The sequence below is a fragment of the Thioalkalivibrio nitratireducens DSM 14787 genome (assembly GCF_000321415.2).
Lineage (GTDB): Bacteria > Pseudomonadota > Gammaproteobacteria > Ectothiorhodospirales > Ectothiorhodospiraceae > Thioalkalivibrio > Thioalkalivibrio nitratireducens.
The window spans coordinates 2,558,889-2,616,559 of sequence record NC_019902.2 but is presented as its reverse complement, the minus strand read 5'-3'; the positions used below and the strand labels follow the sequence as shown (position 1 = coordinate 2,616,559).

The following is a 57,671-nucleotide window of genomic DNA, read 5'->3' as shown; positions in this document are numbered from 1 at the left end:
GCGCCCGCCAGGGCGCGCGGGATCTGGGAATGGACCTGCAGGAGATCCTGGACCAGGAACCCGAACCGGGGCTCGGCAATGGCGGCCTGGGGCGGCTGGCCGCGTGCTATCTGGACTCGCTCGCGACGCTGTCGATCCCGGCGATCGGCTACGGCATCCGCTACGAGCACGGAATCTTCGACCAGAGCATCGTGGACGGCTGGCAGGTCGAGGACTGCGACCTGTGGCTGACCAACGGCAACCCGTGGGAGATCCCGCGCCCGCTGCTGCGCTTCCCGGTGCGCTTCGGGGGGCACACGGAGCCCTACACCGACGAACACGGCCGGTTCCGGGTGCGCTGGGTACCGGAGTTGGAACTCTACGGCATGGCCTACGACACGCCGATCCTGGGCTTCGGCGTCGACAACACCAACCTGCTGCGCCTCTGGCACGCCACCGCGGGCCGGTCGTTCGACCTGCAGGCCTTCCAAAAGGGCGACTATTACGGCGCGGTGAACGCGAAGGTCGCGGCCGAGAACATCACCAAGGTGCTGTACCCAAACGACGAGCCGGAGGCGGGCAAGGAACTGCGCCTGAAACAGCAGTATTTCTTCGTGTCCTGCTCGCTGCAGGACATGATGCGCGCACACTTGCAGCAAGCGCCGAACCTCGAGGGCTTCCACGAGCGGTACGCAGCACAACTCAATGATACCCACCCGTCGATCGCGGTGGCCGAACTGATGCGCCTGTGCCTGGACGAGCACGGCATGGATTGGGAGGCGGCCTGGGAGATTACCCGCAGAACCTTTGCCTACACCAACCACACGCTGCTGCCCGAGGCGCTCGAGACCTGGCCGGTGGAGTTGTTCGGACGCCTGCTCCCGCGCCATCTGGAAATCATCTACGAGATCAATGCCCGTTTCCTCGACGAATTGCGCATGCGCTACCCGTTCGACCCGGAGCGCGTCGCCCGCATGTCGCTGATCGAGGAAGGCCCGGTGCGACGGGTGCGGATGGCCCACCTCGCCACCGTTGGCAGCTTTGCAGTGAACGGGGTCGCCGCGATCCACTCGGAACTCGTGAAGTCCACCGTGATGAGGGACTTCCACGAACTGTGGCCGGAAAAGTTCCACAACGTCACCAACGGGGTCACGCCACGCCGGTTCGTCCAGCTGAGCAACCCCGAGCTTTGCGGCATCGTCACGGACCTGGCCGGGCCCGGTTGGGTGCGCGACGCCGAAAACCTGCGCACGCTCGAGCCACACGCGGACGATGCAGCGTTCCAGCAGCGCTGGCAGGCAATGAAACGCGCTGCAAAGGAACGCCTGGCCGCGCGGATCCGGGAGGCCACCGGCGCGGTCATCGACCCGCAGTCGCTGTTCGACATCCAGGTCAAGCGGATCCACGAATACAAGCGCCAGCACCTGAACCTGCTGCATATCGTGGCCCTGTACCACCGCATCAAGCAGGGCGCGGACTCGGACCCGACCCCGCGCACCTTCGTATTCGGAGGCAAGGCGGCCCCCGGGTATTTCATGGCCAAACTGATCATCAAGCTGATCCACTCGGTGGCCGAGGTGATCAACCGCGACCCCGAGGTCAACGAGCGGCTGCGCGTCGTGTTCGTGCCGAACTTCAACGTGAAGAACGCTGAGTGCATCTACCCGGCCGCGGATCTGTCGGAACAGATCTCCACCGCCGGCAAGGAAGCCTCCGGAACCGGCAACATGAAATTCTCGATGAACGGCGCGTTGACGATCGGCACGCTCGACGGGGCCAACGTGGAAATCCGCCATGCGGTCGGCCACGAGAACTTCTTCCTGTTCGGGCTGACCGTGTCGGAGGTCGAGCGCACACTCGCCGAGGGGTATTGCCCGTGGGAGATCTACCGCGGGAACGACGAGCTGCGCGAGGTGATCGACCTGCTGCGCTCTGGCCTGTTCTCGCACGGCGACCCCGACCTGTTCCGCCCGCTGACCGACAGCCTGTTGCAGCACGACCCCTACCTGCTGCTGGCCGACTACCCGGCCTACATCGAGACCCAGGCGCGCGCCGGCGATGCGTTCCGGGACGTAGCGGGCTGGACGCGGATGTCGATCCTGAATTCCGCGCGCACCGGCTGTTTCTCGTCGGACCGGGCAATCCGCGAGTACTGCGGGAAAATCTGGCGGGTCGAACCGATGCCGGTGTCGCTGGCAACCAACGACGCGCGAGTTTCACGCTAACTTTCATGGCCAGCGGCCACCCCGCAAGATGAAAAGACGAGCCACGGAAAGCACGGAAAGACACGGACAAGGGGTTGGATCCGTCTCATCTTCCGTGATTTCCGTGTCCTTCCGTGGCTGCATTTTCACGCTAACTGTCATGCCCTCGGCCGCGAGGCACCCCGAAGGATGAAACTACGATTATAAATCAGAGACATACGATTCTAGGGCGGCGTATTTTCACGCTAACTCTCATGGCCAGCGGCCACCCTGCAGGATGAAAAAGCGAGCCACGGATGAACACGGATAGGGTTTCAACCAAAAACATCCGTGTCCATCCGTGTTCATCCGTGGCAAGGAACGCCTTTCGGCCCTTGTCCGTGCCTTCCGTGTGCTTCCGTGGCCGTATTTTCACGCTAACTTTCATGGCCAGCGGCCACCCCGCAAGATGAAAAGACGAGCCACGGAAAGCACGGAAAGACACGGACAAGGGGTTGGATCCGTCTCATCTTCCGTGATTTCCGTGTCCTTCCGTGGCTGCATTTTCACGCTAACTTCCATGGCCAGCGGCCACCCCGCAAGATGAAAGGGCGAGCCACGGAAAGCACGGAAAGACATGGAAAAAAGTTCGATCCGTTTCATCTTCCGTGATTTCCGTGTTCTTCCGTGGCTGGATTTTCACGCTAACTGTCATGCCGCCGGGCGCGCGGCACCCCCGATGATGAAAGATAATGGGCGTGCTGTCGCGTCGGGCTGAGGTCGCGATAATTCTTGATGGCGCCTGACCGCGCACGCTAACTCGACCCGCTGCCCTTCACTCGTACCCCGGATTGCCTGGCATGGCCTGGAAGGGTCATGGACAGCGCACGCTAAAAAGAGCCGTCGAGTCCCGACAGGCCCGTTGAAGGACGGCGCCCTTGGCGACAGCACATCGTGAAGGATAGTGCGTTTGCCCGAGGAGGTCAGCATGGACATTACCCCGATTCACCGGCGCGTTGTCGGTCTGGATGTGCACCAGAGCAAGATCACGGCCTGTGCGCTGATCGAGCAGCCCGATGGCAGTGTGGCGGTGGAGCACCGGGAGTTTGGTGGTTTCAAGCGCGATCGGCGGGCGTTGGCCGAGTGGGTTCGCGGGTTTGACCCGAGGTCGTGGTGATGGAGAGCACTGGGATCTACTGGAAGAGCCCCTATGCGGCCCTTGAGCGTGTGGGCGTCATGGCCTGGGTGGTCAATGCCCGTCACGCCCGAAACGTGCCTGGCCGCAAGACCGACCTCTCCGATGCCCAGTGGCTGGCCACGCTGGCCCGTGCCGGTCTGCTGCGGGCTTCGTTCATTCCTCCGGCCGAGATCCGCCATCTGCGCCTGATCGCCCGGCAGCGCCAGAAGCTGGTCGGGATGCTGGCCGCGGAGAAGAACCGGCTGCACAAGGTGCTGACCGATGCCGGGATTCGCCTGAACGTGCTGGTCTCCGACGTACACGGCGCGTCGGCACGGGCCATGATCAAGGCCCTGCTCGCCGATGCCCCCATGCACGCGATCCTCGACCTCGCCGGCCGCCTGCGGGCTTCCCGCGAAGAACTGTTCGAAGCCCTGCAACCGGAGGAACTGAGCACCAGGCACCGCTTCGTGCTCAACGAGGTTCTGGCGCACATCGAGTACCTCGAGGCCATGATCGCCCGCTTCGAACAGGAACTGCTTGCGGGTCTGGCCCCCTGGGAACCGCAGGTGTGCCTGCTGGAAACCGTGCCCGGCATCGACCGCATTGGCGCCGCCATGCTGCTCGTCGAAATCGGCACCGACATGGCGAGCTTCGGCAACGCGGAACGCCTGGCTTCCTGGGTCGGCATCTGCCCCGGCAACCACGAGAGCGCCGGTAAACGCAAGAGCGGACGCACGCGCAAGGGCAACGCCTGGGTCCGTCGCCTGCTGTGCGAGTTCGCGCAAGCCGCCTCCCGCACCCGCTGTGCGCTCAAGGACAAGTTTTCGGCCTTGTCCATCCGCAAGGGACACAAGCGCTCCATCGTGGCCCTGGCGCACAAGCTCCTGCGCATCGTCTACGCCATGCTCAATCATGCGACCCCCTACCAGGACCGCACCGTCGATTACGAGGCTCTCGTCGTGCAGCGCAACGCGCCGCGCTGGCTGAAGATGCTGGAAAAGCACGGCTATCTCACCGCCACCTGAGCCGCCACACAGGCTCTTCGAGTCCCGCAAGCAGGCATTTGCGCACCGGCATGCGTCACGCCAGAATCTCGCTCGCCCCAACGTCAGGTTCTTTCACGCTAACGCCGGTGGACGCGACACCGCTACGGCTTGGTGGCCGCCGCGCGGCGCTGCTATTCTGGCAGTTTTCCCCTATCTGGACGCGCCCCCGATGCAGGAAAGCTACGACCCCGCCGTGATCGAGACCGCCGTCCAGCGCCGCTGGGACGAGAGCCGCTGTTTCGACGCGCGCGAGGACGACCGCCGCGAGCGGTTCTACTGCCTGTCGATGTTCCCCTATCCGTCGGGGAAACTGCACATGGGGCATGTGCGCAACTACACGATCGGCGACGTGATCGCGCGCTTCCAGCGCATGCAGGGGCGCAACGTGCTGCAGCCGATGGGCTGGGACGCGTTTGGGCTGCCGGCGGAGAACGCCGCGATCCAGAACCGTGTCGCGCCGGCCGCCTGGACGCGGCAGAACATCGAGCAGATGCGCGCGCAGCTCAAGCGCCTCGGCTTTGCCTACGACTGGAGCCGCGAGATCGCGACCTGCGACGCGGAGTACTACCGCTGGGAGCAATGGCTGTTCCTGCGCCTGTTCGAGAAGGGACTGGTCTACCGCAAGCTCTCGACCGTGAACTGGGATCCGGTGGATCAGACTGTGCTGGCGAACGAGCAGGTGATCGACGGGCGTGGCTGGCGTTCCGGTGCGGTGGTCGAGCGGCGCGAGATGCCGCAATGGTTCCTGCGCATCACCGACTACGCCGACGAGCTTCTGGAGGCCCTCGACGGGCTCGACGGCTGGCCGGACCAGGTGCGCGCAATGCAGCGCAACTGGATCGGCCGTTCCGAGGGCGTCGAGCTGGATTTTACCGTCGCCGGCGATCAGCGGCTGACCGTCTATACGACGCGTCCGGATACGCTGATGGGGGTCAGCTATGTCGCGCTGGCACCCGAACACCCGCTGGTCACGGCCCGGCTCGGCGACGACCCGGATCTGGCGGCCTTCGTCGAGGACTGCCGCAACCGCGGCGTCGCCGAGGCCGATCTCGCGACGATGGAAAAGCGCGGCCGCGCGCTCGGCATCACCGCGCGCCACCCGCTGAGCGGCGAGGAGGTGCCGGTATGGGTCGCGAACTTCGTGCTGATGGAATACGGCACCGGCGCGGTGATGGCGGTGCCGGCGCACGACGAGCGCGATCACGCGTTCGCGCAGCAGTACGGTCTGCCGATCCGGCCGGTGATCGAGCCGCTGGACGGCAGCCGCTGGGATTTCGATGCCGCCGCCTTTACCGACCACGGCCGCCTGGTCGACTCCGGCGAATTCAGCGGGCTGGATTTCGAGCAGGCGTTTACCGCGATCGCGGTGTCGCTGGAGGCGCGCGGCCTTGGGCGGCGGCGGCGGAACTACCGGCTGCGCGACTGGGGCATCTCGCGCCAGCGCTACTGGGGCTGTCCGATCCCGGTGATCCACTGCGACGACTGCGGCGTGGTGCCGGTGCCCGAATCCGATCTTCCCGTCCGGCTGCCGGAGGACGTGGTGCCCGACGGTGCCGGTTCGCCGCTGGCGAAGATGGCGTCGTTCCACGAGACGACCTGCCCGGAGTGCGGCCGGGCCGCGCGGCGCGAGACCGACACGTTCGACACCTTCTTCGAGTCTTCGTGGTACTACGCCCGCTACTGCTCTGCGGACAACCACGAGGCGATGCTCGATGCCCGCGCCGATTACTGGCTGCCGGTGCACCAGTACGTCGGCGGGGTGGAGCACGCGGTACTGCACCTGCTGTATGCGCGTTTCTTCCACAAGCTGTTGCGCGACGAGGGCCTGCTGTCGAGTGACGAGCCCTTCACCCGGCTGCTGACGCAGGGCATGGTGATCGCCCCGACCTTCTACCGGGAACGGCCGGACGGCAGCCGCGACTGGATCAACCCGGCGGACGTCGAGGTCGCTCGCGGCGCGGAAGGTGCTGACGATGCGCGGATTCGGGCGACCGGCGAACGGGTGCAGATCGGCGGCATGGAAAAAATGTCCAAGTCGAAAAACAACGGTGTCGACCCGCAGGCGCTGATCGACCGCTACGGCGCGGATACCGCGCGCCTGTTCACGATGTTCGCGGCGCCGCCGGACCTGTCGCTGGAATGGTCCGATTCCGGGGTCGAAGGTGCGCACCGTTTCCTGAAGCGGCTGTGGCGCCAGGTGTTCGAGTGTCGTTGCACACAGGCGACGCCGATGCGCCCGGATACCGCTCGGCTCGGCGACACCGGGCGCGCGCTGCGGCGCAAGCTGCACGAGACCATCGCCAAGGTCACCGACGACATCGGGCGCCGCCAGACCTTCAACACCGCGATCGCGGCGTGCATGGAGTTGCTGAACGAACTCTCCCGCCTGCCGGCGGGCGAACCCGAGGCCAATCCGCTGCGGCGCGAGTGCCTGACCGATCTGGTGCTGATGCTGGCGCCGATCGTGCCGCACATCAGCCAGGCGCTCTGGGAGTCCATGGGCCACCACGGGCTGATCGCGGACGCCGCCTGGCCGGCGGTCGACCCCGAGGCATTGACGGTTGCGGAGATCACCCTGGCGGTGCAGGTGAACGGTAAGTTGAGGGCACAGATCCAGGTGCCCGCAGAGGCCCCGCGCGAGGTGATCGAGCAGGCCGCTCGCGGCGATGCGAACGTCCGGCGGCATCTCGAGGGGCTCAGCGTGGTGAAGGTGGTGGTGGTGCCGGGGCGCCTGGTCAACCTCGTGGCGAAGCCCGCGTGAACGCGGCACGCGTCTGGGGCGTGGCCCTGCTGGTGCTGGTTCTGGCCGCTTGTGGATTTCAGCTGCGCGGCGCGCCCGACTGGCCCGATGGGCTCGATCCGATCCGGATCGAGGGTCTGGCCGCGCGCGATCCGCTGTACCAGCAGCTGGCGCGGAGCCTGCGGGCTGCCGGCGTGGAAGTGCTCCCCGCCGGAACCCCCGAGAGCGCTGAGCTGCGCGTGCTCGCGCTGCGGGAGGAGCGGCGGGTGCTGTCGGTCACCGGCGCCGCGCGCATCAGCGAGTACGAGCTGGCGCGCCAGCTCGACGCGGAACTGGCGATCCCGGGTGAGCCGGAACGCCTGCCTCTGGGGCGGCTGGAGGTCAGCCGCATCTACGTGTTCGACGCGGCGTCGGTACTCAGCCAGGCGGAACGCGAAGAGGAACTGCGCCGGGCGATGGATCGCGACCTCGTCCGATTGCTGCAGCTGCGGGTGCAGGCCGTGCTGGCGCAGCGTCGGGAAGCCTTGCCCCGGTGAGTCCGGCGTGAACATCGCTCCCGACCGGCTTTCGTCGGCGCTGGACCGGGGCCTGAAGCCGATCTACGTGATCCTCGCGGAGGAGCCGTTGCAGGCACTGGAGGCCGGCGATGCGGTGCGCGCCGCAGCACGTGCCGGCGGCTTTGCCGCGCGCACCGTGCTGGATCTGGCCGCGAGCGGCGACTGGGGCGCATTCGAGGCGGCGGTGCGCGATCGGTCGCTGTTCGCCGAGCGGGGCCTGATCGATCTGCGCCTTCCTTCCGGCAAGCCCGGCCGCACCGGGGCCGAGCAGCTCGCGCGCTACGCCCGCGCGCCGGAACCGGACCTGATCCTGCTGCTGCAGCTGCCGCGGCCGGACCGGGATATGCGCAAGGCGGCCTGGTTCAAGGTGCTGGAACGCGCGGCCGTGATGGTGCATGCGCGGCCGGTGCCGCCGAATCGGCTCGGGGCCTGGATCCGCGAACGCCTGGTGCGGGCGGGCATTGGCATCGAGCCCGAAGCGCTGGCGCTGCTTGCGGCGCGGGTCGAGGGCAACCTGCTCGCCGCGCGGCAGGAAGTGGAGAAGCTCAAGCTGGCCGGGGTCACCGAGATCGACTTGGACACGCTGCGACAGGGCCTGGTCGACGTGGCCCGGTACGATCTGTTCGGCCTTCCGGCGGTCGCGCTGTCCGGGGATACCGCGCGGGCGCTGCGCATGCTGCGCGGAATGCTGGCCGAGGGGCAGCCCGAACCGCTGATTCTTTGGGCCCTGGCACGCGACATCCGCGCCTTGGCGCGGGCATCCGAACGGCGGGCCGCCGGGGAACCGGCGGCACAGGCCACCCGGGGATTCTGGGGTACCGATGCCGCCGCGCTGCGCAGGGCCGTCGATCGTGTCGATCCGGTCGGCGCACGTCGCCTGCTGGTACAGGCCGCGACCGTGGATCGGGTGATCAAGGGCCGGGAAGCGGGCAACGCCGCCAGGCAGTTGGTAGACTTGGTGGCGGCGCTGTCGGGCCGGCCGCTGCTGGCGGCCTGACGCATCGGGGCGGCAAAGGCCGCCGGGGTGGGCGTTCGCCCACCGGGTTCGGGAATGGAGAGTGAGTTGCGATGAGCAGTGCTGCAAGTCTTCGGGCGGCCGAAATCCCCACGGACATCCCCCGCTACATGGCAGATCTCGGCCGGCGCGCGCGTGAGGCCTCGCGCGTCATGGCCGAGGCCGATACCGGGCGCAAGAACACCGCGCTGGCGGCGATTGCCGAGGTGATCCTCGATCAGCGCCGGGAGTTGTCCGACGCCAACCGGCTGGACCTCGACGCCGGCCGGGCGCGGGGTCTGGACGACGCGATGCTCGATCGCCTGACGCTGAACGATGCCCGCATCGACGCGATGGCCGAGGGTTGCCGCCAGGTGGCGACGCTCCCGGACCCGGTTGGCGTGATCACCGACCTGGCCTATCGCCCGAGCGGGATCCAGGTGGGCCGGATGCGTGTGCCGCTGGGCGTGATCGGGATCATCTACGAGTCCCGCCCCAACGTCACCATCGACGCCGCCGTGCTGTGTCTGAAGTCCGGTAATGCGACGATCCTGCGCGGCGGCTCGGAGGCCGCACACTCGAACCGGGCACTCGCGGGCATCATTCAGGCCGGGCTGGTCGCGGCCGGCCTGCCCCGCGATGCGGTGCAGATCGTCGCGACCACGGATCGGGAGGCGGTCGGCGAACTGCTACGCATGGAGCGCGACGTCGACGTGATCGTGCCGCGCGGCGGCAAGGGGCTGATCGAGCGCGTGAGCCGCGAGTCCCGGGTGCCGGTGATCAAGCACCTGGACGGCGTCTGCCACGTCTACATCGACGCCCGCGCCGATGCCGACAAGGCCTTCGCGGTAGCCGTGAACGCGAAAACCCAGCGCTACGGCACCTGCAACACGATGGAGACGCTGCTGGTGCACGCGAGCCGGGCCGACGAGATGCTGCCGCGCCTGGCCGCAAGCTTCGAACGGCACGGGGTGGAACTGCGCGGCTGCGAACGCACGCGCGCGGTGCTTCCGGGGATTCGGGCCGCGACCGACGACGACTGGCGCGAGGAATACCTTGCCCCGGTGCTGGCGATCCGTGTCGTCGATTCGCTCGAGGCCGCGATGGACCACATCAATGCCTATGGTTCGCAGCACACCGACAGCATCGTCACCGAGGACTGGACTGCCGCACGGCGCTTCCTGCGCGCGGTGGATTCCAGCTCGGTGATGGTGAACGCTTCCACCCGCTTCGCCGACGGTTTCGAATACGGCCTTGGTGCCGAGATCGGCATCAGTACCGACAAACTGCACGCCCGGGGCCCGGTCGGGCTCGATGGATTGACGACCCAGAAATTCGTCGTACTCGGAGATGGCCATGTGCGCGGTTGAGCGGGGGCGGCGTTGACGCTCCGTGGTTCGCCCCGGCGAACCCGTCTCCCGGCGGGGCGCGACCGGGGTACGGGAACCCCGTGATCGGTGTTCTCGGTGGCACCTTTGACCCGATCCACTTCGGGCACCTGCGCCCGGCGCTCGAGGTGCACGAGCAGCTGCGGCTCGACGAGCTGCGCTTCGTTCCGTGCCATGTGCCTCCCCACCGCGAAGAGCCGGCAACGCCGGCCCGGCATCGGCTGGCGATGGTCGAGCGGGCGGTCGCCGGCGTGCCCGGCTTTCGGGCCGACCGACGGGAACTGGATCGCGCCGGCCCGTCCTACACCGTGGATACCCTGCGCGATCTGCGGGCCGAGATCGGGCCGCAGGCGCCGCTGGTGCTGATCATGGGCATGGACGCTTTTTCCGGACTGCATACCTGGCACCGGTGGCGGGCGATCCCGGCGCTGGCGCACGTGGTGGTGGCCCATCGACCCGGGGCCGAGACGCCACCCGGCACCGCTTTCCGCCGCGTCGCGGACATCGCCCCGGATCCGGAACCACTGCGGAATCGGCCCTGCGGCCTGTTCCACTTCCAGCCTGTGACCCAGCTCGATATCTCGGCCACTGCCATCCGGGGCGTCCTGCAGACGGGCCGGAGCGCGCGCTACCTGTTGCCGGACAGTGTCTGTGCCTATATCGACGAACATGGCCTCTACCCGGTCATTACCCGGGAAACCCGTTCATCTCAGGAACCGCCCGATGCAAAGTGAACAACTGGTCGAGCTCGTGACCCGTGCGCTGGAAGACATGAAAGGGGAGCAGGTCCGCGTGCTCGACGTGCGCGGCAAGACACCGCTTGCCGACTACATGGTCATCGCCAGCGGCACCTCCAACCGGCACGTGAAATCCCTTGCCGATTCGGTCGCCGTGAAGGCGAAGGAGGCCGGGGTGCAGCCCCTGGGGATCGAGGGGCAGGAGGGTCAGGAATGGGTGCTGGTTGACCTGAACGACGTGATCGTACACGTGATGCTTCCGAAGGTCCGGGACTTCTACCACCTGGAGAAGCTCTGGCTGGCGGAGGATGCCGACGACGAGGCTGCCGCCCGGCAGCTGCCCGGGCCCAGCGTGATCCGGCGCATCCGCCATTGAAAGCGCGTGAAGCGATTCGCGTTGCTGCAGTGGATGAGCCTGAATGCGCCTGTCTGCACTCGGGGATTCCGGTCCGCTTACGCGGGCCGGGCCACCCGCGCGGATTGCCGCACGCCGTGCATCGGAGGGCGGGTGCAGCGACGCCCTTGCGCCGGCAGCGGGCGTTGTCACGCGCCCTGAGGGTCTGCGATGCGACTGCACCTGATCGCGATCGGCCAGCGCATGCCGGGGTGGGTTGCCGAGGGCTTTGCCGAGTACGCGGGACGGATGCCCCGGGACACACCCTTGCAGCTGCAGGCACTCGCCGGGCCGGCGCGCTCGCGAGCCATGGATGCCTCCACGCTGCGCCGTGCCGAAGCACAGGCATTGCTGGCGGCGGTGCCGCCGCAGGCGATCCTGGTCGCATTGGACGAACGCGGTGACCGGGTGGATACCCGGCGCCTGGCAGCGCGGTTCGAACAGTGGCGCCACTCGGGCCGCGACGTGGCGCTGCTGATCGGCGGTGCTGCCGGGCTCGACGCCTCGATCCGCGAGCGTGCCGACTGGATCTGGTCGCTGTCAGCGCTGACTTTTCCGCACATGCTGGTGCGGGTTCTGGTTGCGGAACAGCTCTACCGTGCCTGGTCGGTGCTCGCCAACCATCCGTACCACCGCGCATGACCTGGCCGCTGGTGCTTGCGTCCGCTTCGCCCCGCCGCAGCGAACTGCTGGCGCAACTTGGCGTCGAGTTCACGCTGGCGCCGGCCGACATCGACGAGTCCCCGCGGCCGCGGGAATCTCCGGCGCGGCTGGTGCTGCGCCTGGCACGGAGCAAGGCCGAGGCGATCGCCGGAACCCGGTCGGGCCAGTGGATCCTCGGCGCGGACACGGTGGTCGCGGTCGGCGGCGAAATCCTCGGCAAGCCGGCGGATACGGGCGAGGCCGCTTTGATGCTCGCGCGCCTCTCAGGAAGAGTCCACAGCGTGTACAGCGGCCTCGCGCTGGCTCGCCGGGGCGAGCGAACGCGCGATTGCCGCGTGAAGACGCGCGTCTGGATACGCGAGATCGCACCCGCGGAGATCGCCGCGTATCTGGTGACCGGCGAACCGCTGGGCAAGGCGGGTGCCTACGCGATCCAGGGCCGGGGCGCGGCGTTCGTCCGCTGTCTCGCCGGCTCCTACAGCAACGTGGTGGGCCTGCCGCTGTACGAGCTCGATCGGATGCTTCGGGAACTCCCCGACCCTCCGCAGCGGCGCCTGGCGGGCTGATCCGGATCCGGGAAACGCGCGGGGATTCGCAGGGGCTCAGTCGATGCCCAGCTTCTTCAGCCGATAGCGCATCTGCCGAAAGCTCAGACCCAGCACGCGGGCGGCCGCGGTGCGGTTGCCCGCGGTCTGCGCCAGCGCAGCCTCCAGCGCGCGGCGTTCCTGCTCGGCCAGGTGGTCGTCCAGCGCGACCTGGCCCTCCATGACCGTGGCGGGGTTGCCGCCGGACCCGGTTCCAGCCCTGGAACAGTTCGGAAAATCGAGCGCGCTGCTGTCGATGACCCGCCCGTCCACCATGACCGCGGCGCGCTCCAGTATGTTCTCCAGCTCGCGTACGTTGCCCGGAAACGGATGCTGCCTGAGCCGTGCCAGCGCATCCTCGGACAGCGACAGACCTGGAATCCCCCACTCCCCGGCGATGCGCGCGAGAATGTGCCGCGCCAGTTCCTCGAGATCCTCGTGGCGTTCACGCAGTGGCGGAACCCGCAGCTCCACCACGTTGAGCCGGTAATACAGATCCTGTCGGAAACGTCCTTCCGCGACATCCGCGGCAAGGTCGCGATGGGTCGCCGACAGGATGCGCACGTCGACCGGCTCTTCACGCGATGCGCCCACTGGCTTGATCGCCCGTTCCTGCAGGGCACGCAGCAGCTTTACCTGCAGCGGAAGCGGGAGTTCGGCCACCTCGTCGAGCAACAGGGTGCCGCCGTGCGCTTCGCGGAACAGGCCGACCCGGGTCCGCACCGCGCCGGTGAACGCGCCTTTCTGATGGCCAAAGAACTCACTCTCCATCAGCTCGGCCGGGATCGCACCGCAGTTGACCGGGACGAACGGCCCGCCGGCCCGCGGCCCCAGGCGGTGGATCTCGCGGGCCACCAGTTCCTTACCGGACCCGGACTCTCCCAGGATGATCACCGGTGCCTGGCTGCGGGCCAGGCGTGCCACCCGGTTGCGCAGCTGTACCATCGCTGGCGAACGCCCGAGCAGCGGGTTGGTGGTCGGTGCTCCTTCGCCCGATCCCTGGGCGGACTCCGGTGCGCCACCCGCTCCCAGCCGCAACGCGCTGTCGATGAGTCTGCGCAGCAGGTTCAGATCGACCGGCTTGGTGACAAAGTCGAAGGCCCCCAGTTTCAGTGCCTGCACCGCGGTGTCGATGCTCCCGTGGGCGGTGATGATCGCGACGGGCAGTTCAGGGTATCGATCCTGGATCAGCCGCACCAGCTCCAGCCCATCGCCATCGGGCATGCGCATGTCGGTCAGGCAGAGGTCGAACCGGCGCTCTTCCAGCAGTTCGATCGTCCGGGTCATGCGCGTCGTGGTGGTGGTATCGATGCCCATGCGCTGCAGAGTGATCTCCAGCAGTTCGCAGATATCGGGTTCGTCATCCACCACCAGCACATGCTTGATGCTCATCGAACGTCCTTGGGCACAGGCCTGCTCGCTATCGCCTGGTCGACGGGGTCGGGCGCGCGCCCTCCGCCCGACAAGACGGGGCCGGTACGCGGCGCGACCGGGAACTCCAGCGGCCGGACTCCGCAGCGGGAGAGCCGAATCCCGCCATCAGACGGGGTCGGGAAAGGACGGCAGGCGCCGATGTCTTCCCTTGCGAAGCCCTCACAAAGGATAGGCATCCAGGCCGGTCATTTCGAGTCGCCGAGGTCTGGTGGCCCCCGCTCGGCTGGGGAGGAGCCGTCGTCCACGGGCGCGAACAGGATGCGGAAGCAGCCCCCCTGGGGGTGCTGGACGTATTCCAGAGCGGCCCCGTTGTTCTCGCACAGCAGCCGCGAGATGTACAGGCCAAGCCCGGTACCGCCCGGGGCATGGGACCGGAAGGGTTCGAACAGATCTTCCAGTTGCGCCGGTAAAATGCCGGGGCCCGCGTCGATCACATCGAGGGTTGCGGCCCGGCTGATTTGACCGGCGCCTCCGCGCAGCACGATCGGTCCCTGCCCGGGGTTGTCGTGTCCGCCGTGCACCCGCGCGTTGTGGCACAGGTTCCAGAGCACCTGGTTCAGTTGCAGCGGGTCGAACAACACCTCCGCGTCGGGTGGAGTCACCCGGATGTGCAGTGCATCGCGGCGCAGCTGCAGCGCTCCGCAGAATTCCTCGGCGAAGCGCTCAAGCCGCTCGAGCAGCACCAGCCTGCCGCGTTCTGCGGGCCGCCCGCGCGAGAGACTGAGTACGTTCCGGATTACCTGGTCGACCCGCGCACTCTGGTTCTGGATGATTTCCAGCAGCCGTTTATCGCTCACGGTCAGCTGGGGAGACTCGGCCAGCAACTGCGCGCTGTGGCTGATCGCACCCAGCGGATTGCGGATCTCGTGGGCGATGCTGGCGGTCAGTTTCCCCAGCGACTGCAGCTTGCTCGCATGCGCCTTGCGCTTGATCTCGGTCGCATCCTCGAGGATCAGCAGGGTGCCCTGTTCGCCCGCGAACCCCAGGGGCGCGAGCCGTACTTCCAGTTCCGTCTGCTCGGCATCGCCCGGGAACTGCACCGACAATGGAAGCCTCGGCTCACGCTGCCATTGGCGCAGCGCGTCGGCAAGGCGGGGCGAGAGCTCCTGCAGCGTACGCCCGGCTCGCGGGGGAAGGAGGCGGCGTGCTGCCTCGTTGATGCTCCGGATCCGGCCGTTGCGCTCGACCGCGATCACCCCGGCACCCATGCGCGCGACGATCTGGGCATTGAGTTCTGCGAGGCTGGCGAGATCCTCCTCCTGCCGGGCCAGCTGGTCCTCGCTGATGCCGGCCCTGCGTGCCAGGCGCCAGACCATGATCACCGCGACGAACAGCGTCGCTCCGAGCAGGCCCGTCTGGGTCGGGGCGGGCGTGAACGCCCACGCCAGTTTCGGTCCGATCACCAGTTCGGTGATCAGCAGCATCAGCGTGGCCAGCGCGGCGACGAACAGGCTGATCCGGCCGCTCGTCATCGCCGCAGTGGCCGCTACGGCTGGAATGAGCAACAGTCCCAGCCCGGTTTCTACCCCGCCCGCGGTGAGCAGGACGAGGCTGATCGCGAGGATGTCGCCCAGGGCCCCGCCGATCACCTGGTATTCGAGCAGCGGGGCGGGTGCCTGTGCCGATTCGCGGGCCAGCACCGCGAGCACCATCGCGAACGCGAGGTAGCCGGCGGCGACGAACTGAAACCCCGGTGTCGACGCCGGCACGAATCCCGGATCGCCGGGAGCGATCGTGCCGAGCCACAGCAGGAAGGACGCGACGAAGAGCCGGTAGAGCCCGATCAGCCAGAGCGAGTGCGGGGTGTCGACCGGGGTCTTCAACGCGGAATCAGTCGTCGTCGCGGCTGCGGGCGTCCTCCAGCGCATGCTCGCGGGAGCAGTACACGCGCTCGCCCGCCCGGTACGCCTCGAGGTGGGGCACATGGACACCGCAGTGGGCGCAGCGCACGACCGGGCCCTGCTGCTTGACCCGTTCGGGCGGAACTGCGGGAGCCCCCTTTCCGGAGCTCCGGAGCAGGGTGCGCACGATCAGGAACACGCCGACGATGGCGGCGACAAGCAGCAGGATCCTCATGGCCGAATTCTAGCCGATCGTAGCCGGTTCGTGGCGTTCGGCGCGCAGGCAGTTCGAAGCGAGTAGTGCCAAGGGATGATTGAGTCTGGTGGCTTGGGCGATTACCTTGAATACCCGTAAGGCGTTACCGGTAATTGCCTGATCGCGGGTTGTTGGTGCGCTTTGCTGTTGCTCCTTATTGCTCGCTGTATACATGGTACATCACATCACATCACGTTTCGGGAGTTATGATTATGGATCTTCTTGGTGGCCTTTTAGGGCCGATTCTGGGTCTGCTCCAGCCGGTTCTTTCGCTTGTTGGGAACCTTCTGGGGGGCGGGCTGCTGGGCGGTCTCCTGTAATTTCGCCGTAGCCCAGCCGAACTGCCGGTGCAGTTCGGCGCGGGGCCCGGATGTGTTGTTGGCATCCGGGCCCCGTTTGTGTTGGTGCCTTTAGGTAGCGGGGGGGGTGATTCGGATCACACTCAGGGGCGGAATGTCACCAGGGAAGACATACTGCGCCGGTCACCCCGGGGCGGGAAGCATGCAATTGCGGGCGTGCGGCGGAAAAAAACAGCAGCCTTCCTCTCGGCGGATGCCGACAGAGAGGCTGCCGAGGCAGCCGATCCGGCCGTAGCCGGATCGGCTGGGGTGGGTCAGGCCAGCAGCGGGCCGAGCAGGCCGCCGAGTGCGTTGACGACACCGATCAGCAGGCCGTTCACGCCTGCGGCGATCGCGGCCAACGCCGGCATGGCGGCGTCTACGGTGATGGAACCAAGGGCGCCCAGGTTGACGGTGGCGTCGGCGCCGCCGCGGGCTTGTTTCATTTCATGGCTATCCAACTGACGAATCATGAGAGTAGCGCTCCTATCGAATTTTTGGGTGTTTGTCCACGCCAGCCCAGCTGACACCATTAATATTAGGAAGGGCTTTGTTCAGCCGTCAACCATATGTGGGAAGTAACTTGTATATAGCACCTAGGTACGATATACAAAAGGGCAGTATCCCTGCGATGCTTCAGCGCATGGTGCGGACTGGTCATGCGGGATGTCGGCGGACCCTTGACGCGTCGATTCCATCCAACCGCTGTTTCGCTGCATCTTGGTTCGCCTGCGCGAGCCGAGCCGAAACGCACGCTGACGATGTGCAAGCAACAATACTTGCAGGGGTGAACTGGTATGGTGCCGAATTCGCGAAGAGGCAAACAGGCCGTGGGGGCCTGTGGCCTGGTGCTCGTTTCCTGGCTGATGCTGGCGCTGGCGGCGCCTTCTGCGGGGGCTGACAGGCTGCCCGTGCTCGATCTGGAACAGGTTGTGCTTCGGGCACTGGAAAACAACCCGGGGGTTCGGGAAGCGAAGTGGGATCTGGAAGCGGCCGATGCGCGGGTGCGCGCGCAGGAATCGGCCTACTGGCCTTCGGTCTCGATCACCACCTCCGGCGAGCGGACGACGCTGAACCAGGCGTCGCCGGTCGAGGCTCGGCCCTTCCTGGACTTTTCGGTGCTCGACCCGTCGCTCGGGCAGGTTCCGGTGGCTGAGGCCGAGCGCGACCTCTCCGGGTTCACGCGGTACGTGGGAGCCGTCAGCGTCGAATACCTGCTGCTCGATTTCGGCCGCCGCCAGCACGGGCTCGCGGCGGCCCGGAGCGACCGGCAGGCCCTGGATTCGTCCCTCGACAGCGTGCAGGTCGATACGGTGCTGACGGTCGCGCAGCATTATTTCGAGATCCTGCACCTGCGCGCGCTCCTGGACGTGCAGGAGGAGTCGTTGACGCGCCTGCGCGAGGCTGCCCGAATGGCGCGGCGGCTGGAACGGGCAGGGCGTGTGAGTGCCGGCGACATCGCGCGCGCCGACGCCGATGTTGCGCGCGCCGAGGTGGAGGTCACGAGCCTGCGCAACGACCTTCAGGGCAACATGCTGCGCTTGCGGCAGGCGATGGGTCTCGAACCTGGCGAATTCGAGTTCGACATCGCCGGGCACAGCCGGATGATCGATCCGGCCGACCTCGCCGAGCGGCTTCCGGATGAGGACACGCTGAACCAGCATCCGCGGCTGGCGGGGCAGGCGCATGCGGTCGCGGCGCAGCGCGAGCGGGTGCGGCGACTGCTGGCCGATCGCTACCCCTCGCTGCAGCTTACGGGCAATTACAGCGTCCAGAAGTTTGCCAGTGGCGGAACCGCCCCCAACTACACCGTAGGCATGCAGCTGCGATGGGATGTCTTCGATGGCGGGCTCCGGAGCGCCAGGGTCTCCGAGGCGCGTGCCCGAGTGATCGCCGAATCGGAACGCTCGCAGGCGCTGCGCCAGCAGGTGGTCACCGACATCCGCGATGCCCAGCAGGACCTGCAGGAAGCGTCGGAGCGGATCGAACTCACTCGCAAGGCCCTTGCCGCTGCTGAACTTGATCTGCAGCTCGCGCGCAGCGGATACCGGGAAGGCATCCGAACCTTCTACGATCTCTCGCTGGCCGAGACCGCGTACCGCGAGGCGTCGGCACGTTCCGTCGGAGCTGAGTTTGACCGCCAGCAGGCAATCGTGCGCCTGTATTGGGCGATCGGCGGTTTGGATGATGATGGTCCGGCGGGATCGTTCTGACCGCAGGGAAGTTGCGATGCTGCAGACGGGATCGTGGTACCGCCGGCTCCTGAACTTCTGGGGGACCGGCGGATTTTCTCTGCGGGCGGCGGCCATCGCTGCCGGACTCGGGGTCGTGCTGCTTGTGCTGGTTCTGCTGCCGGCCAGCGGTACGCGGCTGCCCGACGGCGTAGCCGGAACCCCGGTAGTCGAGAGCGATCTCCTGCTGGAGGTTCGCGCGCAGGGAGTCCTGCGCGCCCGGGGTCAGATCGCGGTGCATCCTCAGGTTACCGGGGTCGTGGCCGAAGTGGCCGACGGCGTCGCGGCCGGCGATGACCGCGTTCGGTCCGGCGCCTGGCTGGTCCGGATCGAGGACACCGATCTACGCCTGGCATTCGAGGAGGCCCAGTCGGCCTGGCTGGCGGCTCAAGGAGATGCGGCGGCGGCGCGCGGCCGGGCGCAGCGCGCGCGGCAGGAACGCGAGCGCTCGGAGCGCCTGCTCCGGGAACGGTTGATCCCGCGGGACGAACGCGACCAGGCCGTCGCGAACCAGGAGGAACTGGAGACAGCGCTGGAGATTGCCGAGGCGCACGTCGAGCAGGCACGAATCCGGCGCGACCGCGCCGCCGAGAACCTGCAGCGCAGCGTGGTCGCCAGCCCGATTGACGGCGTGCTGCTGAGTCTGTTCGCGGAACCGGGGCAGCCGGTGTCGCCCGCCGGCGGCCAGCCGCTGTTCGAGGTGGCCCCGAGCCTCGAAGCTCTCGAGCTGCGGCTGGAAGTGAACGAGGCCGATATCGGGCGCGTGGCTTCGGGGCAGTCGGTCCGATTTACCGTCGAGGCTTTTCCGGGCAGGGAGTTTCCTGGCCAAGTGCGCAGCGTGCGTGCCGGAGGGCAGCGGCAAGGCGGCATCACCGTGTACGACGTGGTGGTCAATGTGGATAACGCCGATCGCGAGCTGTTCCCGGGGATGTCCGCACAGGCCCGGATCGAAACGGGCCGTTCGGGCCGGTTGCCGGTGATTCCGCTGAAAGCGCTGCTGTACCGTCCCGATCCCGCGGTGCTGCGGGGGCACGAAGGCGAGCTCGAACGCTTGCGCGCATCGGGCAAGGCCGTGATCTGGACCTCCGGACCTCGAGGCGAATTGCATCCGGTGGGGGTGCGCCTCGGGGTACAGGATGAATCCCAGGTCGCGCTGGTCGACGCGTGGGAGCATGGTGACGATGTCCTCGTCCTCTACCGGGAGTGACCGCGCGCCGGGTCCGGTGCTCGAACTGGTCGATGTCGTCAAGGGTTTCTCCGTCGGCGGGCACCGCGTGGAACCCCTGCGCGGGGTTTCGCTGGCGGTGCAGCCGGGCGATTACAGCGCGATCATTGGGCCTTCCGGGTCGGGAAAATCGACGCTATTGCACGTGCTGGGGTGTCTCGAGCGGCCGGACAGGGGCGAAGTCATCGTTGGCGGCCGCTCGGTTCAGACGCTCGACGACGAGGCGCTGTCCATCTTTCGGGGACGCACGCTGGGCTTCGTTTTCCAGCGATTTCATCTGGTCGACCGCATGACCGCATTGCGCAACGTGGAGATGCCGCTGGATTACCGTGCCGACCTCAGCCGTGCCGAGCGGCGCACCCGGGCGGAGGCAGCGCTCGCCCAGGTCGGGCTTGCCGCGCATGCCGGGCATCGGCCGCGCCAGCTCTCGGGCGGGCAGCAGCAGCGTGTCGCGATCGCCCGTGCGCTCGCGGCGCGGCCCCGGATCCTGCTGCTGGACGAACCCACCGGCAATCTGGATCCGGAAACCGGCGCGGAGGTTTTGTCGATCGTCCGGGATCTACGCAGGCGCGAGCCGCAGATGGCCGTGATCCTGGTGACGCATGACCACGACCTCGCGGCCCGGGCGGAACGCTGTTACCGTCTCGACGCCGGGAAGCTCTGGCCGGTGGCGAGCGCCGGTGCGGACAGGGCCGGCGGTCAGATGCTGAGGGCATTGTGATGAGCGGATCCGGGATCCCGGCGGTGCTGACTGACGCCATGGCGTTGCTGCGCGAGCACAAGACCCGCAGCGGCCTGACGATCCTGGGGATCGCGGTCGGCGTGTGGGCGGTCGTCACGCTGCTCGCGATCGGCTTCGGCGCCCGTGCCTACATCGAGGGGCAGGTGGCCGTGCTCGGCTCCGACCTGCTGATCGTGACCCCGGGAAACGTGCAGGATCCGACGAGCTTTTTCAACCCGCTGATCGCCGAGAGCCTGACCGTGCGCGATGCCGAGCGGCTGCGCAATTCGATTCCCGGGGTCCTGCGCGTCGCGCCGGTCTCGCAGCTGCAGGGCGAGGTCCGCTACGGAGACCGGCGGGCGGTGGCAAGCCTGGTCGGTACTACGCCCGACTACCTCGGGCTGCGCGACCTGCGGGTCGACATCGGCAGGCCGTTGACCGCTGCCGACGAGCGTGCCGGTGCCCCGGTCGCGGTGCTCGGAGCCGAACTCGCGGAGCGGCTGTTCGGCAACCGTCCGGCGGTCGGCCAGACGGTGCGGTTCCAGGGGCAGTCGGTCGAGGTGGTCGGCGTGCTGTCGCGCCGCGACGACGCCGCGCTCGGCCAGGGTCAGGACAGCGATCTGTTCGCTCCGGTCAGCTTCGTGCAGCGGTCGATCGCGGGCGTGCGCCATGTCCAGTACCTGATGGTCCAGCCCGTCTCGCGCGAGGCGAAGGACGAGGTCGCGCTGGCGATCGAACTCTACCTGCTGACCAAGAACACCGCGCTGTCGCACGGCGGCCCGATCTACACAGTCACCGACATGGGGCAGATCGCCAGCCTCGCCGGCCGCCTGACCGCCGCGATGACCTGGACGCTCGCCAGCATCGCCGCGGTCAGCCTGGTGGTCGGCGGGATCGGCGTGATGAACGTGATGCTGGCATCGGTCAGCGAGCGGGTCGGCGAGATCGGTATCCGCCGCGCGGTCGGCGCCAATGCCGGCCAGATCCGGATCCAGTTCATCGGCGAGGCTGCATTGCTGACGCTGCTCGGCGGTTTTCTGGGCATGCTGTTCGCCGCCGGCAGCATCGTGCTGCTCAACCAGATGCTGCCCTGGCAGGGCCAGATGGAGTCCGGCGTGGTGCTGCTCGTGCTGCTGTTCTCGGCCGCGATCGGCGGCTTCTTCGGTTATTACCCGGCGCACAAGGCGGCGTCGCTGTCCCCTATGGAGGCCCTTCGTTATGACTGAAACCGCGTTCCGGCCCTCGGCGTCCGCCGGGGAGGCCTGGCGTCTGTTGCTCGCTTTCGTTACACGCCCGCGCAGCACGCTGCGCAGCCTCGACGACGGCCTGGGGCAACTCCTGGCCGGGTGGCTGCTGTTGTTCGGCATCGTGCTGGTCAACGTGCTGGTCGGCCTGCTGGTCGGTCGCGACGATGCCGCGGGGCGCCTGCTCGAGGCCGTGCGCACCGCAGTGCTGGTCGCGCTGCTGGTGCCGAGCGTGTTCTGGCTATTGCTGCGCGGACTGACCCCGTGGCACGGCGGCTGGCAGCGTCTGCACGTCGCGGTGATTCTCGCGATGCTTCCGCTGGCACTGGGTTCGGTTCCGGTGCTGGGGCTGGTCGCCGCGGGCGCGATGTTCGCGCTGCTGCTGTTGATCCCGCTCGACGTCGCGCAGCAGCCGCCGCTGCGGGCGGTGGTGCTCTGGCTGCTCATGCTGGGCGGATTGGTCGCGGTGGCGCTGGCGTACAACCGCATCGCCGGCGCGTTCTGATGCCGCGGTCGGTACTGAACCGGCTGCTGCGGCCGCCGGCGGATTTCCGACGGGTCCAGCGCCAGTCCTGGCCGGAATCCTGCGGCGCGGCTGCGCTGGCCACGCTGCTCGCCGAGGTCCACGCGCTGCCGGTGACCGAAGCCGACGTGCTCGAACGCCTGGGTACGCGGAAGGTGGTCGGTCTCGACCAGTTGCAGCAGGTTTGCGCGCAGTACGGGCTGCGGGCGTTCGGCTATGCGCTGGACTGGGACGGCCTCGGCCGCGCGGGAAGGCCGGCGCTGCTGCACCTGCCGGGGGCTTCCGCCGTCGGCCATTTCGCGGTGCTGCGCGGTATCGGCCCGGCGCGGGTCTGGCTGGCGGATCCCGCGCGCGGCAACCTGCGGCTTGCGCGGTCGCAGTTCCTCCGCCGCTGGGCGCCGCGCGGGGCGGAGGGACGGGCGCTCTACGTCGCGGCGCCGGAGGCCGACTGGCTGCCGCTGGGCGAAGAGGCGCTGCGGGCGCCGCCGGTCGCGGACGAGGACTGGTTTCCGGCGCGGCAATCGCCGCAGCGCGATGGCGTGCCGGACATGGACGACTAGCCTGCGGCCAGCCGGGACGCGAGCGGCAGCGACAGCGCGAAGCCGAGCGCGAGCCCCGGGGCGAAAGGAATGCGCACCGTGCGCGGGTCGGGGACCGGCCCTCCGGCCCGGGATACCCAGCGGTAGACCGACGGCATGAACTGGATGCGCCAGAACAGCGACCAGCCGGCGAAGACGATCACGGCCGCGAATGCGCCGACGACAAAGGCCCAGAGCAGCGCGGTGAGACCACCGAGTAGCGCCATCGCCGCGAGCAGCTTCACGTCGCCGGCCCCGAGCCGCCCGAGCGCGTAGCCGGGCAGCGTCAAGACGAGCGCAAGGCCGAACGCGAGCAATGCAGAACCAGGCGATGCCTGATGCAGCAGCGTCTCGCCACGCAGCAACAGAACCAACGCCCCCACGCCGGCAGCGCCGAGCGTGAGTGCGTTGGGAAGGCGCCGTGTATGCAGATCGAGCCAGCCGCAAAGCGCGGCCCAGGCGACTGCCGCGACCGCGATCATGCCTTGCGTCGCGCGGCCGGCGGGCCGTTCCGTGGCACCGGGAGCCCGGGGATCAAGGCGGGGACCCTCCGGGTTCCGTGTCGGGCTGGCGCGAGTCCGCCTACTCTGCTACAGACTCGGACAGCGTATCGGCGATGGACGTGAAGATCTCGGTGACGGCGTCGCGGACCTGCGGAACGAAGGCGACGATCGCCAGCGCCACCATCGCGGCGACCAGCGCGTATTCGATACCGCTGGCGCCTTCGTCGTCGCGAAAGAACTCGATAATCGCTTGCTTGAACATGACTGGATCTCCCGTGTATGCAACCGTTGTAGTTGTCGCTCGAGTTTGGAGCCCGCACTGGCGACGCCCCGGAGCTGCAGGCCGCAACCCCACGAACAGATTACTCAATCCGGACGAACTCGACGATATTCCCATCGGGTTAATCCACTCCAACTATTGCGATGGCAGTGGGGACAGGCAACACTCATTGCCGCACCCGGAAGTGCGTGTACTCAGTAGCTTGGCTTCCGCGGCGGGTTCAGGTGGTGTCGGCGGGATGCGCCGGGCATGGCCTGATACCAGCCGGTAGAGGTACCGAAACGAATGATAGCGGGGGGATCGGTGAAGCTAACCAATGCTATGGCCGGCGGTTCGGGGTTTGGGTCGGCGGCGGCGCCGTTGCGCGGCCCTGGGTGCGGTAGAGGCCCTCTGCATCGAGGCAATCTGCGATGAACAGCCGGCTGATGACGGTGGTCGCGATCCTGCTGCTGGGTGCCGCGGTGATCGCGGGGATCGCGGGTTACCAGCTCTCGCGCCAGCCCGAGCCGGTCGCGGCTCCGCCTGCCGAGCCGGCGCCGCCGCCGGAACCGACGGTCGAGGACGACGCCCGGGTCGAGGTATTGTTCGCTGCCCGCGATCTGCAGGCGGGCGCGCGCGTCGGGCCCGACGACCTGCGCGTCGAACGCCTGTCGGTGCGGCCGCCGCACGCGTTTTCCGAACCCGACGCGGTGATCGGGAAGCTGCTGGTGCTGCCCGTGCGCGAAGGCGAGCCACTGCTCGACACCCGGTTCTTCAAGGCCAGCCAGCTCGCGCGGACGCTGCGCCCCGGCGAGCGGGCGCTCGCGGTCGCGGTCGACGACGTGGTCGGTGCGGGCGGATATATCGCGCCGGGCGATCATGTCGATCTGCTGCTCTACCTGAAGGAGACCGGTGCCCGCGCCGGCCCGGCGCGCGAATCGGCCCAGGTGGTCGTCTCGGATCTGCGGGTGCTTAGCTATGAGCTGAGGCTGGATCTGCCCCCCGACGGTGCCGCCGAGGACACCGACGGCGAGCGCGACGGCCAGCGGCGCAGCAACCGCACGGCGGTGCTCGCGGTGCCAGAGGACGAAGCACCGAAGGTGATGCTCGCCGCGAACGCCGGCTCGCTGCGGCTGGCGCTGCACGGCGCCGATGAGCGGCTGGCGGTGGCGGCCGCGGACGTGGACGTGGATCCGGGCCCGGTCGACGAAGCCGCGGCGCCGGTCGTCGGGCTGGGCACGCTGATGCCCCGGCCGGTTGCAGAAGAACCGCTGCGCTTCACCACCATCGACGCGTTGCTGCCGCCAGCCGTGTCGCCGCCGCCGGATCCTGCGCGGCGGCCTGCGCCCGAACCCCGGCCCGGCGTGATTCTGCACCGCGGGACACAGAGCGTCGAGATCCAACCCTGATCATCCAGCGATGGTGGAGCGAGCATGAGAACCGACACGATCGACCGATTCCGCCGCGCCCGGCCGCGCCAGGCCGGGCATATCTTCCGGATGGTGGGGCTGCTCGGTGCCCTGGCGCTGGTGTGGCCGGCGGCAGCGGCCGCGCAAGCTGGCTGCGCGGATCTGGCCCCGGCGTTGCCGCGGGTGCAGGATCTGCAGGTCGGGGCGCAACAATCCCTGCGGCTGCCGGTACCCGCCGAGCGGGTCGCGGTGGGCGACCCGAACGTCGCCGACGTGCAAATGGTCGGAACCCATGGGTTTCTGCTGACGGGTATCGGCGCCGGCACGACATCGCTGATGGTCTGGACCCGCTGCGCGCGGGATCCCGTGAAGTCGGTCCTGATGGTCGCCGGTCCGGCCGCGGTGGCGGTGCACGAACGCGTGCCCCCGCGCGAGGCGCGCGCCGAACTTCCGGCGCAGGTCCAGACCGATATCCGGCTGGTCGAGGTGAGCCGGAACAAGTTGCGTGAAGCCGGGATCTCGCTGCTCGGCCGGCGGGCGTCGTCCAATTTTCTGGTCGGTTCGCCCGAGGTCCTGGGCGGCCAGACGTTCAGTCCAGGCACTTTCGGGACCATCTCGCCGGGGATTACCGCGCCGGAGGCCGGTTTCAACATCTTCTACGGCGGCGGCGGACGCAATTTCCTCGCCTTGCTGAACGCGCTCGAGGGCAGCGGTTTCGCCTATACGCTCGCCGAGCCCAGCCTGGTGGCGCTCAGTGGCCAGAAGGCGAGTTTCCTCGCCGGCGGCGAGTTTCCCATCCCGGTGCCGAGCGGCAGGGGCGACTCGGTGACCATCGAGTTCAAGGAGTTCGGTGTGCGTCTGTCGCTGACGCCGACCGTGGTCGACCGCGACCGGATCATGCTCAAGGTCGCACCCGAGGTGAGTGAGCTGGACTTCCAGGCCGGCATCCGGCTCGAGGGTACCTCGGTGCCGGCGCTGCGGGTGCGGCGCACCGATACGACCGTGGCACTGGCCGATGGCGAGAGTTTCGTTCTCAGCGGCCTGGTTAGTTCCAGTACCATCGCCAGCGTCGACAAGCTGCCCGGTCTTGGCACGTTGCCCGTGCTCGGCGCCTTTTTCCGGTCATCACGGTTCGAGGCCGAGGACCGCGAGCTGCTGATGATCGTGACCCCCCGGCTGGTGCGCCCGCTGGCGGCCGACGCCGAACTTCCGGAGCTGCCCGGACGCCATTTCCACGAGTACGATCCGAGTTTCGCCGAGCTGTTCCTGTTCGAGGATGGCAGTTTCAGCAGACGCATGGGGCTTTGGGACTGATGGCGCAGGGTGGGCAACCGATGGAACGCCAGAACTTTATCGCGGTTTTCGAGAGTGACCGCGAACTGCAGTGGCTGAAAGCGGGCCTCGCCCAGGTTGGCGAGGTCGTTTCGGCGGAGGGCCGGCCGCTGGAAGACGTGGTGGATCTGGTCGACATGACCGGCGCGCTGGTCGTGTTCGTCGGCCTGCAACCGGCCAACACGGCCCGCATGACCGCGTTCATCGAAGGCCTTCTGGTCGCGAAGCCGATGCTCAGCGTCGTTGCGGTGGGGGACGGCATGGACAGCGACCTGGTGCTGGCGGCGATGCGTGCCGGGGCGCGGGACTTCCTGACCCCGGGTGCGCGAACCTCCGAGCTCACGGGCCTGGTGCGGCGCCTGCAGCAGCGGTTGCCGTCCGGCCAGTCCGTGTCAGCCAATCATGGCCGATTCGTCGCCGTGCTCAATGCCCGTCCCGATCTGGGCAACGCCTTTTTCGCCGAGCACCTGGCGCTGGGTCTGCAGCAGCGGGTGGCGGGCGCGCGCGTGCTGCTGCTCGACCTCGGCCTGCCTCCGGGCGACAGCCTGCAGTTGCTCGGTCTGGAGAGTTCGTTCAGCTTCCTGGACGCGGTACGCAACCTCCGGCGCCTGGACCAGACGCTGATCGAGAGCGCGTTTCCGGCCCATGGCTCGGGGCTGAAGCTGCTCGCGATGCCCGAGGAGGCCGGCGGGATCGAGGACGTCACCTCGGCCGAGATCTACCTCCTCCTGGGGGTGCTCAAGCAGCATTTCACGCACGTCGTGCTCAACCTCAGCGGGGTACCGCCGTCGGACTTTCTGCAACTGCTGCTGTCGCATGCCGAGCAGATCCTGTTGCTGGTCGATCAGAGCGTGCCGAGCTGCAATCAGAACTTCAGACGCCTGCGTCTGATCAAGGACTGGGGGTTGCAGGACCGGCTGGCGGGGTTTCTGATCGACCGCTACGAGCCGAAAGTGGCGCCCGACCAGGCGGCTCTCGCGAAATCCTTCGATCTGCCGCTGCTCGCGGCACTGCCCCCGGCCCCGGCAGTGCGCTTGCGGGCCGCCAACCTCGGTCGCAGCGTGTTCGAGGTCGCCCCCCGCGATCGCTATGCGGCGGCCGTCGAGGAGGTGCTCGGCCGGCTGGGCGAGACCGGGTCGGCACGGCGCGGCGGGTTGGCGCGGCTGATCGGGCTGAGCCACGGATCACGTTGAGGGTGCGATGATGCGGCTCGGAGGATTTTCCCACAGTTTCGCGCTGAAGCAGTCGGAGAGCTACCAGTCTCTGAAGCTGCAGCTGCACCGGTACCTGATCGACGCGATCGAGGAGGACGGCGTCGATCTGGGCGACTGGGTGAAATCGTCGATCAGCAAGTACGTCGAGGAAAAGGTAGCGGCCTATGCCGCCAGCCAGCAGCTCGCGGTCACCCGCTACGATCTCGATCGGCTCACCGAGGAGATGGTCGACGAGCTGACGGGCTATGGCCCGCTGCAGGTGTTGCTGGTCGATCCGACCGTGACCGAGATCCTCGTGAACGGTGCCCAGCACATCTTCGTCGAGCGCGAGGGACGGCTGGCCGAAACCGACCTGCGCTTCATCGACGATGCGCACGTGATCCGCGTGATCCACCGCATCCTGGCGCCGCTGGGGCGCCGCCTGGACGAATCCAGCCCGATGGTCGATGCGCGCCTGCCCGACGGCAGCCGGGTGAACGCGGTCATCCCGCCGGTCGCGCTGGACGGCCCCTGCATCTCGGTGCGCAAGTTCCGCAGCGACCTGCTGCGCAGCAGCGACCTGATCGCCTATCACTCGGCCGACGAGGCCATGCTGGATTTCTTCCGGCTTGCGGTCCGCCGGCGCTGCAACATCCTGATCAGCGGCGGCACCGGCACCGGCAAGACGACCCTGCTGAACATACTCAGCGGCTTCATCGGGCCGACCGAACGCGTGGTCACGATCGAGGACACCGGTGAGCTGCAGCTGGGCCACAGCCACGTGGTGCGGATGGAAACCCGGCCGCCAAACGTCGAGGGGCACGGCGAGGTCACCGCCCGGGACCTGGTCAAGAACGCGCTCCGCATGCGGCCCGACCGCATCATCCTCGGCGAGTCGCGCGGCGACGAAGTGCTGGACATGATGCAGGCGATGAACACCGGCCACGACGGCTCGATGAGCACCGTCCATGCCAACGGCGCGATCGAGGCGCTGCTGCGGCTGGAGACGCTGCTCGGCCTGTCCGGCCGGCACATCCCGGAACTGACCCAGAAGCAGATGATCGGCTCGGCGGTCGAACTGGTCATCAACATCGTGCGGCTGCCGAGCGGACGCCGCTGCATTTCCGAGGTGCTCGAGCTGATCGAGCTGCGCGAAGGCGCATACGTGACCAACACGCTGTTCAGCTACGATCGCGCGCAGAACCGTTTCGTGCGGTCGCCGACGCGGCCGTCGATTCCGAAGCTGCGGGAAGGCTACTACGGTGATGCGGATGTCATGCACTGACGCGGTGATCGTTCGCGGCGGTCGCCGCAGGCGGGCGCGGCCATGACGCCGGCCGCGGCGATGCTGCTGGCCGTCGCGCTGGTCTTCGGCGCGGTGGGTCTGGTGCTGCTCGGGCGCAGCCGCGAGCGTGCGGAGGAGGAGCAGATCGCCAGGCGCGTATCGGAACTGGCGCTGCGGACCCACGAGACCGTTCCGAATCCGCGGCGTCTCAGCCGCTACTTCGAGCGCGCCGGGATCGACGCGAGTCCGGGGGTCGTGCTGCTGCTGGCCTTCGGCGCCGCCGCCGCGGGGCTGATCGCCTCGCTGTACCTCGGCTGGCTGGGTTTTCTGCTGGGGGTCGGCGCCGTGTCGGCCCTGGTGGCCGGGGCGCTGCAGTGGCAGTACCGCAGGCGGGTCGCGCGGATCGTCGAGCAGTTGCCGGGCTTTCTGGAACACATGATCCGCGGCCTGCGCGTCGGACGCAGCATCGATGGCGCGCTGCGCAGCGCGGTCGAGTCGTCTCGCGAGCCTTTGCGCGGCGTGATGGAACGCGTGCTGCGCGCCGGCGACCTCGGCGGCAGCATGACCGAAGCGATGATGGCCACCGCGCAGGTGCACCGCGTCCGCGAGCTGCAGCTGCTCGCATTGGGCGTGCAGGTGAACCAGCGGTTCGGCGGCAGCGCCTCCGAATTGTTCGAAAACATTGTCGCGGTGCTGCGCCAGCGCGACCGCAGCCGGCGCCAGCTGCGGGCGCTGACCGGCGAGACCCGCGTGAGCGCGGTCGTGCTGGCCGTGGTCCCGATCGCGATCGCGGGGTATATGGTGGCGATGAATCCCGATTACTACGCATGGATGCTCGACGATCCGACCGGGCGCATCGTGCTGTTCGGGGCCGCGGCCTGGCAGGTGCTCGGCATATTTCTGCTCTGGCGTATGCTCAAGAGCGTTTGACGCAGGAGGCGAATCGTGGACGTCGATGCATGGTGGTTGGCCCTGGTGTCGCTGGCACTGGTCGCGTTCGCGCTCGGGCTGCTCGGCTGGGGACTGGTGCGGCGCGTGCACGAGGACGAGCTGATCGGCCGACGCATCGGCGGCGTACGAGGGCAGGGCGGGGCGGCCCAGGGATTGGCACGGTTGGGTAGCCTGGCGACCGGGATGCGCCCGGCCGTATCCAAGCGGGCGCCGGCGTTCGACCCGGCCGAACTCAGCCGCTTGCTGGCGCAGGCCGGGTATCCGCGCCCGGTGCACCGCAGAGTCTTCGTGACGGTTGCGAACGTGTTGCCGGTCGCGGTCGGGCTGCTCGGGTTCCTGTGGCTCTCGGCATCCGGCCAGCTGGAAGCGCGGCCGCTGGCCGGGTTGGCTATGGTGACCATTCTCGCAGTGCTGCTGCCCAAGCGCGTGCTGGGGGTGCTGGCTGCACGGCGCCAGGCCCGGATCGGGCACGAGGCAGGGTTGTTCGTGCAGTTGCTGCGCCTGCTGCTGGAAGCGGGGCTGTCGCTGGAACATGCGCTGCGGGTGATTGCGACCGAGGCCCGAACGCTGCTGCCGGACACGGCGCAGGAACTCGAGCTGGTGCTGCAAAGGGTCGAGGCCGGGCAGGAACTCGCCGAGGCGCTCGACGAGATGTCGCACGCGCTCCAGGTGCCCGAGATCGAGGATGCCGCCCCGATCCTGCGCCAGTTCGTGCAGCAGGGGGGCGGGGTGCGCGGGCCACTGAAGAAGCTGAGCGACCTGATCCTGGACCGGCAGGAAACGCGGTCGCAGGAGAAAATCAGCAAGATGGCGGCGAAAATGAGTGTGGTGATGATGGTTTTCCTGTTTCCGGCGCTGCTGGCGTTTCTCGCGGCGCCCGGGTTGATGGCCCTCGGACGCGGCTTGATGGGGGTGGGCGATGGCTGAACGTTTTCGACTCGCGTGGTGGCTTCTGGTGCCGTTGCTGGCGTCGGGCTGTGCCACTGTCGGGGACCGACTCGGGAAGTCCGAGCGCGCGGATCGCGAGGCCTGTGCCTCCGAACTCGACCAGGATCAGAAGCTGACCCTGAACGTGGTCGACCAGTTGGTCGGCGACGGCCGCCAGTATGCGGCGCTCGCGCGCCTGGACACGATGCCGGCCGAACTGCCGGAGGTCGCGCTGAAGCGGGCGCAGATCCTCCGGCGGATCGGGCGGGACGAAGAGGCCGAACAGGAGTTCCAGCGATCGCTCGCCCGGTGTTCCAGCGGGCATGCCCACCATGGCCTCGGGCTGCTGCGTGCCGACGCCGGCGACTACCGCGCGGCAGCGGAGCACCTGAAGCTGGCGCGCGAGCATTTGCCGGTCGATCCCCGCATCCGCAACGACTACGGCTTCGTGCTGATGGTCCTGGGCGAGACCGAAGAGGCGCATTTCGAGCTGATGAGTGCGATGGACCTGAGCGACGGCGACCGTAGGCCGATTCACAACCTGCTGCTGCTGTATTTCAGCGAAGAGCGGATCGACGCCGCGACCGCGCTGATCTCCCGGCACGGCCTGAGCCGGTCCGAGGTCGCGGAGGTCGAGCTGCGCGTCGACGAACTCGAGCTGCTTCGGGGCCAGCGCTTGCCCGCGGCGGCGAGCCGCACCGACCGCAATGCGTCTGCCGACGCGCCGGTGGAAGGCCGCGATTCCGGCGAGCGCGATTCCCGGCCGGAGTCGTCGGACGGTCGACTGTCGCCCGACGAACTGGCGATGCCGCCCGGGATGCGGTCCCGACCGGCACGCTGACGTCCCTGTGCCGAACCGCCTGTCGTTCCGCCCGCCCTGCAATGAAGAGGTGATCGAGATGTCCTACCGAATCGCTACCCCGACGGCCCTGGCCGCACTGGCCCTGTGCGCGGGCGTGTTTCTGGCCCCGGGAGCGTGGGCGGAGGCGGATTCCCGCGCGCCCGTCGTGATTCCGCCGCCGGCCCCCGGCCTAGAAACCCGGGGCTGGCTGGAGCTGCAGGCCAGCGGGGCGCTGCAATCTCCCCATCCGCAGGCACTGCGCGACGCCGAGGCCGAACGCGCCTACGAGCGTCACCTGCAAAGCTTCACGCACCGGATTCCGGAAACGTTCGTCGATCGTTCCGGGTTTGCTCCCTGATCCGACCGCCCCGCAGCGGCGTCGGCGTGTATCGGAGGTCGAATCGCCATGGCTAGAGACACTGGACCGCACGGCCGGGCCATCGCTGCCCCGCCGCGGCAACAGCGGGGTGCGATCGGCCTGTTCGCGGCGCTGACACTGCTGCTGACGCTGCTGTTCGCGGCGCTGGCGGTCGATGCCGGCCGGTTGTTCTTCGAGCAGCGCAGCCTGCAGCGGATCGCCGACACCGTCGCGTTGGACACCGCGATGCGTCACGGGCTCTGCGGCGTCGGCGACATCGGCGATGCCGCGGCCTGGGCCCAGGACGCGGCACTGCGCAACGGCTACCGAGGCGACCTCGCGGCCGAGCCGGACGCGGTGCAGCTCGGCTGGGTCGAGACCGTCGACGGCCTGCGCACCTTCCGGGACGGCGGCGGCCTGCGCAACGAGGCGGTGCGCATCCATGGCCGCAATCCTGTGCGCGCGAGCCTGTTCGCCGGCGGCCTGCTCGGGGACACGGTCACGCTGAACGCGGTCGCGGTGGCCGAGCGTCAGCCGGTCGCGACGATCTTCGGCGGCACCAAGCTGGCCAACATCAGCAGCGAGGAATCGGTGCTGCTGAACCTGCTGCTGAACGAACTGCTCGGCAGCAACCTGAATCTCGACGCTGTCGCCTATAACGGTCTGGCCAACACCAACCTGACCTTGCTCGAGTTGATGCAGGGCTTCGCGGTGCTCGGTCTGGACCTCGCGGTGGCGACCGTGGACGAGATGCTCAACATGCAGGTGACGCTGGCGGAATTGCTGGAGGCGACGGTCAGCGCGCTCGACCACGCGGATGTGCTCGACGTCGACGTCGGCCTGCTCGAAAGCCAGCTGCTGGGCGCCGGCATCCGGGACGTGGAGCTGACCCTCGGCGAGCTGCTCGAGCTGACCGCCCCGGCCGGCGCGGCCCACGACGCGGCGCTGCACGCCGGCGTCAACGTGCTCGACCTGATCCGCGCGACCGCGCTGACCGCGAACCGCGACCACGCGATCACGGTGAATCTGGGCATCCCGTTGAACCTCGGGCTGCTGAACACCGACATCGTGGTCGACATTCACGTGATCGAGGCGCCGAAGATCGCGATCGGTCCGCCCGGACGCGACGGCAGCGGCGAGTGGCGCACCAAGGTCGACACCGCGCAGGTTAGGGTGCAGTTGACGACCAGCGCCGGCGTGAACGTGCTGGGGCTATTGACCGCGGACGTCGATCTGCCGCTCGCGATCGAGGTCGCCGACGGCGAGGCCTGGTTCCAGAGCGCGCGCTGCGCGACGCTGGGCGACCCGTCGCGCGAGGCGGTGCTCGGCGTCGATCCGGGGATCGCGTCGGTGACGCTCGGGCGCTGGCAGGATCTCGCAACTGGGGGCGAGGTCCTTGAGCCGGCTGAGGTCGTGCTACGCGCAATTCTGCTCGGCGATGTCGTGAGGCTCGGGCTGGCGCTCGACCTGCCGCTGCGCGAGGCGGTGCCCCGCGAGGTCGTGTTTACCCAGCAGCCCGGCGGCGAATGGGAAGGCGAGGACGCCGTGTACTCCGGCCTCGGCCCGAGCCTGGGCGACGGTCTGAGTAACACGTTGGTGGCGGTCGATCCCGAGGTGCTTGGACTGAATCCGCTGGCACTCCTCGGAATCAATCTGGACGACGTGCTGGGTGCGTTGCTGGGCGGCCTTCTGGCGCCGCTGCTGCAGACGCTGGGCGACACCCTGCTCGATCCGCTGCTGCGGCTGCTCGGGATCAGTGTCGGCGGCATGGACGTGGACCTGCTCGACATGCGCGAGGGCGGTGTCGATTTGCTGATTTGACCGGACCGCGGTGGCCCGTCGGGGCCGGGAGGCTAAGGCTATGCAACAGCAACGAGGGACGGGGCCGCGACGCGGTCAGCGCGGCGCGGCGGGAATCGAGTTCGCGCTGGTGTTCCTGTTGTTTTTCGTGATCTTCTACGCGGTCGTCAGCTACGCGTTGCCGATGTTGCTGATGCAGGGGCTGAACATGGCCGCCGCCGAGGGCGCGCGCGCCGCGGTCGCGGTCGACCCCGCCGAGGAGGACTACCAGCTCCTGGTCGAGCAGCGCGCCCGCGAACGGGTCGACGAGTTCCTGAACTGGGTGCCCGCCAACGCGCAGGAACGGCTGCAAACCGACGTGCGCTTCAATGGTGCGGTGCTGATCGTCGAGGTTACCTACCCGGATTATCGGGGCAATCCGCTGGTTCCGGTGCTGACGCTGCCGCTGTTCGGGGACGTGCCGCGGCTGCCGGATGACCTGACGGCAGCCGCCTCGATCCAGTTATGAACGGAAACGGTCACGGCCCTCGGCCGTCATTCATTGACACGATCCGCGATCGACTGCGTTCGCGAAACGGCGAAGAAGGGGAAGTCTGATGCAGGCCGAAGTTGTCCAGCCGAATGATGTCGATGTGGGTCCGATTCTGATCGTCGATGACGAGGTCGATGTCCACGAGGAACTGGCGGAGTTTCTGATCGAGCAGGGGTATCTCGCATGGCACGCGCTGGATGCCGACGAGACGTTGGGAATCCTGCGCCAGATGCCGGAGATTCGAATCCTGTTGGTCGATATCCGGATGCCGGGGCGCGACGGCCTGGACCTGATCTCCGAACTGCGCGAGGCCTATGGCGATTACCACGAATGCATCGTGATCACCGGGCACGGCAGCAAGGAGCACGCGATCAGCAGTGTCCGCCTCGGGTTGACCGATTTCCTCGAAAAGCCGCTGCACCTGCCGGCCCTGGAAGTGGCCCTGAAGCGTGCGGCGCGTCGGCTCGCCTGGAAGGATGCCCGTGGCGGGGGGCGGAACAGTGCCGCGCCGGCCGAAACGAGCCTCTACCGGCGGATTCGGGATCTGCGCGGGCAGCTCGACTACCTGCGTTCCCACGATCCGCTGACCGGCTTTCTGAATCGCCCGGCGTTCCTCGGGCAGTCTGCCCGCCGCCTCGCCGATTCCGGGTCGAGCCGTGCCGCGGTGATCATGGCCGATCTGGACCGTTTCCGGCAGATCAACGAACTGCACGGATTCGCGGCCGGGGACCGGGTGTTGGTCGCCCTCGCCGGGCGCATCGAGACGCTGGCGGGGGCCGGGGCGCTGCTGGGCCGGATGTCCTCCGACCGATTCGCGATCCTCGGGTTCTTCGGGGGCGACGGTCCGGACCTCGGCAGTTGGACAACCGCGTTGCGGGAGCGGCTGGCGGAGCCCCTGCCGGAGAGCGGAATACGGCACCCGCTGGCGGTCACGACCGCTTCGGCGCTCTCGGGTCCGGAGCAGCCGGATGCCGAACGGCTGGTTTTCGAGGCCGAGATGGCCCTGGCGGAAGGGAAGCAGCGCGGTGGCAACTGCCACGTGAACGCCCGGGCGTCGATGGTGGCGGCGGGGTCCCGTTCCAACCGGATCCTCGACGGCATCCGCGACGCGTTGCTGGAGGGACGGATCAGGCCGTGGTACCAGCCGATCGTCGAACTCGCGAACTCCAACGTCTGGGGATTCGAGGCGCTGATGCGCTGGCATCAGGGTGGGGAGGTCGTGTCCGCCGGCACTTTCGCCGGGATTGTCAAGGACACCGACGTCGCCCCGCAACTCGATGAAGCCGTGGTCGATGCCGTGATCTCGGACCTCGACGAATGGCAGCATGTGCTTCCGAGCGACCGGCGATACGTGGTCAGCGTGAATTTGTGGTCCCGTACATTGACCGACCCCGAGAGCTTCGGCCGGGTGATGGAGCGCCTCGAGGGTTTCGCGTCGGACCGCTTCGTGCTCGCCGTCGAGATCATCGAGGGCGATCTCGGGCTGCTGCCGGAAGCCCAGCGCGAGCGGCTGCTCGCGTTCCGCGGACCCGCCCAGGGTGGCCTGCTGTTTCTGGACGACTTCGGGGTGGCCCATTCGTCGTTCGCCCGCCTCGGGGAGTTCCCGGTCGACTGCCTCAAGCTGGACCGGCATTTCACCGAGGAGCTCCAGCGGTCGGCGCGCAGTGCCCAGGTCGTCGAGACCATCGTCACGATGGCCGGCAAGCTGGCCTGTCCGGTGATCGCGGAGGGTATCGAGACCGAGACCCAGCACAGGCAGCTGGCAAGTCTGGGTTGCCGCTATGGGCAGGGCTACCTGCTGGGAAAGGCCATGCGCATCGAGGATGCACTGGCGTTCGCGGTCGGACGCTACGAGGATCAGCGTGTCGGCGAGTAGGTCGCGGGTATCTGGCGCCGCCGGACCGGGCGTCGGCCCGCTTCCCGAGGGGGCCGGGCTGCTGGTGGTCGACGACGATCCGGGGGTGGTCGAGGAGCTGGTCGACTGGTTCCGCAGCCAGGGGCTACAGGCCCGAGGGGCATGCGACACGGACGAAGCCGCCGCGCTGATTGCGCGTGATCCCGGCCTGCGCATCGTCTACTGCGATGTCGCGATGCCCGGAACGAGCGGCCCCGAATGGATTCTGGAGCGACAACGCGGGACCGGTCTTCCGGGCTCGCTGGTGTTCGTGCTGTATACCGGTCTGGGTCCGGGCTACCTGCGCATGTTCGAAGAGATGGATGGCGTTGCCGCGGTCCTGCGTAAACCCTTTACCGAGGAAGCGCTGGCCGCCAGCCTGGCCTGCGCAGTCCGGGCGTGTCACCCGGCCGGATCCGGCCGGGCGGACGCGTCAAAGCAACCGGTGGATGGAGCTGAGGAATGGGACAGCGCGGGACGGAGGAACCGGTGACGGTGGCGGCGGGAAGCCCGCAGGGATTGCCAGCCGCCGCGTACGTTGATGGAAACGGGTGCTGAAGATGTGGGATCGCGTTCTGCACAGACTGCGGACCGGGTATGAGCCCGGGGCGCTGTCTGACCCCGATGCCGGGAAGCCGGCGGCACCCGCCACGCGGCTGGATTTTCCGAGGCCGGCCTCCGGAGACATCCCGGACCCGCACCGCGGGGCAGTGCCCATGGAGGCGCTGGCCCGCACGTTCGACCTGATGTGCGTGACCTTTGATACGACCGGCCGCATCCTCGACCTGAGTCCGGTGGCGCGCGATTCCCTGGAACTTGGTGTGGGCGACACCGTGCCGGGGCATCTGCCCGATTACCTGGGATCCGCGACGCACGAAACGCTCGACTGGCTATTCGGCCCGCCCGCGGGGGAACCGCTGGAGCTGGCCCTGGTGAGCCGGCAAGGGCGCCCGCGCTGGTGGCAGGCGATGCTGCTATCGGTCGACCGCGACGGCGAGGACGGGGCACGCCGCATGCTCGTCGCCCGGGATCTGACCGGCGAGATCGCCGCCAAGCAAGCCGACAAGTCCCGCAGGCGCTGGCAGCGGATCATCGTCGATGTGTCCCGCGCGCTATCCGGTACCCCGGCCGAATGTTATCGCGAGGCGCTCGACCGGGTGCTGGGCCTCGTGGGCCAGGGGCTTCGCGCCGACCGGCTGTTCCTAATGCAGAAAGAGCAGGACGCGGCTGCGCCCGAGAAGTCGTTGTCCTGGTCGGTGCAGGATGCCGATCCGATGACCGCGACGCTGGATACGACGGCGTTTGCCGGCTGCGATCGGCTGCAGGCGGCACTGGTGTCCGGTTCGCCGTTCATCATCCCGGATGCCGACGCGCTGTCCCGCGATGCCGATCGGATCGCCGAAATCACCTGCATGGGCCGGCGCGGCTGCCGGGCGATCCTGTTCGCGCCGCTGCTCTCACGCGGATACGTGACCGGGTGCATCGTCGCCGAGTCGGTCGCAGCGCGGCCCGAATGGGACGATCTTCCCGAATCCGAGTGGCGGACGGTGGTCGAGATTCTGTCCGAGTCCCTGATCCGGGAGCGCAAGGGACAGGAACTCCAGCTTGAGCGTGAGCGGTTGCGGGAGGCGCAGGCGCTGGCGCGGCTGGGGTACTGGGACTGGGATCCGGAGATCGGCCTGGCCACCTGGTCCGAAGGCACCGAGGATCTGCTGGGGCTGGATCCCGCGCGGTGCGGCAGTCTCTCGGACCTGCTGTCCGTGTTCGAGGGATCGGACAGCACGGCGCTCGAGTTGGCCTGCGTACAGGCCCTTGCCAACGATGCCCAGGTCGATATGGAACTGCGCTGGGCGCGGCGGGGACCGGGCGATGTCGTCGGGCGCGCGAGCGGCTGGGCACACGTCCAGGCCCGGGTCGTGCACCGGCCGCACGGGGAGGGTCGGGTTCTTCGGGGGAACATTCTCGATATCAGCGGGCTGAAGGAAAACGAAACCCGGGCACAGGCGGCACACGCGCGCCTGCGCCACCTGATCGCCAGCGCCCCGATCGTCGTGTACGTCCAGCAGGTCGACGGTGACCGCCTCGTTCCCGAGTATGCCAGCGACAACCTCCGCACGGTGTTCGGCCACGAGACCGATGACCTCGGCGATTCCGCCTGGTGGCAGCGCAACGTGCATCCCTCGGACTTCGATCGGGTCGCCCGCCGGACCCGGGAGATCCTGCAGGAGGGGCATTTCGTCGGTGAGTACCGGATCCTGGACAGCCAGGGCAGCTATCACTGGGTCTACGAGGAGGGCAACCTGCTGCGCGATCCCGATGGCCGACCGAGCGAGGTCGTCGGTATCTGGCTCGACGTCACCGGGCGCAAGGAGGCCGAGGCCGCGACCGAGGCGAGCGAACGCCGGTACCGCGACCTGGTCGAGAACGCGCCGGCATTGATCTGTCGCTTCGGCCCCGACCTGCGTTTCCGCTTCGTCAACCGGACGCTGGCGGAATACCTCTCCCGCGATCCCGCGGATCTCATCGGTGCCTGCTGGCTCGATTATCTGCTCGAAGACCAGCGTGCAGCGTATCAGCGCGATATCGCCAGTTTGTCTCCGGACCAGCCGTTCGGTACCCATGAGCTTCGCATCCTGCGGGCGGATCGCCGTGTTCGCTGGCAGGTCTGGTCGGAAAGGGCGTTCTTCGACGAACACGGGAACCTCGTCGAGATCCAGGCGGTCGGGCGCGACAACACCGACCTGCGCGAGGCGCAGAGCCAGTTGGTGCAGGCAGCGAAGTTGGCTACCCTCGGCGAGATGACCACCAGCGTCGCCCATGAGATGAATCAGCCATTGAACGTGATCCGTATGGCGGTCTACAACGCCCGCCGGTCGGTCCTGGCGAACAGGGTGGACCCCGGTGCGCTGCTGGGGAAGCTGGAGCGGGTCGAGCATCAGGTGGCGAGAGCCGCGCAGATCGTCGATCATATGCGCGTCTTCGGGCGCAAATCCCATGTTCAACGGCAGCCATTCGACCCGGTGGAGCCGTTGCAGGATGCGGTTGCGCTGTTGGGCGAGCAGTTGCGTATCCATGGGATCCGACTGGACTGGACGCCGCCAGGCACCTCGCGCAAGGTGTTGGGCCACCCCGACCAGCTGGAACAGATCCTGATGAACCTGGTCATCAATGCCCGGGACGCGATCCTCGGTAAGGGCGCCCGGGGCCGCCAGGGCCGGGAGGCGCAGCCCTGGGTCCGGGTCGAGATGGAAGACGATCCGCAGCACCGGAGTGTCGTGATCCGGGTCCGCGATGGCGGCGGCGGGGTGCCCGAATCGCTGCTGGACCGGGTGTTCGAGCCGTTCTTCACGACCAAGGAGGTCGGGCAGGGCACCGGTCTGGGGCTCTCCATCGGCTTTGGTATCATTAAGGACATGGGGGGGAGCATCCGGGTCGAGAATGAAGAGCACGGGGCCTGCTTCACCATCCAGCTGCCGGGGTGCGAGGATCCGGCGACGACCAGCCCGGAAGGCAGAGTTGCGGAGTCCTGAGCCAGTGCGGCAGAGTCGGTCCTCGGCCGCGGTGTGTCGCTCCGGTGGGCAGGGGCACTGTGCCGGGTTTGTTGCAGTCCGGCAGGGCGGAGATGGCCGTGCCGCCAGTACGACAGGCTGACCGCGGATCGCCAACGGGCGGTGCCGCGTGTCGGAACGAGCCGGGGTCCGCGAGCAGATTCCCCGGCGGATCGGCTCGACATGAGGATGGTAGGCAATGGCAGAGTTGGCGGTAGTGGATGCGATGAAGTTGCTGGTAGTCGACGACGAACCTGAAATCGTCGAGGAGATGGTGGAGTACCTCACCGAGGCCGGGTACTCGTGTCTCGGCGCCACCACGGTTCGGGCGGCCCGACGGGCGTTCGAGCGGGATCCCGACATCGGCATCGTCCTGACCGATGTTCGGATGCCCGATGAGGAGGGTATCCAACTCGTCGAGAGGCTGGTCCGGACGTACCAGGACCAGCGTGTGTTCGAGGCCATCGTGTTCACCGGGCACGGTGACGAGGAAGTGCTGGTGCAAGCGATGCGTGCTGGTGTGCGCGACTATTTTCCCAAACCCGTGGACTTGCCCGCGCTGAACCAGTCGGTGGACCGCCTCGTCGAGTCGGTACGCCGCAGGCGCCGGATGCTCGCGGCTGCGCATGGCGTTGGGAGCCGGCTGCAGGACATGACACAGTCGTTGTCGCAGGTCTCGACCAGCCTTGCCGAAATCCGCAGGCAGCTCGGCCTACCGGAATCGGCGAGCGACGGCACCGGTGCCGCCGATCCTGCCGCCGAGTTCGCGTTCGGCAAGCTCACGAAACGGCAGAAGGATGTGCTCCGCCATTTGGCAACGGGGCAGAGCAACTACCAGATTGCCTATGAGCTGGGGATTACCGAGAACACCGTGAAGCTCTATGTTTCGCAGATCCTCACGGCCTCCGGGTTCAGCAACCGGACCCAGCTTGCGCTGGCCGCCGCACGCCTCCTGGCCGATCCCCTGCGCCGGGATTCCCTTACCGGCTGACCGTCCCGGCGCCGGCGCCGGCGCCCGTCGCGCGGGGCCAGGGTGCACCCCCCCATTCCCGCACGCCACGACTTCATACCGCAGGGCTAGTCCCATCTGGCGATAGTCTGGAAGTGGTATCCCATTCTAACCTACCCGGAAGTCTGCAAAGGCGTGTGATCGGGTGTGGGTTGTCCGCACCCTCCGGATGAACGTAGGGGAAGGGGAATGTTCAAGACCAATGGGAGGGCGCTGCTCGCTGTCCCCGTCGCTTCGTTGCTGGCGATGGGATGCGGAGGCGGCAGTGGAACGGGTGCGGGCGACCCGGGGGATGACGGCGCGGTCGGTGGAGACGAAATGACCATGATCGTGGCCCCGACGCTGGGCGTGGTCGCGGACGCGGCCGTTCGCCAGTTCGGCCTGCGGGACTATCGGCCAGGCGACGTCGCGGGACAGGTCGGTGACGGCTCGACCGGCAATGATGGGTACACACAGTTCGCGGTCGCCGATCGCCCGGTGCCGGGGCTTTCCGAGGTCGTATTCGACGAGCAGACATGGTACTACGATGAGGTGCGTCAGGCACACATCCCGGTCCCCGAAGACGCTGTCGGCATGGCCATGCGGGCACCGATTCCGGATGCCCGTGACCAGACCGGGGTCTCCCCGTTCACCGAGATCAGCTATCGCATCGGCGAGCGTCACGGGCTGCCCGACCTGACGGGCGGCGACGTCGCCTTTTACAACGAAGCGGTGCGCCGGGCGCTGATGCCTGAAGCCGAGGACATCCTCGCGATGCCAATGCTCCTGGGTGCCCACCCCGCGGCCGGAGATCTTGGAGACTCCGAGGGAAACCTCCACGCATGGTTCAAGATGGCGTTTGCGGAGTTCGGACGGGGCCAGGATGCCCCGGCGCTTCGGGCGCTGCAGCAGTTGGCCGACGACGCGGCGGATGGCACCATCGATGGTCGTGGTCCGGAGGGGCTTCCGATCGCAGGCCTGCTCTATGATCCCCTGCAGTTCCGGCAACGCTACGAAGGGGCGCTGCGCGATCACGCCGCCGCAAGCGGCGATGGGCCGCTTCAGGCCCTGGCCGACGGTATCAGAACCAGCCGGTTCATCGTGCGGGATCCCAACTGTACCCCGGAGTTCATCTCGTCGTACTTTGCCCGGCATTACGGCACGGTGACGCTGCCGGCCACGGTGGTGAACGGCTTCCACGGCGAGTTTACCGAGGGCGTGGACTATACCTTCCACCTGCTGGCCGACGGGGGATTGCAGTTCGCCACCGACAAACGGACGGTCTACCTGCCGGTGGACGACCTGTTCACCTGCAGCGAGGGCGGCGGCGACAACGAGGCACACAGTTTGATTCGGTACCTGACCGATTTCGATGGCAACGGTCTCGTCGATGACGAGGTCGTGATCGTCGACGCGGCCAGTGGTGGTGATGGAGCCGGAATTTTCATCGCGGACGACTTGGGCGATAACGAGGTCCGTTTCGGGGACGCCGATCCTCGTGCGGGTGGCCAGGATCCTGACGAAGCAGGCGACGGCGGTGGCGGGAACGGCGACGGGAACGGCGGCGGCGACGGCGACGGCGGCGGCAACGGCGGCGGGAACGGTGGCGGCAACGGTGGCGGCAACGGTGGCGGGAACGGCGACGGGAACGGCGACGGGAACGGCGACGGGAACGGCGGCGGGAACGGCGGCGGGAACGGCGGCGGCAACGGCGACGGGAACGGCGACGGGAACGGCGGCGGGAACGGCGGCGGGAACGGTGACGGGAACGGTGACGGGAACGGCGACGGGAACGGCGACGGGAACGGTGACGGGAACGGTGACGGGAACGGCGACGGGAACGGCGACGGGAACGGCGACGGGAACGGCAACGGCGACGGCGACGGGAACGGCGACGGGAACGGCGACGGGAACGGTGACGGGAACGGTGACGGGAACGGTGACGGGAACGGCGACGGTCCGACCACCATTCACGCAATGTGCCTGTCGCATGCCAGCAGCGACTTCTGCATCAGCGGCTTTGTCGATGCGTCTCGGAATACGCGTTCGGACGTATTCACATCGGCACGCTACGACGTGTCGGAACCCGTGTACACGCGGGCGCCCCGCACCCACCATGTCTGGGCGATCGACATCAACGGTGAGTCGACCGGCACGTACAGCTGTGCGGGTGGGCCGCAGCCCCGAGTCCGGTACAACCGCCGCAACGGAGATTCCGAGTTCAACACGAACCTCTCGGGAGGAGCGTGCACGATCGAGATCGTGCATTCCCAGGACGGCGTGATCGAGGGTCTGTTCACCGCGACCGCGCGCAATGCCCCGGGCGAGGTCGTGGATGTGGTGAATGGATTCTTCCGGGTGCCGGACGGACGTCGGTGATCAATCCCGCGGCGCGAGGGTGTGCGGGGAGGCGCACCAGCTGTCGGGTGATGTCCCTGCATGCCTTCGCGGAACCCTGTTTCCAAGTCGGACCCGGGCCATGGACCGGGGGGCGGGGTTGAGTGGCGGCCCTGGCGCTGGCCGGTCCATCGGAGGCTGGCGGGCACCTCGCCCGGTGTCTCCCCGCCCGGCGTCCCTGGCTCGTGCCTCGGTTGTCGCTGCGCCTGCGTCTCGTTATGCTCAGTTGGCATGAACCTCCACGAATTCCAGGCGAAGGCGCTGTTCCGTTCCGCCGGCATCCCGGTGCCGCCGGGCGAACTGATCACCGGGGTCGACGATACCGCCGGGGCATGGGCACGCCTCGGCGCGGACACGGTATGGGTCAAGGCGCAGGTGCACAGCGGCGGACGTGGCAAGGCCGGTGGCGTTGTCCGGGCCGCCGATCCGGCCGAGGCCGAAGCGGCGGTGGCACGTCTGCTCGGGTCACGGCTGGTCACCGGGGCGGGCGGCCCGGAGGGACTGCCGATCGACCAGGTGCTGATGGAACCGGCAGCGGCGATCGAGCGCGAGTTCTATTTCGGGATGCTGGTCGACCGGTCCCGGGCCTCGGTGGTGATGGTGATCTCGGCCGAGGGTGGCATGGACATCGAAGAACTGGCCCGGGAGCGGCCCGTTGCGGTGGTTACGCTGCCGATCCATCCGGTCACCGGGGTGATGCCGTTTCATGGGCGGCGCGCCGCGCGGGTGCTGGGGCTGCGCGGGGATCCCGCGCGTGCTGCCGCGCGGCTCGTCGCCGATGCCTACCGTCTGTTCCAGTCCTCCGATGCGCAGTTGCTTGAAATCAACCCGCTGGTGCTGACTTCGGACGACCGACTGCTCGCACTGGATGGCAAGCTGGTGATCGACGATTCCGCTACCTACCGCCAGCGCGAGATCTTCGGGCTGCGCGACGCGCGCCAGCGCCACGAGGCCGAGGAACGCGCGCACGAGCATGATCTCAATTACATTCGCCTCGATGGCACCATCGGCTGCATGGTGAACGGCGCGGGGCTGGCAATGGCGACGATGGACCTGATCCAGCACCATGGCGGGCAACCCGCGAATTTCCTCGACGTCGGTGGCGGTACCACGGTCGAGCGCGTCGCTGCGGCGTTCAAGCTGATCCTGTCCGATACCTCCGTGCGCGCGGTGCTGGTGAACATCTTCGGGGGCATCGTGCGCTGCGATCTGATCGCCGAGGGCATCATCGCCGCAGTGCGGGAAGTGCACGTGCAGGTGCCGGTCGTTGTCCGGCTGGAGGGCACGAACGCGGAAGCGGGCCGCGAGGCACTGGCCGCGAGCGGACTGGATATCGTCGCCGCCGCCGACCTGGATCAGGCGGCGCGGGCCGCGGTGGAGGCGGCGGCATGAGTATTCTGGTCGACCGCGAGACGCGCGTCATCTGCCAGGGCTTCACCGGCAAGCAGGGAACGTTCCACTCCGAGCAGGCCCTGGCCTACGGCACCCGGCTGGTCGGAGGCGTAACCCCGGGCAAGGGCGGGCAGCGGCACCTGGACCTGCCCGTGTTCGACACCGTGGCGGAAGCGGTACACGAGGCCGGGGCCCAGGCGAGCATGATCTATGTTCCTGCGGCGTTTGCCGCCGACGCGATCTGCGAGGCCGCGGATGCGGGCATCGAGGTGGTGGTCTGTATCACCGAGGGGATCCCGGTGCAGGACATGATCCGCGTGAAGCAATACCTTGGCCAGACGTCGGCACGCCTGATCGGGCCGAACTGCCCGGGTATCATCACCCCCGACGCCTGCAAGATCGGCATTATGCCCGGCTACATCCACCGGCGAGGCCGGATCGGCATCGTGTCGCGCTCCGGAACGCTGACCTACGAAGCGGTCCAGCAGACGACCGACCTGGGCCTGGGGCAGAGTACCTGCATCGGGGTCGGCGGCGACCCGATCCAGGGGATGGACTTCGTCGATTGCCTGGAACTTTTCGCCGCTGACCCGGAAACCGAAGGGGTGCTGCTGGTCGGCGAGATCGGCGGCGATGCCGAGGAGCGCGCCGCACGGTACATCGCCGAGTCGTTCGGCAAGCCGGTGGCCGCCTACGTCGCCGGCGCGACCGCGCCGCCGGGCCGGCGCATGGGCCACGCGGGGGCGATCATTGCGGGCGGAAAGGGCACGGCCGCGCAGAAGATCGCGGCGCTGCGCGACGCCGGGGTCGAGATCGCCGCGAGTCCGGCCGAGCTCGGTACGGCGATGGCCCGCGCCCTCGGCTAGAACCCGACCCCGATGCCGCCCAAGCCGATGCTGCGCATGGCCCTGGTGCAGACCAACCCCGTGGTCGGGGCGCTCGCGGCCAACGCCGACGCGATCCTGGACGCGGTCGGCCGCGCGCGCGCCGACGGCGCGGATCTGGTCGTGTTTCCCGAGCTCGCGATCACCGGCTACCCGCCCGAGGATCTGCTGCTGCGCCGCCGTTTCCTGGAGGATGCCCGCAAGGAGGTCGACCGGATCGCGGAGCAGGCCCGGGGGATCGACCTGGTGCTGGGCGCGCCGCTAGCGACTGCCGGCGGCGTGCTGAACGCTGCGCTGCTGTTGCGCGATGGGGGGGTCGCGGCCCGTTACGGGAAGCAGAAGCTCCCAAATTACAGCGTGTTCGACGAGCGCCGCTACTTCCAGCCGGGTGCATCCGCCTGCGTGATCGAGGCGGGAGGGCTGCGGCTGGGCCTGACCGTCTGCGAGGACATCTGGGAGCCCGAACCCGCCGCGATGGCGGCGGCTGCCGGCGCCCAGATCATCCTGAACCTGAACGCCTCGCCCTACCACCGGGGCAAGGCGGCGCAGCGGGAGGCCGTGGTGCGTGCCCGGGTCGCCGAGAACGGTTGCCCGGTGCTCTACCTGAACCAGGTCGGCGGCCAGGACGAACTGGTGTTCGACGGGCGGTCGTTTGCCGTGGGTCACGATGGCGACGTGCAGACGCTGCTGCCGGCTTGGATCGCCGGACACGCGCTGGTCGACGTCGAGGCGATGCCGGGCGGACAGCCGCGTCTGCACGAGGTCGGGGTGGCACTGCAGCATCCCGTGCCGCACTCGCCACTCTGGGGGGGCGCCGACGATGGAGCCGCCGCGGAGCCGGCGGTGACGGATCCCGAAGCCCTCGACATGTACCGCGCACTGATGGTCGGGATCCGCGATTACGTGCGCAAGAACGGCTTCAGCGGCGTGTTGCTGGGCCTGTCCGGAGGTATCGATTCCGCGCTGACTGCCGCGCTGGCGGCCGATGCGCTGGGGGCGGACCGGGTCGAGGCGGTGATGATGCCCTACCGCTATACCGCATCGATGAGCGTCGAGGACGCACGCCAGGAGGCCGCCTGGCTGGGGATCGACTACCGCGAACTGGCGGTCGAGCCGATGGTCGAGGCGTTCCGGGCCGGACTGCAGGAATCCTTCCCGGACCAGACCCGCAACCCGGCCGATGTCACCGAGCAGAACCTGCAGTCGCGCTGCCGCGGCGTACTACTGATGGCGTTGTCGAATCGGATCGGCCGGCTGCTGCTCGCGACCGGCAACAAGAGCGAGATGGCCGTGGGCTATGCCACACTGTATGGCGACATGGCTGGAGGTTTCGCACCGCTGCGCGACGTGACCAAGCAGTGGGTGTACCGCCTGGCCCGAGTGCGCAACCAGATCGGCCGGGTGATCCCGGAACGCGTGATCACCCGGCCGCCCAGCGCGGAACTGGCACCGGACCAGGAGGACGCCCAGACCCTGCCTCCGTATCCGGTGCTCGACGAGATCCTCGAGGCTTTCGTCGAGCACGAGGCTTCGGTGGATGAAATCGTCGCCCGCGGGTTCGAGCGGGAAACGGTGGAGCGCGTGGCCCGGATGGTGTTTCTCGCCGAGTTCAAGCGGCGCCAGGCGGCGCCCGGGGTGCGTGTGTCCGCCCGCGCATTCGGGCGGGACCGGCGCTATCCGATCACCTCGGGCTATCGTGCCGGCTGAAAGGCCCGTCGGCAACGCCACAGATTTCTTGTTTCCAGGAGAGACCATGAAGAAGATCGAAGCCATCATCAAGCCGTTCAAGCTCGAGGACGTGCGCGAGGCCCTGACCGAGATCGGCATCACCGGCATGACCGCCACCGAGGTGCAGGGCTTCGGGCGCCAGAAGGGCCATACCGAACTGTATCGGGGTGCGGAGTATGTGGTCGATTTCCTGCCCAAGGTGAAACTCGACCTCGTGGTCGACGACGACCGGGTGGAACGGTGCATCGAGGTGATCATCAAGGCGTCGCGCACCGGCAAGATCGGCGACGGCAAGATCTTCGTCAGCTCGGTGGACCGCGCGGTGCGGATTCGCACCGGTGAGGAAGGCAGCGAGGCGCTGTAGCTCCCCCAAGCGAATGGCAGCGCAGCGCCGGGGCTTCTTGGGCGGGCCGTTAGCGGGAAAATACACCGGCCCAGAATCGCATGCCTCTGATTCTTAATGACATTGTCATGAATTGGGGTGTCTCGCGGCCGATGGCATGAGAGTTAACGGGAAAGTCGCGGCCATGCCCGTGCCCCCGTAGGAGATTCTATGTCTGCGCGCAAGGGATTTTCGGTTCGTAGTCGGTCTGGTTTTTCATCAGGGCGAAGGCGACGCGGGCGCGCCTTGTCCCTCCACACCCCGACAAGCCTTTCTAGGCCTGCCAAGCGGAAACATACAAGCGCGCCTTGCACGCGACGCGCCGTAGGCGCGCACGGTGGCGACCCGATTCCCGATCGGATGCGTACCCCGTCTGCCCGGAGCACAGGCCGCCACGGGTTGCGGTGTCGCGACCTGTGCCGCGGCTCGGGCGGCGTGGCCGCGTGGAACCGTCAGTTGGCAAAGAACGGCAGGCGTTCGAGCCAGCGGCGTATGCCGCCGGGCTCGCCATCGACGGTGACCGGCCGACCGGCCCGCACTGCGGCGGCTTGTTCGGGGAAGTTCAGTTCCAGTACCGCCATCGTGTTGTCCGCGTGGTCATCGAGATCCAGCGCGCGGTAACTCTGGATCAGGATCGCGAGTGCCAGCGGCATCGACTCGGCCCCTTGGTAGTGTTCCACGACGTGGCGCGCGCGCTGCGCCGCGGCCACCCAGGCGTGGCGTTCCATATAGAACTGCGCCACGCGGACCTCGTGGTTGGCGAGGGCGTCGCGGATGAAGATCATGCGTTCGCGGGTATCATCGGTGTAGCGACTGTCCGGGAACTCGCGCAGCAGCCGGGCGAAATCATGGAAGGCCTGGTCCAACTGGCTGGTGTCCATCTCGGCCGGATCCATCGGAAACACGCGCGAGAGGAAGCCCCGGTCGCGGTTGAAGTTGATCAGACCGCGCAGATAGTACGCGTAGTCCAGGTGTGGGTGCCGTGGATTCAGCTGCACGAAGCGGTCCACCGCGGCCAGCGCGGCTTCCGGTTCCCCGGCCTTGTAGTAGGCGTACGGGATCTCGATTTGCGCCTGTTGGGCGAAGCGGCCGAAGGGAAAACGCGCCTCCAGCAGCTCGTAGTACTCGACCGCCTGCTGGTAATCGCCGCTTTCGAGCGCAGCCTTGGCCTCTCCGTACAACTGGCTGGCGGACCAGTTGCGTGTCGGATCCTGTTCCCAGCCTGCGCAGCCGGACAGGGTTATGATGGCGATCAGCGCGATCAACGAACGGGCCAGGGACACGGCGGAGCCTCGATTCCAGTACATGACTGCCGGATTCTACAACAACGAGCCTTCGGCCCGCGCCGATAGCGAGGTCCGCGAGCTACAGGCCGAGATCCCCGTCGATCTGGCAGGGATGCGGCTCGATGTGGCATTGGCCCGGGTGTTCGACGGTTACTCGCGGAACCAGCTCACCCAGTGGCTGAAGCAGGGCGCACTCACCGTCGATGGCGGCCAGCCGCGCCCGCGGGATGCGGTGCGCGGGGGCGAACGGGCACGGCTCCGGATTCCCGATACCCCGGCCTCCGAGGCGCAGCCCGAGGCGATCGCGCTCGACGTGGTCCATGCCGACGCCGCCATTCTCGTGATCAACAAACCCGCCGGGCTCGTGGTGCATCCCGCCGCGGGTCATCGGGAAGGGACGCTGGTCAATGCGCTGCTGCATCACGCCCCGGAACTCGCGGCGTTGCCGCGCGCAGGGATCGTGCACCGGCTGGACAAGGACACTACCGGCCTGCTGGTGGTGGCCCGCACGCCGGCGGCCCAGACCGCGCTGGTTCGGCAGCTGCAGCAACGCAGCATGCACCGCGAGTACCTGGCATTGGTGCAGGGCGTGCTGATCTCCGGCGGAGCCCTGGAAGCGCCGATCGGGCGCCATCCGGTGGATCGCAAGCGCATGGCGGTGGTTGCGGGTGGCAAGCCTGCGGTGACGCACTACCGGGTGCGGCACCGGCTGCGGGCGCACACCCTGGTCGAGGTGCGGCTGGACACTGGCCGTACCCACCAGATCCGGGTGCACATGGCGCAGGTTGGGCACCCCGTGGTCGGCGACCCGGTCTACGGCGGGCGGCCGCGCCCGGTACGCGACATGGAGCCGGCGGCCGCTCGGGCACTGGCAGCGTTCCGGCGGCAGGCGCTGCATGCCGCGGTGCTCGGGTTGCGGCACCCGGACACCGGCGCCGAGTGCCGTTTCGAGGCCCCGCTGCCGGCCGACTTCCAGACACTGCTGGATGCACTCGTCGCCGACGCGACACGGGCAGGGGGCGCGTAGGTGGCCGGCATGGTTGCGGCAGCCGATGCCCGGATTCGCCGGGCGCGGGATCGGGCGGGGACACCATGACCACGATCCCACTGATCATACCCGACTGGCCGCTGTCGCCGAACCTGCGTGCAGCGCAGACGACCCGCGCCGGCGGTGTCAGTGCCGGCCGCTGGAGTGCGTTGAACCTCGCCGGACATACCGGCGACGCACCGGAAGCCGTCGCGGCCAACCGGCGCCTGCTCGCCGATGCACTGGGGCTGCCGGTGCCTCCGGTCTGGCCCCGGCAGGTCCACGGTGCAGCCGTGGCCGACGCGTCGGACGTGCGGGATGGTGCAACCGAAGCGGATGCGGTCGTCGCCGGGTGGGCCGGGCAGGTCTGCAGTGTGCAGACGGCGGACTGCCTGCCGGTGCTGTTTGCGAGCCTGGACGGCCGCACGGTCGCTGCCGCGCACGCCGGTTGGCGCGGACTCGCCGCAGGCGTGCTGGAGGCCACCCTGCAGGCGATGGGTCATCCCCCGGGCGATGTGACCGCCTGGCTCGGACCGGCAATCGGCCCCGACGCATTCGAGGTCGGACCCGAGGTGCGCGCAGCTTTTCTGGCCGGCGATCCCGGTGCAGAGGCCGCGTTCCGGTCCGGAACCGGGGACCGCTGGTTCGCCGATATCTATCGGCTGGCCCGCCTGCGCCTGCAACACGCCGGCATCCGCGAGATCCACGGTGGCGGGCGCTGCACCTTCGCCGAATCCGACACCTTCTTCTCCTACCGCCGCGACGGCGTCTGCGGCCGCATGGCCACGCTGATCTGGCGCGTTTCCTGATCGGTGCGTCTGGCCTGGATGCCCCCCGGCGGCTCATGAAAGGATCGGTGGGCGCCGTGGGTCGTGCCGACGCAGGAGGCACACCCACCCGCGACCATGAAACAGGGGTAGGGCGGAAGAGGCCGAAGGCCGTCATCCGCCATTCCCGCGCCGGGGTTGCCGCGGGAGCGCTGCGAACGCCGCACGGCGGATGACGCTGCGCTCTTCCGCCCGACACGTCGCCCCCCGAGAAAAGCCGTGTGGCTTCACGTTAGAGGGGTGCCGATTCAGATGCCCCTGGCCTTCCGGGGCCAGCCAGCGCAGCGCCCGCGCACTTGAATATCGCGCGCATACCCCCACCTAAGGTGTCAGATCAGAGCTTTTCGCGAGGGGAACCCGTCCATGCGTATGGATCGACTGACCACGAAATTCCAGGAGGCCCTGGCCGACGCGCAGTCGCTGGCCGTCGGCCGCGACCACCAGTTCATCGAGCCGGTGCACGTGCTCGCCGCGCTGCTGAACCAGGAGGGCGGTACCGCAAGGCCGGTACTGGCCCAGGCCGGTGGCAACGTGAACCAACTGCGTTCGGCGCTCGACGACGCGCTCGGGCGTCTGCCACGGGTCGAGGGCACGCCCGGCGAGGTGCATGTCTCGAACGACCTGAACCGGCTGCTGAACGTGTCCGACAAGCTGGCCCAGCAGCGCAAGGACCAGTACATCTCCTCGGAGCTGTTCCTGCTCGCGGCGGTGCAGGACCGCGGCCCTGCGGCCGAAATCCTGAAACGGGCGGGCGTGACGCCGGGTGCGCTGGAGAAGGCGGTGGAGCAAATGCGCGGCGGCGCCAGTGTCGACGACCCCAGCGCCGAGGATACCCGCCAGGCTCTGGAGAAATACACCATCGACCTGACCGAGCGCGCCGAGCAGGGCAAGCTCGACCCGGTGATCGGCCGCGACGACGAGATTCGCCGCGCGGTTCAGGTACTGCAGCGGCGCACCAAGAACAACCCGGTATTGATCGGCGAACCCGGCGTCGGCAAGACCGCGATCGTCGAGGGACTCGCGCAGCGCATCATCAACGGCGAGGTGCCCGAGGGCCTGAAGGACAAGCGCGTGCTGGCGCTGGATCTCGGTGCATTGCTCGCCGGGGCCAAGTATCGCGGCGATTTCGAGGAGCGGCTGAAGTCGGTGTTGAAGGACCTCGCGAAGGAAGAGGGCCGGGTGATCCTGTTCATCGACGAACTGCACACGATGGTCGGCGCCGGCAAGGCCGAGGGCGCGATGGATGCGGGCAATATGCTGAAGCCGGCGCTGGCCCGCGGCGAGCTGCACTGCATCGGCGCGACCACGCTGGACGAGTACCGCAAATACATCGAGAAGGACGCGGCACTCGAGCGCCGCTTCCAGAAAGTGCTGGTCGACGAACCGACGCTGGAGGACACGATCGCGATCCTGCGCGGCCTGAAGGAGCGCTACGAGGTGCACCACGGGATCGAGATCACCGACCCGGCGATCGTCGCGGCGGCGCAGCTGTCGCAGCGCTATATCACCGATCGGCAGCTGCCGGACAAGGCGATCGACCTGGTCGACGAGGCCTCCTCGCGCATCCGCATGGAGATCGACTCCAAGCCCGAGGAGATGGACCGGCTCGATCGCCGGCTGATCCAGCTGAAGATCGAGCGCGAGGCGATGAAGAAGGAGACCGACGAGGCCTCGCGCAAGCGCCTGGACGCACTCGAGGACGAGATCGAGCGGCTCGAGCGCGAGTACTCGGATCTCGAGGAGATCTGGAAGTCCGAGAAGGCGGCGGTGACCGGCGCCGCGCAGATCAAGGAAGACCTCGAGCGCGCGCGCATGGAACTGGAGACCGCGCGCCGCGCCGGCGACCTGAACCGGATGTCGGAGTTGCAGTACGGGCGCATCCCCGAGCTGCAGAAGGCGCTCGAGCAGGCTGCGGAGCTGGAGACCCGCGAGACGCGTCTGCTGCGCAACAAGGTCACCGACGAGGAAGTCGCCGAAGTCGTTTCGCGATGGACCGGCATCCCGGTGTCCAAGATGCTCGAGGGCGAGAAGGACAAGCTGCTGCGCATGGAAGAGGCGGTCGGCCAACGCGTGGTCGGCCAGGACGAAGCGGTGCGTGCGGTCGCGAACGCGATCCGGCGCGCCCGTGCCGGGCTGTCGGATCCCAACCGTCCGAGCGGATCGTTCCTGTTCCTCGGCCCGACCGGTGTCGGCAAGACCGAGCTGACCAAGGCGCTGGCCGCGTTCCTGTTCGACACCGAGGACGCGATGGTCCGGATCGACATGTCCGAGTTCATGGAGAAGCACTCCGTCGCGCGGATGATCGGCGCGCCGCCGGGCTACGTCGGCTACGAAGAGGGCGGGTACCTGACCGAGGCGGTGCGGCGCAAGCCCTACTCGGTGATCCTGCTCGACGAGGTCGAGAAAGCCCACCCGGATGTGTTCAACGTATTGCTGCAGGTGCTCGACGACGGGCGCCTGACCGACGGCCATGGCCGCACCGTGGACTTCCGCAACACCGTGATCGTGATGACCTCGAACCTCGGGTCGCAGTTGATTCAGGAGATGGCGGGCGAGGAGCACTATGCCCAGATGAAGGCTGCGGTGATGGAGGTCGTCGGGAGCCATTTCCGGCCCGAGTTCATCAACCGCGTCGACGACGTGGTCGTATTCCACCCGCTGGGCCGCGAGCAGATCCGGGCGATCACCGACATCCAGCTGCGGCTGCTGCGCCAGCGGCTCGCCGAGCGCGACATCGCGTTCGAGGTCAGCGAGGCCGCGCTCGACCGGCTCGGCGAGGCCGGGTTCGACCCGGTCTACGGCGCCCGCCCGCTGAAGCGCGCGATCCAGCACCAGGTCGAGAACCCGCTGGCCCAGGCGCTGTTGTCGGGTCGCTTCTCGCCCGGCGACACCGTGCATGTCGATGTCGGCGAAGGCGGCTTGGTGTTTCGGCCGTGACCGGCCGGTACTCCAGCGGCGGATCGCGGCCTGTGGTTCCTTCCGCCTCGGGTCTCCGGTCACACCGGCCGTCGGGCTGACCGCACCTGAGGCGCGGTGCGCCCGGGTCAACCGACATGGCCCTGCGCCATCCTTGACGATGAGAGTCCTTCTCCCCCGCTAGCGGGGGAGCGCAGGGCAGCAGCGCGGCACAACCTGCGGCTGGGGTTCACGACGCGGTGAAGTCCCCTTTCCGCATCCCGGCTCTTGCCTGGCGGATCGATGCCGTAGTCTGATGCCCCTCCCAATCCAACGAAGGGATTCCCGATGAGCGACGATAGCCTGCAACTTTCCGGCGAATTGATCCAGAATCTCAGGAACGCGCTGACTACGGCCGACCCCCGCGCGAGCGAAACCGTGGTGGCGGTGCAGTACCTCGCGGCCGTGGTCGGGTATCTGGTGGCGCAGATGCCCGAGCCCGTCGAACAGCGCAAGGACTACCTCTCGGAACTCGGGCAGTTCATGCACTCGGTGTTCCTGGATGTCGAGAGCCGCAAGGGTGCGGCACCGCCTCCGCAGCAGGCCTCGGGTGTCTGGCGTCCCGGCGATGCCTGATCGGTCCGCGCGTCCGCGGGCAGCGGCGCCCGGCCGCCGGGCTCAGCCGCGCGGCGGCGCGATCTGCAGCCGGGGCCAGCTGCCGGGCAGCGTCTCGGGGGCATGGGTCACGATCACTACCCGCCGGGTTGCGAGCCAGGGCGCGATTCTCTGCAGCACGCGCTTTACGGTGCCGGGATCGAGGCTTGAGAACGGTTCGTCCAGCAGCATCACCGGCGTGTCGCGCAGCAGCAGGGCAGCCAGCGCCAGGCGCCGGGCCTGGCCTCCCGACAGCCGGCGGCCGCCCTCGCCAACCGCATAGTCCAGCCCGAAACCCTCGCGCCGAAGGGCCGTGGCGAGATCGACCGTCTCGAGCGCCTGCCAGAGGGTTTGATCCGGAAGATCCTGCCGGCCGAGGCGCAGGTTTTCGCCGATGCTCGCGTCCAGCAGCAACGTGTGCTGCGGCAGGTAGCCCACGGCGCGGTAGCGGGCGGCTTCCGGCCAGTCGCCGAGCCGCCGACCCGCGAGTCGTAACTCGCCGGTCAGCGGCTCCCGTTCGCCGGCCAGCGTCTCCAGCAGCGTGGTCTTGCCGACGCCGCTGCGGCCGTGGATCACCAGTGGGCGCCCGGGCTGGAGCACGAAGGACAGGCCGGCCACCAGCGGCCGGCCGGGGTCGAAGCCGATCGCCAGGTCCTGTGCCTCGAGTGTGCCATCGGGGGCTGGTGCCGGCCGATCGCTTGCAGGTTCCGGCGCGGGCGCAGAATCCTTCTCGTCGGCGGTGAGTCCGAGCTGCTGCAGGCGGCCCGCGGCCTGCAGGCTCTCGCCGACGCGCCACAGCGCGCCCGGCAAGGTGCTCAGCACCTCGTTCAGGCCCAGCGTCATCAGCGTCAGCAGCACCGCCACCGGCGCATCGATGCGGTCCTGCGCGTGCCAGTGCAGCGCCAGCCCGAGCATCGCCAGCGTGAGGGCCGCGACCAGCAGCTGCACCGCCTGGTCGGTCACGAACGCCACGCGCTCCTGGCGCCACAGGCGGGCCGCCTGGTCGTGTTCGAGCCGGTCGAGCAGCGCCCGCTGCCGGTCGATCCGGCGGTACGCGAGCAGTTCGGCGAGCCCGCCGAAGTAGTCGAGCAGCGCGACCCGCTGGCGACTGCGCTGCTCGATCAGCTCGCGCCCCTGCGCCTGCCCGGCGCGGGCGGCGGCAAGCGACGTGGCCAGTGTCAGCACCGCACCTGCGACCAGCAGCAGCGCAGCGGGCCATGGCGCCAGCCATGCCGCCAGCGCGGCGGCGGCAGCGATGGCGAGCACCGCCGCAACGAGGGGACCCGTGATGCGCAGGGGTACCGCGTCCAGCGTGTCGATGTCGGCGGTCAGGCGCTGCTGGAGATCGCCGCTGCGCAGCGCACGCTGGCGCGCGGCCGGAAGCCGGGCGATGGCGGCGAAGCTGCGTATGCGCAGATCGGCCAGCACGCGCAGCACGGCCTCGTGCCCGATCACCCGCTCGCCGTAGCGTGCCAGCGTGCGCAGCAGCGCGGCGGCACGGATGCCGGCGGACGGCGTGAACAGCTCCAGTCCGAGCAGCAGACCGGCCCCGGCCAATGCCGACGCGGTGATGAACCAGCCGGACAATGCCAGCAGGCCGATCCCGGCGGCCCAGGTCAGCGCGAGCAGCAGGTAGGCGGTACCGGTCCAGGCGCGGCGGCCGCGCAGTACGGTACGGAGGAACGACCACTCAGACACGCCGATCCTCGCACAGTTGCCCGGCCTCGAGCCGCAGGATGCGGGTCATCCGCCGGGCGACCTCGATCTGGTGGGTGGCCAGCAGCAGCGTGATGCCGCGTTCGCTCGCGTGCTGTAGCAGTCGCGCCAGGAGGTCTTCCGCGGTCTCCCGGTCCAGCGCGCTGGTCGGCTCGTCCAGCAGCCACAGGCGACTGCCGGAGAGCAGCGCCCGGGCCAGCGCCACGCGCTGCGCCTGCCCGCCGGAGATGCCGCGGCTGGCTTCGCCGATCGGCGTGTCCAGTCCAAGGGGCAGGGTCGGGTCGTGCACCGGCAGTCCCGCCGCCTGCAATGCCGTCGCGAGTTCGGCATCGGTCGCATCGGGGCCGGCAGCCAGATGCAGGTTCTCGCGCAGGCTGCCGTGGAACAGGTGGGCCCGCTGGCCGATCCAGGCAAACCGGGCAGCCGCCGGCGCGCGGATGACCGTGCCGCTGTCGGCCGCGACGAAGCCGGCGCACAGTGCCAGCAAGGTCGATTTGCCGCTGCCGCTGGGCCCGACGAGCCCGACGCGTTCGCCCGCGGCGATCTCGAGGTGCACGCCCTGCAGCGCGGGCGGGCCCTCGGAATCGTAGCGCACTCCGGCGCCTTCCAGGCGCAGCAGCGGCCCGGCAGCTGATGGCGCCGGCGGCTGCCCGCGCGCGGCCGGCTGCAGCAGCGGCGCCAGCGCCGAGGCCGCCGCGACGGCACCCGCTCGGTCGTGGTAGCTCTGCGCGAATTGCCGCAGCGGCTGGAAGTACTCGGGGGCGAGCAGCAGCACGAACAGGCCCGGGAACAGCGCGAGTTCGCCGGCCGGCCCGAACTCCAGGAACCCGAGCAGCGCGAACCCTACATAAATCGCGACCAGGCCGATTGCGACCGCGCTGAAGAACTCCATTACCGCGGAGGAGAGAAAGGCCACTCGCAGCACCCGCATGCTCAGGCGCCGGTAGCCATGCGCGGCGGTGGCCACTTCGGCCCGGGCGGCGTCCAGCGCGAGGCTGCGGCGCAACAGGTCGAGGTTACGGATGCGGTCCAGGAAGTGCCCGGCGAGCCGGTTCTGACGCTCCTGTTGCTCTTCGTGGATTTGCTGACTGCCCATGCCGATCAGGGCCATGAACACCGGGATCAGCGGTGCGGACAGGAGCAGCAGCAGCCCGGCGACCCAGTCCAGCGCAAAGGCGGTGGCCAGCAGCAACAGCGGCACTGCGAAAGCCAGCCCCAGTGCCGGCAGGTAGCGCGCGAAATACCCGCCAAGGGCGTCGACCTGTTCCTGGTAGCGGCTGGCCCAGGCGCCGGAATGCCCGCGCTGGCCGAGATGCACCGGGCCGATGCGGGTGGCGGTGCCGGCGAGGCGGGCACGCAGCTCGCCGCGGACCGCGAAGGCGAGACGCTGTCCGCTCCAGTCGCGCAGCGTCTGCAGCCCATAGCGCAGGACCGCCGCCGCCAGTGCCAGCCCAAGCCACGGCCAGGGGCCGGTTTGGCCCGGGGCGAACAGGCTCTGGTGGACCAGCCACGCGATGCTGCCGGCAAACGCGACGGTGGCGGCCGCCGCGCCGAGGCCGGCAAGCCAGGACAGGTGCAGCCAGCGCCGGTGCGCGCGGAGCAGGCCCCGCAGGAAGTCGCGGGGTGTCGGCGGTGTGGGGGAAGCAGGGGGTTCGGTCGGCATTGGAGCCGGGCGGTCACGCGCGGGTTTCGGATGTGGGTTGTGCGCCGGTCCCCTCCCAAACCCTCCCCCGCAAGCGGGACGGGGGTGAGGGGGGAGGGCGCTGCGTTAGGGAAGCGCTGATGGATGGGTGATCGTGGGGCGTGAGGCCTCTAGCCGCAAGCGTA

At 68.4% G+C, this 57,671-nt stretch carries 47 protein-coding genes and 1 pseudogene (1 of these 48 only partly in view); 39 read left to right on the top strand and 9 right to left on the bottom strand.

Annotated features, from left to right (window positions below; all coding sequences use genetic code 11):
- From TVNIR_RS11900 to TVNIR_RS11855, 10 genes and pseudogenes are all read left to right on the top strand, one after another.
- A protein-coding gene (locus TVNIR_RS11900; RefSeq protein ID WP_015259284.1) for a glycogen/starch/alpha-glucan phosphorylase crosses the window boundary here: on the top strand, positions 1-2,204 show its 3' portion. 292 nt of this gene lie to the left of the window's left edge; only the last 2,204 of its 2,496 coding nucleotides appear in the window; its start codon lies beyond the left edge, outside the window; the stop codon is at positions 2,202-2,204.
- 946 nt (positions 2,205-3,150) lie between these two features.
- A pseudogene (locus tag TVNIR_RS11895) lies at positions 3,151-4,367 on the top strand (IS110 family RNA-guided transposase).
- Between the two features lie 190 nt (positions 4,368-4,557).
- Complete coding sequence (gene leuS, locus TVNIR_RS11890) at positions 4,558-7,149, top strand: leucine--tRNA ligase (protein WP_015259283.1); 2,592 nt, start codon at positions 4,558-4,560, stop codon at positions 7,147-7,149.
- Positions 7,146-7,664: an LPS-assembly lipoprotein LptE gene (locus TVNIR_RS11885; RefSeq protein WP_015259282.1), complete on the top strand. Its 519-nt coding sequence runs from the start codon at positions 7,146-7,148 to the stop codon at positions 7,662-7,664. Before leuS ends, TVNIR_RS11885 begins: the two co-directional genes overlap by 4 nt.
- A 7-nt stretch (positions 7,665-7,671) precedes the next feature.
- Entirely contained in the window at positions 7,672-8,682 is a 1,011-nt protein-coding gene (holA, locus tag TVNIR_RS11880) for a DNA polymerase III subunit delta (protein WP_015259281.1), read from the top strand.
- A gap of 128 nt (positions 8,683-8,810) precedes the next feature.
- The gene (locus TVNIR_RS11875) at positions 8,811-10,049 is read left to right on the top strand and encodes a glutamate-5-semialdehyde dehydrogenase (RefSeq protein ID WP_043740620.1); all 1,239 of its coding nucleotides are present in this window, start codon (positions 8,811-8,813) and stop codon (positions 10,047-10,049) included.
- Positions 10,050-10,129: 80 nt separating this feature from the next.
- Entirely contained in the window at positions 10,130-10,801 is a 672-nt protein-coding gene (gene nadD / locus TVNIR_RS11870; RefSeq protein ID WP_015259279.1) for a nicotinate-nucleotide adenylyltransferase, read from the top strand.
- Positions 10,791-11,180 (top strand): ribosome silencing factor, encoded by a 390-nt coding sequence (gene rsfS, locus TVNIR_RS11865; protein ID WP_015259278.1) that lies wholly within the window; start codon positions 10,791-10,793, stop codon positions 11,178-11,180. The genes nadD and rsfS overlap by 11 nt, the downstream gene beginning before the upstream one ends.
- A 189-nt stretch (positions 11,181-11,369) precedes the next feature.
- The gene (gene rlmH, locus TVNIR_RS11860) at positions 11,370-11,840 is read left to right on the top strand and encodes a 23S rRNA (pseudouridine(1915)-N(3))-methyltransferase RlmH (protein ID WP_015259277.1); all 471 of its coding nucleotides are present in this window, start codon (positions 11,370-11,372) and stop codon (positions 11,838-11,840) included.
- Complete coding sequence (locus TVNIR_RS11855; protein WP_015259276.1) at positions 11,837-12,427, top strand: Maf family protein; 591 nt, start codon at positions 11,837-11,839, stop codon at positions 12,425-12,427. The genes rlmH and TVNIR_RS11855 overlap by 4 nt, the downstream gene beginning before the upstream one ends.
- A 36-nt stretch (positions 12,428-12,463) precedes the next feature.
- Here TVNIR_RS11855 and TVNIR_RS11850 read toward each other — a convergent pair whose 3' ends face one another.
- The 4 genes from TVNIR_RS11850 to TVNIR_RS11835 all read right to left on the bottom strand — a co-directional run bounded on the left by TVNIR_RS11850 (position 12,464) and on the right by TVNIR_RS11835 (position 16,787).
- Complete coding sequence (locus tag TVNIR_RS11850) at positions 12,464-13,837, bottom strand: sigma-54-dependent transcriptional regulator (protein ID WP_015259275.1); 1,374 nt, start codon at positions 13,835-13,837, stop codon at positions 12,464-12,466.
- A gap of 227 nt (positions 13,838-14,064) precedes the next feature.
- Positions 14,065-15,747 (bottom strand): sensor histidine kinase, encoded by a 1,683-nt coding sequence (locus TVNIR_RS11845; protein WP_043739685.1) that lies wholly within the window; start codon positions 15,745-15,747, stop codon positions 14,065-14,067.
- Entirely contained in the window at positions 15,710-15,955 is a 246-nt protein-coding gene (locus tag TVNIR_RS11840) for a PP0621 family protein (RefSeq protein WP_015259273.1), read from the bottom strand. Before TVNIR_RS11840 ends, TVNIR_RS11845 begins: the two co-directional genes overlap by 38 nt.
- A gap of 634 nt (positions 15,956-16,589) precedes the next feature.
- A complete protein-coding gene (locus TVNIR_RS11835; RefSeq protein WP_015259272.1) occupies positions 16,590-16,787 on the bottom strand; it encodes a hypothetical protein in 198 nt (65 codons plus the stop codon).
- 324 nt (positions 16,788-17,111) lie between these two features.
- On the opposite strand from TVNIR_RS11835, the gene TVNIR_RS11830 reads away from it, so the two are divergent.
- Genes TVNIR_RS11830 through TVNIR_RS11805 form a run of 6 tightly spaced genes read left to right on the top strand, consistent with a single transcriptional unit; the run spans position 17,112 to position 22,818 of the window.
- A complete protein-coding gene (locus tag TVNIR_RS11830) occupies positions 17,112-18,527 on the top strand; it encodes a TolC family protein (protein ID WP_052316641.1) in 1,416 nt (471 codons plus the stop codon).
- Between the two features lie 16 nt (positions 18,528-18,543).
- Positions 18,544-19,752, top strand: coding sequence for an efflux RND transporter periplasmic adaptor subunit (locus tag TVNIR_RS11825; protein WP_015259269.1), 1,209 nt, complete (start codon positions 18,544-18,546; stop codon positions 19,750-19,752).
- Positions 19,727-20,491 carry an ABC transporter ATP-binding protein gene (locus tag TVNIR_RS11820; protein ID WP_043740618.1) on the top strand — a complete coding sequence of 255 codons (765 nt, stop codon included), beginning with the start codon at positions 19,727-19,729 and terminating at the stop codon, positions 20,489-20,491. Before TVNIR_RS11825 ends, TVNIR_RS11820 begins: the two co-directional genes overlap by 26 nt.
- Positions 20,491-21,717 (top strand): ABC transporter permease, encoded by a 1,227-nt coding sequence (locus TVNIR_RS11815; protein ID WP_015259267.1) that lies wholly within the window; start codon positions 20,491-20,493, stop codon positions 21,715-21,717. The genes TVNIR_RS11820 and TVNIR_RS11815 overlap by 1 nt, the downstream gene beginning before the upstream one ends.
- Positions 21,710-22,240 (top strand): hypothetical protein, encoded by a 531-nt coding sequence (locus tag TVNIR_RS11810; RefSeq protein ID WP_015259266.1) that lies wholly within the window; start codon positions 21,710-21,712, stop codon positions 22,238-22,240. Before TVNIR_RS11815 ends, TVNIR_RS11810 begins: the two co-directional genes overlap by 8 nt.
- Positions 22,240-22,818 carry a C39 family peptidase gene (locus TVNIR_RS11805; RefSeq protein ID WP_015259265.1) on the top strand — a complete coding sequence of 193 codons (579 nt, stop codon included), beginning with the start codon at positions 22,240-22,242 and terminating at the stop codon, positions 22,816-22,818. The genes TVNIR_RS11810 and TVNIR_RS11805 overlap by 1 nt, the downstream gene beginning before the upstream one ends.
- Here the strand turns inward: TVNIR_RS11805 and TVNIR_RS11800 are convergent.
- Both TVNIR_RS11800 and TVNIR_RS11795 read right to left on the bottom strand, forming a co-directional pair.
- Positions 22,815-23,318 (bottom strand): prepilin peptidase, encoded by a 504-nt coding sequence (locus tag TVNIR_RS11800; RefSeq protein WP_015259264.1) that lies wholly within the window; start codon positions 23,316-23,318, stop codon positions 22,815-22,817. The genes TVNIR_RS11805 and TVNIR_RS11800 overlap by 4 nt on opposite strands.
- 100 nt (positions 23,319-23,418) lie before the next feature.
- Positions 23,419-23,601 (bottom strand): Flp family type IVb pilin, encoded by a 183-nt coding sequence (locus TVNIR_RS11795; protein ID WP_015259263.1) that lies wholly within the window; start codon positions 23,599-23,601, stop codon positions 23,419-23,421.
- Between the two features lie 428 nt (positions 23,602-24,029).
- Here TVNIR_RS11795 and cpaB point away from each other — a divergent pair, with 428 nt between their 5' ends.
- The 19 genes from cpaB (at position 24,030) to TVNIR_RS11700 (ending at position 47,421) form a co-directional block, all read left to right on the top strand.
- Positions 24,030-25,007 carry a Flp pilus assembly protein CpaB gene (gene cpaB / locus TVNIR_RS11790; protein WP_015259262.1) on the top strand — a complete coding sequence of 326 codons (978 nt, stop codon included), beginning with the start codon at positions 24,030-24,032 and terminating at the stop codon, positions 25,005-25,007.
- 24 nt (positions 25,008-25,031) lie between these two features.
- A complete protein-coding gene (locus TVNIR_RS11785; protein ID WP_015259261.1) occupies positions 25,032-26,321 on the top strand; it encodes a type II and III secretion system protein family protein in 1,290 nt (429 codons plus the stop codon).
- Between the two features lie 20 nt (positions 26,322-26,341).
- Positions 26,342-27,532: a CpaE/TadZ family protein gene (locus TVNIR_RS11780; RefSeq protein ID WP_237251632.1), complete on the top strand. Its 1,191-nt coding sequence runs from the start codon at positions 26,342-26,344 to the stop codon at positions 27,530-27,532.
- 7 nt (positions 27,533-27,539) lie between these two features.
- The gene (locus TVNIR_RS11775) at positions 27,540-28,817 is read left to right on the top strand and encodes a CpaF family protein (RefSeq protein ID WP_269465088.1); all 1,278 of its coding nucleotides are present in this window, start codon (positions 27,540-27,542) and stop codon (positions 28,815-28,817) included.
- A gap of 42 nt (positions 28,818-28,859) precedes the next feature.
- A complete protein-coding gene (locus tag TVNIR_RS11770) occupies positions 28,860-29,747 on the top strand; it encodes a type II secretion system F family protein (RefSeq protein WP_015259258.1) in 888 nt (295 codons plus the stop codon).
- Positions 29,748-29,762: 15 nt separating this feature from the next.
- Entirely contained in the window at positions 29,763-30,695 is a 933-nt protein-coding gene (locus tag TVNIR_RS11765) for a type II secretion system F family protein (protein ID WP_015259257.1), read from the top strand.
- A complete protein-coding gene (locus TVNIR_RS20025) occupies positions 30,688-31,536 on the top strand; it encodes a tetratricopeptide repeat protein (protein ID WP_015259256.1) in 849 nt (282 codons plus the stop codon). Before TVNIR_RS11765 ends, TVNIR_RS20025 begins: the two co-directional genes overlap by 8 nt.
- A 58-nt stretch (positions 31,537-31,594) precedes the next feature.
- Entirely contained in the window at positions 31,595-31,894 is a 300-nt protein-coding gene (locus TVNIR_RS20020) for a DUF3613 domain-containing protein (RefSeq protein WP_043740610.1), read from the top strand.
- A 48-nt stretch (positions 31,895-31,942) separates the two neighbouring features.
- Complete coding sequence (locus tag TVNIR_RS11750; RefSeq protein WP_015259254.1) at positions 31,943-33,715, top strand: TadG family pilus assembly protein; 1,773 nt, start codon at positions 31,943-31,945, stop codon at positions 33,713-33,715.
- Positions 33,716-33,755: 40 nt separating this feature from the next.
- On the top strand, positions 33,756-34,202 hold the full coding sequence (locus TVNIR_RS11745) for a TadE/TadG family type IV pilus assembly protein (protein ID WP_015259253.1): 447 nt from the start codon (positions 33,756-33,758) through the stop codon (positions 34,200-34,202).
- Between the two features lie 88 nt (positions 34,203-34,290).
- Positions 34,291-36,102, top strand: a complete 1,812-nt coding sequence (locus tag TVNIR_RS11740; RefSeq protein ID WP_015259252.1) for an EAL domain-containing protein — start codon at positions 34,291-34,293, stop codon at positions 36,100-36,102.
- Positions 36,089-36,613 carry a response regulator gene (locus TVNIR_RS11735; RefSeq protein WP_043739684.1) on the top strand — a complete coding sequence of 175 codons (525 nt, stop codon included), beginning with the start codon at positions 36,089-36,091 and terminating at the stop codon, positions 36,611-36,613. Before TVNIR_RS11740 ends, TVNIR_RS11735 begins: the two co-directional genes overlap by 14 nt.
- Before the next feature lie 67 nt (positions 36,614-36,680).
- Positions 36,681-39,650 carry a PAS domain-containing sensor histidine kinase gene (locus TVNIR_RS11730; protein WP_157092272.1) on the top strand — a complete coding sequence of 990 codons (2,970 nt, stop codon included), beginning with the start codon at positions 36,681-36,683 and terminating at the stop codon, positions 39,648-39,650.
- 217 nt (positions 39,651-39,867) lie between these two features.
- Positions 39,868-40,659: a response regulator transcription factor gene (locus TVNIR_RS11725; RefSeq protein WP_015259249.1), complete on the top strand. Its 792-nt coding sequence runs from the start codon at positions 39,868-39,870 to the stop codon at positions 40,657-40,659.
- A 336-nt stretch (positions 40,660-40,995) separates the two neighbouring features.
- The gene (locus TVNIR_RS20220; protein ID WP_211263114.1) at positions 40,996-43,035 is read left to right on the top strand and encodes a hypothetical protein; all 2,040 of its coding nucleotides are present in this window, start codon (positions 40,996-40,998) and stop codon (positions 43,033-43,035) included.
- A 249-nt stretch (positions 43,036-43,284) separates the two neighbouring features.
- Complete coding sequence (gene sucC / locus TVNIR_RS11715; RefSeq protein ID WP_015259247.1) at positions 43,285-44,445, top strand: ADP-forming succinate--CoA ligase subunit beta; 1,161 nt, start codon at positions 43,285-43,287, stop codon at positions 44,443-44,445.
- A complete protein-coding gene (sucD, locus tag TVNIR_RS11710) occupies positions 44,442-45,311 on the top strand; it encodes a succinate--CoA ligase subunit alpha (protein WP_015259246.1) in 870 nt (289 codons plus the stop codon). The genes sucC and sucD overlap by 4 nt, the downstream gene beginning before the upstream one ends.
- A gap of 12 nt (positions 45,312-45,323) precedes the next feature.
- Positions 45,324-47,036 (top strand): NAD+ synthase, encoded by a 1,713-nt coding sequence (locus TVNIR_RS11705; RefSeq protein ID WP_043739683.1) that lies wholly within the window; start codon positions 45,324-45,326, stop codon positions 47,034-47,036.
- 46 nt (positions 47,037-47,082) lie between these two features.
- Positions 47,083-47,421, top strand: a complete 339-nt coding sequence (locus TVNIR_RS11700; protein ID WP_015259244.1) for a P-II family nitrogen regulator — start codon at positions 47,083-47,085, stop codon at positions 47,419-47,421.
- 470 nt (positions 47,422-47,891) lie between these two features.
- Here the strand turns inward: TVNIR_RS11700 and TVNIR_RS11695 are convergent, their stop codons facing one another.
- Positions 47,892-48,746: an outer membrane protein assembly factor BamD gene (locus TVNIR_RS11695; protein WP_043739682.1), complete on the bottom strand. Its 855-nt coding sequence runs from the start codon at positions 48,744-48,746 to the stop codon at positions 47,892-47,894.
- Here TVNIR_RS11695 and rluD point away from each other — a divergent pair.
- The 4 genes from rluD (at position 48,745) to TVNIR_RS11675 (ending at position 54,110) form a co-directional block, all read left to right on the top strand.
- The gene (gene rluD / locus TVNIR_RS11690) at positions 48,745-49,752 is read left to right on the top strand and encodes a 23S rRNA pseudouridine(1911/1915/1917) synthase RluD (RefSeq protein ID WP_015259242.1); all 1,008 of its coding nucleotides are present in this window, start codon (positions 48,745-48,747) and stop codon (positions 49,750-49,752) included. The two genes, TVNIR_RS11695 and rluD, sit on opposite strands and share 2 nt — an antisense overlap.
- Before the next feature lie 65 nt (positions 49,753-49,817).
- On the top strand, positions 49,818-50,561 hold the full coding sequence (gene pgeF / locus TVNIR_RS11685; protein WP_015259241.1) for a peptidoglycan editing factor PgeF: 744 nt from the start codon (positions 49,818-49,820) through the stop codon (positions 50,559-50,561).
- A 387-nt stretch (positions 50,562-50,948) separates the two neighbouring features.
- Entirely contained in the window at positions 50,949-53,516 is a 2,568-nt protein-coding gene (gene clpB / locus TVNIR_RS11680; RefSeq protein ID WP_043740605.1) for an ATP-dependent chaperone ClpB, read from the top strand.
- Positions 53,517-53,822: 306 nt separating this feature from the next.
- Positions 53,823-54,110: a hypothetical protein gene (locus TVNIR_RS11675; RefSeq protein WP_015259239.1), complete on the top strand. Its 288-nt coding sequence runs from the start codon at positions 53,823-53,825 to the stop codon at positions 54,108-54,110.
- A 42-nt stretch (positions 54,111-54,152) separates the two neighbouring features.
- Here TVNIR_RS11675 and cydC read toward each other — a convergent pair whose 3' ends face one another.
- Both cydC and cydD read right to left on the bottom strand, forming a co-directional pair.
- Positions 54,153-55,826 carry a thiol reductant ABC exporter subunit CydC gene (cydC, locus tag TVNIR_RS11670; protein WP_015259238.1) on the bottom strand — a complete coding sequence of 558 codons (1,674 nt, stop codon included), beginning with the start codon at positions 55,824-55,826 and terminating at the stop codon, positions 54,153-54,155.
- Positions 55,819-57,507 carry a thiol reductant ABC exporter subunit CydD gene (cydD, locus tag TVNIR_RS11665; RefSeq protein ID WP_015259237.1) on the bottom strand — a complete coding sequence of 563 codons (1,689 nt, stop codon included), beginning with the start codon at positions 57,505-57,507 and terminating at the stop codon, positions 55,819-55,821. Before cydD ends, cydC begins: the two co-directional genes overlap by 8 nt.
- Positions 57,508-57,671 lie beyond the last annotated feature (164 nt).

Excerpts from the sequence above, each read along its gene's own strand:
- leuS (WP_015259283.1), top strand. The coding sequence starts at position 4,558 with ATGCAGGAAAGCTACGACCCCGCCGTGATCGAGACCGCCGTCCAGCGC.
- TVNIR_RS11875 (WP_043740620.1), top strand. The coding sequence starts at position 8,811 with ATGGCAGATCTCGGCCGGCGCGCGCGTGAGGCCTCGCGCGTCATGGCC.
- rsfS (WP_015259278.1), top strand. The coding sequence starts at position 10,791 with ATGCAAAGTGAACAACTGGTCGAGCTCGTGACCCGTGCGCTGGAAGAC.
- rlmH (WP_015259277.1), top strand. The coding sequence starts at position 11,370 with ATGCGACTGCACCTGATCGCGATCGGCCAGCGCATGCCGGGGTGGGTT.
- TVNIR_RS11855 (WP_015259276.1), top strand. The coding sequence starts at position 11,837 with ATGACCTGGCCGCTGGTGCTTGCGTCCGCTTCGCCCCGCCGCAGCGAA.
- TVNIR_RS11850 (WP_015259275.1), bottom strand. The coding sequence starts at position 13,837 with ATGAGCATCAAGCATGTGCTGGTGGTGGATGACGAACCCGATATCTGC.
- TVNIR_RS11845 (WP_043739685.1), bottom strand. The coding sequence starts at position 15,747 with ATGCGCTGGAGGACGCCCGCAGCCGCGACGACGACTGATTCCGCGTTG.
- TVNIR_RS11840 (WP_015259273.1), bottom strand. The coding sequence starts at position 15,955 with ATGAGGATCCTGCTGCTTGTCGCCGCCATCGTCGGCGTGTTCCTGATC.
- TVNIR_RS11835 (WP_015259272.1), bottom strand. The coding sequence starts at position 16,787 with ATGATTCGTCAGTTGGATAGCCATGAAATGAAACAAGCCCGCGGCGGC.
- TVNIR_RS11830 (WP_052316641.1), top strand. The coding sequence starts at position 17,112 with ATGGTGCCGAATTCGCGAAGAGGCAAACAGGCCGTGGGGGCCTGTGGC.
- TVNIR_RS11825 (WP_015259269.1), top strand. The coding sequence starts at position 18,544 with ATGCTGCAGACGGGATCGTGGTACCGCCGGCTCCTGAACTTCTGGGGG.
- TVNIR_RS11820 (WP_043740618.1), top strand. The coding sequence starts at position 19,727 with ATGTCCTCGTCCTCTACCGGGAGTGACCGCGCGCCGGGTCCGGTGCTC.
- TVNIR_RS11815 (WP_015259267.1), top strand. The coding sequence starts at position 20,491 with ATGAGCGGATCCGGGATCCCGGCGGTGCTGACTGACGCCATGGCGTTG.
- TVNIR_RS11810 (WP_015259266.1), top strand. The coding sequence starts at position 21,710 with ATGACTGAAACCGCGTTCCGGCCCTCGGCGTCCGCCGGGGAGGCCTGG.
- TVNIR_RS11805 (WP_015259265.1), top strand. The coding sequence starts at position 22,240 with ATGCCGCGGTCGGTACTGAACCGGCTGCTGCGGCCGCCGGCGGATTTC.
- TVNIR_RS11800 (WP_015259264.1), bottom strand. The coding sequence starts at position 23,318 with ATGATCGCGGTCGCGGCAGTCGCCTGGGCCGCGCTTTGCGGCTGGCTC.
- TVNIR_RS11795 (WP_015259263.1), bottom strand. The coding sequence starts at position 23,601 with ATGTTCAAGCAAGCGATTATCGAGTTCTTTCGCGACGACGAAGGCGCC.
- cpaB (WP_015259262.1), top strand. The coding sequence starts at position 24,030 with ATGAACAGCCGGCTGATGACGGTGGTCGCGATCCTGCTGCTGGGTGCC.
- TVNIR_RS11785 (WP_015259261.1), top strand. The coding sequence starts at position 25,032 with ATGAGAACCGACACGATCGACCGATTCCGCCGCGCCCGGCCGCGCCAG.
- TVNIR_RS11780 (WP_237251632.1), top strand. The coding sequence starts at position 26,342 with ATGGAACGCCAGAACTTTATCGCGGTTTTCGAGAGTGACCGCGAACTG.
- TVNIR_RS11775 (WP_269465088.1), top strand. The coding sequence starts at position 27,540 with ATGATGCGGCTCGGAGGATTTTCCCACAGTTTCGCGCTGAAGCAGTCG.
- TVNIR_RS11770 (WP_015259258.1), top strand. The coding sequence starts at position 28,860 with ATGACGCCGGCCGCGGCGATGCTGCTGGCCGTCGCGCTGGTCTTCGGC.
- TVNIR_RS20025 (WP_015259256.1), top strand. The coding sequence starts at position 30,688 with ATGGCTGAACGTTTTCGACTCGCGTGGTGGCTTCTGGTGCCGTTGCTG.
- TVNIR_RS20020 (WP_043740610.1), top strand. The coding sequence starts at position 31,595 with ATGTCCTACCGAATCGCTACCCCGACGGCCCTGGCCGCACTGGCCCTG.
- TVNIR_RS11750 (WP_015259254.1), top strand. The coding sequence starts at position 31,943 with ATGGCTAGAGACACTGGACCGCACGGCCGGGCCATCGCTGCCCCGCCG.
- TVNIR_RS11745 (WP_015259253.1), top strand. The coding sequence starts at position 33,756 with ATGCAACAGCAACGAGGGACGGGGCCGCGACGCGGTCAGCGCGGCGCG.
- TVNIR_RS11740 (WP_015259252.1), top strand. The coding sequence starts at position 34,291 with ATGCAGGCCGAAGTTGTCCAGCCGAATGATGTCGATGTGGGTCCGATT.
- TVNIR_RS11730 (WP_157092272.1), top strand. The coding sequence starts at position 36,681 with ATGTGGGATCGCGTTCTGCACAGACTGCGGACCGGGTATGAGCCCGGG.
- TVNIR_RS11725 (WP_015259249.1), top strand. The coding sequence starts at position 39,868 with ATGGCAGAGTTGGCGGTAGTGGATGCGATGAAGTTGCTGGTAGTCGAC.
- TVNIR_RS20220 (WP_211263114.1), top strand. The coding sequence starts at position 40,996 with ATGACCATGATCGTGGCCCCGACGCTGGGCGTGGTCGCGGACGCGGCC.
- sucC (WP_015259247.1), top strand. The coding sequence starts at position 43,285 with ATGAACCTCCACGAATTCCAGGCGAAGGCGCTGTTCCGTTCCGCCGGC.
- sucD (WP_015259246.1), top strand. The coding sequence starts at position 44,442 with ATGAGTATTCTGGTCGACCGCGAGACGCGCGTCATCTGCCAGGGCTTC.
- TVNIR_RS11705 (WP_043739683.1), top strand. The coding sequence starts at position 45,324 with ATGCCGCCCAAGCCGATGCTGCGCATGGCCCTGGTGCAGACCAACCCC.
- TVNIR_RS11700 (WP_015259244.1), top strand. The coding sequence starts at position 47,083 with ATGAAGAAGATCGAAGCCATCATCAAGCCGTTCAAGCTCGAGGACGTG.
- rluD (WP_015259242.1), top strand. The coding sequence starts at position 48,745 with ATGACTGCCGGATTCTACAACAACGAGCCTTCGGCCCGCGCCGATAGC.
- TVNIR_RS11695 (WP_043739682.1), bottom strand. The coding sequence starts at position 48,746 with ATGTACTGGAATCGAGGCTCCGCCGTGTCCCTGGCCCGTTCGTTGATC.
- pgeF (WP_015259241.1), top strand. The coding sequence starts at position 49,818 with ATGACCACGATCCCACTGATCATACCCGACTGGCCGCTGTCGCCGAAC.
- clpB (WP_043740605.1), top strand. The coding sequence starts at position 50,949 with ATGGATCGACTGACCACGAAATTCCAGGAGGCCCTGGCCGACGCGCAG.
- TVNIR_RS11675 (WP_015259239.1), top strand. The coding sequence starts at position 53,823 with ATGAGCGACGATAGCCTGCAACTTTCCGGCGAATTGATCCAGAATCTC.
- cydD (WP_015259237.1), bottom strand. The coding sequence starts at position 57,507 with ATGCCGACCGAACCCCCTGCTTCCCCCACACCGCCGACACCCCGCGAC.